The sequence below is a fragment of the Ruegeria sp. AI2 genome (assembly GCF_056541275.1).
The window spans coordinates 1-56,633 of the sequence record NZ_JBQFYB010000017.1; the positions used below are offsets into that span (position 1 = coordinate 1).

The 56,633-nt window shown below is 58.8% G+C and carries 52 protein-coding genes, 1 other RNA gene and 1 riboswitch; of the genes, 35 read left to right on the forward strand and 18 right to left on the reverse strand.

What is annotated here, in order from left to right; translation table 11 throughout:
* Positions 1-207 precede the first annotated feature (207 nt).
* Complete coding sequence (gene pdxR / locus ACR0LL_RS18955) at positions 208-1,668, reverse strand: MocR-like pyridoxine biosynthesis transcription factor PdxR (RefSeq protein ID WP_480588740.1); 1,461 nt, start codon at positions 1,666-1,668, stop codon at positions 208-210.
* A 133-nt stretch (positions 1,669-1,801) separates the two neighbouring features.
* Here pdxR and ACR0LL_RS18960 point away from each other — a divergent pair, with 133 nt between their 5' ends.
* A complete protein-coding gene (locus ACR0LL_RS18960) occupies positions 1,802-2,110 on the forward strand; it encodes an ArsR/SmtB family transcription factor (protein ID WP_209507696.1) in 309 nt (102 codons plus the stop codon).
* On the forward strand, positions 2,103-3,134 hold the full coding sequence (locus ACR0LL_RS18965; protein ID WP_267363608.1) for a permease: 1,032 nt from the start codon (positions 2,103-2,105) through the stop codon (positions 3,132-3,134). The genes ACR0LL_RS18960 and ACR0LL_RS18965 overlap by 8 nt, the downstream gene beginning before the upstream one ends.
* A gap of 55 nt (positions 3,135-3,189) precedes the next feature.
* On the opposite strand, the gene ACR0LL_RS18970 is transcribed toward ACR0LL_RS18965, so the two are convergent.
* Both ACR0LL_RS18970 and ACR0LL_RS18975 read right to left on the reverse strand, forming a co-directional pair.
* The gene (locus ACR0LL_RS18970) at positions 3,190-3,579 is read right to left on the reverse strand and encodes a hypothetical protein (RefSeq protein WP_267363610.1); all 390 of its coding nucleotides are present in this window, start codon (positions 3,577-3,579) and stop codon (positions 3,190-3,192) included.
* Between the two features lie 51 nt (positions 3,580-3,630).
* Positions 3,631-4,392 carry a DUF1013 domain-containing protein gene (locus ACR0LL_RS18975; protein ID WP_267363611.1) on the reverse strand — a complete coding sequence of 254 codons (762 nt, stop codon included), beginning with the start codon at positions 4,390-4,392 and terminating at the stop codon, positions 3,631-3,633.
* A gap of 130 nt (positions 4,393-4,522) precedes the next feature.
* On the opposite strand from ACR0LL_RS18975, the gene ACR0LL_RS18980 reads away from it, so the two are divergent.
* Positions 4,523-5,152 carry a ribonuclease T2 family protein gene (locus ACR0LL_RS18980; protein ID WP_480588741.1) on the forward strand — a complete coding sequence of 210 codons (630 nt, stop codon included), beginning with the start codon at positions 4,523-4,525 and terminating at the stop codon, positions 5,150-5,152.
* Here ACR0LL_RS18980 and ACR0LL_RS18985 read toward each other — a convergent pair.
* Entirely contained in the window at positions 5,149-5,637 is a 489-nt protein-coding gene (locus tag ACR0LL_RS18985) for a hypothetical protein (RefSeq protein ID WP_480588742.1), read from the reverse strand. The two genes, ACR0LL_RS18980 and ACR0LL_RS18985, sit on opposite strands and share 4 nt — an antisense overlap.
* A gap of 89 nt (positions 5,638-5,726) precedes the next feature.
* Between ACR0LL_RS18985 and ACR0LL_RS18990 the strand changes: the two genes are divergently transcribed.
* On the forward strand, positions 5,727-6,656 hold the full coding sequence (locus ACR0LL_RS18990) for a class I SAM-dependent methyltransferase (protein WP_480588743.1): 930 nt from the start codon (positions 5,727-5,729) through the stop codon (positions 6,654-6,656).
* A 60-nt stretch (positions 6,657-6,716) separates the two neighbouring features.
* Here ACR0LL_RS18990 and recR read toward each other — a convergent pair whose 3' ends face one another.
* The 3 genes from recR to ACR0LL_RS19005 all read right to left on the reverse strand — a co-directional run bounded on the left by recR (position 6,717) and on the right by ACR0LL_RS19005 (position 9,678).
* Positions 6,717-7,310: a recombination mediator RecR gene (recR, locus tag ACR0LL_RS18995; RefSeq protein ID WP_480588744.1), complete on the reverse strand. Its 594-nt coding sequence runs from the start codon at positions 7,308-7,310 to the stop codon at positions 6,717-6,719.
* Between the two features lie 61 nt (positions 7,311-7,371).
* A complete protein-coding gene (locus ACR0LL_RS19000; RefSeq protein WP_209507712.1) occupies positions 7,372-7,725 on the reverse strand; it encodes a YbaB/EbfC family nucleoid-associated protein in 354 nt (117 codons plus the stop codon).
* A gap of 189 nt (positions 7,726-7,914) precedes the next feature.
* Entirely contained in the window at positions 7,915-9,678 is a 1,764-nt protein-coding gene (locus ACR0LL_RS19005; RefSeq protein WP_480588745.1) for a DNA polymerase III subunit gamma/tau, read from the reverse strand.
* 172 nt (positions 9,679-9,850) lie between these two features.
* On the opposite strand from ACR0LL_RS19005, the gene ACR0LL_RS19010 reads away from it, so the two are divergent.
* Positions 9,851-10,363: a protein-tyrosine phosphatase family protein gene (locus ACR0LL_RS19010; protein WP_480588746.1), complete on the forward strand. Its 513-nt coding sequence runs from the start codon at positions 9,851-9,853 to the stop codon at positions 10,361-10,363.
* On the opposite strand, the gene ACR0LL_RS19015 is transcribed toward ACR0LL_RS19010, so the two are convergent.
* On the reverse strand, positions 10,355-10,762 hold the full coding sequence (locus tag ACR0LL_RS19015) for a hypothetical protein (RefSeq protein ID WP_480588747.1): 408 nt from the start codon (positions 10,760-10,762) through the stop codon (positions 10,355-10,357). The genes ACR0LL_RS19010 and ACR0LL_RS19015 overlap by 9 nt on opposite strands.
* 90 nt (positions 10,763-10,852) lie before the next feature.
* Positions 10,853-11,071: riboswitch (cobalamin riboswitch) on the reverse strand.
* A gap of 133 nt (positions 11,072-11,204) precedes the next feature.
* Here ACR0LL_RS19015 and ACR0LL_RS19020 point away from each other — a divergent pair.
* Positions 11,205-12,062 (forward strand): alpha/beta hydrolase family protein, encoded by an 858-nt coding sequence (locus tag ACR0LL_RS19020; RefSeq protein WP_480588748.1) that lies wholly within the window; start codon positions 11,205-11,207, stop codon positions 12,060-12,062.
* A gap of 35 nt (positions 12,063-12,097) precedes the next feature.
* Here the strand turns inward: ACR0LL_RS19020 and rsgA are convergent, their stop codons facing one another.
* From rsgA to ACR0LL_RS19035, 3 genes are all read right to left on the reverse strand, one after another.
* Complete coding sequence (gene rsgA, locus ACR0LL_RS19025) at positions 12,098-13,126, reverse strand: ribosome small subunit-dependent GTPase A (protein ID WP_480588749.1); 1,029 nt, start codon at positions 13,124-13,126, stop codon at positions 12,098-12,100.
* Between the two features lie 158 nt (positions 13,127-13,284).
* Positions 13,285-13,383, reverse strand: an RNA gene (gene ffs / locus ACR0LL_RS19030) — signal recognition particle sRNA small type.
* A gap of 39 nt (positions 13,384-13,422) precedes the next feature.
* Complete coding sequence (locus ACR0LL_RS19035) at positions 13,423-15,291, reverse strand: bifunctional 2',3'-cyclic-nucleotide 2'-phosphodiesterase/3'-nucleotidase (protein ID WP_480588750.1); 1,869 nt, start codon at positions 15,289-15,291, stop codon at positions 13,423-13,425.
* Positions 15,292-15,474: 183 nt separating this feature from the next.
* Here ACR0LL_RS19035 and nudC point away from each other — a divergent pair, with 183 nt between their 5' ends.
* From nudC to ACR0LL_RS19050, 3 genes are read left to right on the forward strand one after another with little or no spacing between them, the layout of a single operon-like run.
* Positions 15,475-16,458 carry an NAD(+) diphosphatase gene (gene nudC / locus ACR0LL_RS19040; RefSeq protein ID WP_480588751.1) on the forward strand — a complete coding sequence of 328 codons (984 nt, stop codon included), beginning with the start codon at positions 15,475-15,477 and terminating at the stop codon, positions 16,456-16,458.
* A 38-nt stretch (positions 16,459-16,496) separates the two neighbouring features.
* Positions 16,497-16,964: an SRPBCC family protein gene (locus ACR0LL_RS19045; RefSeq protein WP_267363541.1), complete on the forward strand. Its 468-nt coding sequence runs from the start codon at positions 16,497-16,499 to the stop codon at positions 16,962-16,964.
* The gene (locus tag ACR0LL_RS19050; protein WP_480588752.1) at positions 16,954-17,469 is read left to right on the forward strand and encodes an N-acetyltransferase family protein; all 516 of its coding nucleotides are present in this window, start codon (positions 16,954-16,956) and stop codon (positions 17,467-17,469) included. Before ACR0LL_RS19045 ends, ACR0LL_RS19050 begins: the two co-directional genes overlap by 11 nt.
* 120 nt (positions 17,470-17,589) lie before the next feature.
* On the opposite strand, the gene ACR0LL_RS19055 is transcribed toward ACR0LL_RS19050, so the two are convergent.
* Positions 17,590-18,423 carry a prephenate dehydratase gene (locus ACR0LL_RS19055; protein ID WP_267363539.1) on the reverse strand — a complete coding sequence of 278 codons (834 nt, stop codon included), beginning with the start codon at positions 18,421-18,423 and terminating at the stop codon, positions 17,590-17,592.
* A gap of 120 nt (positions 18,424-18,543) precedes the next feature.
* Between ACR0LL_RS19055 and ACR0LL_RS19060 the strand changes: the two genes are divergently transcribed.
* The 5 genes from ACR0LL_RS19060 to ACR0LL_RS19080 all read left to right on the forward strand — a co-directional run bounded on the left by ACR0LL_RS19060 (position 18,544) and on the right by ACR0LL_RS19080 (position 24,908).
* Positions 18,544-19,056, forward strand: coding sequence for a c-type cytochrome (locus ACR0LL_RS19060; protein ID WP_267363544.1), 513 nt, complete (start codon positions 18,544-18,546; stop codon positions 19,054-19,056).
* A 170-nt stretch (positions 19,057-19,226) separates the two neighbouring features.
* Positions 19,227-21,131, forward strand: a complete 1,905-nt coding sequence (locus tag ACR0LL_RS19065; protein WP_480588753.1) for an extracellular solute-binding protein — start codon at positions 19,227-19,229, stop codon at positions 21,129-21,131.
* A 1-nt stretch (position 21,132) separates the two neighbouring features.
* Complete coding sequence (locus ACR0LL_RS19070; protein WP_209507735.1) at positions 21,133-22,227, forward strand: microcin C ABC transporter permease YejB; 1,095 nt, start codon at positions 21,133-21,135, stop codon at positions 22,225-22,227.
* Complete coding sequence (locus ACR0LL_RS19075) at positions 22,228-23,334, forward strand: ABC transporter permease (RefSeq protein WP_267363535.1); 1,107 nt, start codon at positions 22,228-22,230, stop codon at positions 23,332-23,334.
* Positions 23,331-24,908 (forward strand): ABC transporter ATP-binding protein, encoded by a 1,578-nt coding sequence (locus tag ACR0LL_RS19080; protein ID WP_480588754.1) that lies wholly within the window; start codon positions 23,331-23,333, stop codon positions 24,906-24,908. Before ACR0LL_RS19075 ends, ACR0LL_RS19080 begins: the two co-directional genes overlap by 4 nt.
* A gap of 24 nt (positions 24,909-24,932) precedes the next feature.
* On the opposite strand, the gene ACR0LL_RS19085 is transcribed toward ACR0LL_RS19080, so the two are convergent.
* Both ACR0LL_RS19085 and hemN read right to left on the reverse strand, forming a co-directional pair.
* Positions 24,933-26,861 carry an elongation factor G gene (locus ACR0LL_RS19085; RefSeq protein ID WP_480538849.1) on the reverse strand — a complete coding sequence of 643 codons (1,929 nt, stop codon included), beginning with the start codon at positions 26,859-26,861 and terminating at the stop codon, positions 24,933-24,935.
* Between the two features lie 213 nt (positions 26,862-27,074).
* Positions 27,075-28,430 (reverse strand): oxygen-independent coproporphyrinogen III oxidase, encoded by a 1,356-nt coding sequence (hemN, locus tag ACR0LL_RS19090; protein WP_480588755.1) that lies wholly within the window; start codon positions 28,428-28,430, stop codon positions 27,075-27,077.
* Between the two features lie 61 nt (positions 28,431-28,491).
* Between hemN and fnrL the strand changes: the two genes are divergently transcribed.
* Together fnrL and ACR0LL_RS19100 are read left to right on the forward strand one after the other, a co-directional pair.
* Complete coding sequence (gene fnrL / locus ACR0LL_RS19095) at positions 28,492-29,235, forward strand: transcriptional regulator FnrL (RefSeq protein WP_480588756.1); 744 nt, start codon at positions 28,492-28,494, stop codon at positions 29,233-29,235.
* 73 nt (positions 29,236-29,308) lie between these two features.
* Positions 29,309-29,563 (forward strand): GlsB/YeaQ/YmgE family stress response membrane protein, encoded by a 255-nt coding sequence (locus ACR0LL_RS19100; protein ID WP_209507747.1) that lies wholly within the window; start codon positions 29,309-29,311, stop codon positions 29,561-29,563.
* Positions 29,564-29,603: 40 nt separating this feature from the next.
* Here ACR0LL_RS19100 and ACR0LL_RS19105 read toward each other — a convergent pair whose 3' ends face one another.
* Positions 29,604-30,443, reverse strand: coding sequence for a universal stress protein (locus ACR0LL_RS19105; RefSeq protein WP_480588757.1), 840 nt, complete (start codon positions 30,441-30,443; stop codon positions 29,604-29,606).
* Between the two features lie 201 nt (positions 30,444-30,644).
* Between ACR0LL_RS19105 and ccoN the strand changes: the two genes are divergently transcribed.
* The 4 genes from ccoN to ccoP are packed head-to-tail and all read left to right on the forward strand — an operon-like array spanning position 30,645 to position 34,055.
* A complete protein-coding gene (gene ccoN / locus ACR0LL_RS19110; RefSeq protein ID WP_480508578.1) occupies positions 30,645-32,252 on the forward strand; it encodes a cytochrome-c oxidase, cbb3-type subunit I in 1,608 nt (535 codons plus the stop codon).
* A gap of 16 nt (positions 32,253-32,268) precedes the next feature.
* On the forward strand, positions 32,269-32,997 hold the full coding sequence (gene ccoO / locus ACR0LL_RS19115) for a cytochrome-c oxidase, cbb3-type subunit II (RefSeq protein WP_267363527.1): 729 nt from the start codon (positions 32,269-32,271) through the stop codon (positions 32,995-32,997).
* Positions 32,998-33,009: 12 nt separating this feature from the next.
* Positions 33,010-33,195, forward strand: coding sequence for a cbb3-type cytochrome c oxidase subunit 3 (locus ACR0LL_RS19120; protein ID WP_267363526.1), 186 nt, complete (start codon positions 33,010-33,012; stop codon positions 33,193-33,195).
* The gene (gene ccoP / locus ACR0LL_RS19125; protein ID WP_480484689.1) at positions 33,192-34,055 is read left to right on the forward strand and encodes a cytochrome-c oxidase, cbb3-type subunit III; all 864 of its coding nucleotides are present in this window, start codon (positions 33,192-33,194) and stop codon (positions 34,053-34,055) included. The genes ACR0LL_RS19120 and ccoP overlap by 4 nt, the downstream gene beginning before the upstream one ends.
* A gap of 152 nt (positions 34,056-34,207) precedes the next feature.
* Here the strand turns inward: ccoP and ACR0LL_RS19130 are convergent, their stop codons facing one another.
* On the reverse strand, positions 34,208-34,366 hold the full coding sequence (locus tag ACR0LL_RS19130; protein WP_480488890.1) for a hypothetical protein: 159 nt from the start codon (positions 34,364-34,366) through the stop codon (positions 34,208-34,210).
* Between the two features lie 100 nt (positions 34,367-34,466).
* On the opposite strand from ACR0LL_RS19130, the gene ACR0LL_RS19135 reads away from it, so the two are divergent.
* From ACR0LL_RS19135 to nusG, 7 genes are all read left to right on the forward strand, one after another.
* Positions 34,467-35,342 carry a LysR family transcriptional regulator gene (locus tag ACR0LL_RS19135; protein WP_480588758.1) on the forward strand — a complete coding sequence of 292 codons (876 nt, stop codon included), beginning with the start codon at positions 34,467-34,469 and terminating at the stop codon, positions 35,340-35,342.
* 102 nt (positions 35,343-35,444) lie between these two features.
* Positions 35,445-36,872 (forward strand): cytochrome c oxidase accessory protein CcoG, encoded by a 1,428-nt coding sequence (gene ccoG, locus ACR0LL_RS19140; RefSeq protein ID WP_480588759.1) that lies wholly within the window; start codon positions 35,445-35,447, stop codon positions 36,870-36,872.
* Positions 36,873-36,874: 2 nt separating this feature from the next.
* Positions 36,875-37,333, forward strand: a complete 459-nt coding sequence (locus tag ACR0LL_RS19145; protein ID WP_209507766.1) for a FixH family protein — start codon at positions 36,875-36,877, stop codon at positions 37,331-37,333.
* 3 nt (positions 37,334-37,336) lie between these two features.
* Complete coding sequence (locus tag ACR0LL_RS19150; protein ID WP_480588760.1) at positions 37,337-39,514, forward strand: heavy metal translocating P-type ATPase; 2,178 nt, start codon at positions 37,337-37,339, stop codon at positions 39,512-39,514.
* A gap of 5 nt (positions 39,515-39,519) precedes the next feature.
* Positions 39,520-39,678 (forward strand): cbb3-type cytochrome oxidase assembly protein CcoS, encoded by a 159-nt coding sequence (ccoS, locus tag ACR0LL_RS19155; protein WP_480588761.1) that lies wholly within the window; start codon positions 39,520-39,522, stop codon positions 39,676-39,678.
* 99 nt (positions 39,679-39,777) lie between these two features.
* A complete protein-coding gene (gene secE / locus ACR0LL_RS19160; RefSeq protein ID WP_170427365.1) occupies positions 39,778-39,975 on the forward strand; it encodes a preprotein translocase subunit SecE in 198 nt (65 codons plus the stop codon).
* A 195-nt stretch (positions 39,976-40,170) separates the two neighbouring features.
* Positions 40,171-40,704: a transcription termination/antitermination protein NusG gene (gene nusG / locus ACR0LL_RS19165; RefSeq protein WP_209507773.1), complete on the forward strand. Its 534-nt coding sequence runs from the start codon at positions 40,171-40,173 to the stop codon at positions 40,702-40,704.
* 96 nt (positions 40,705-40,800) lie between these two features.
* Here the strand turns inward: nusG and ACR0LL_RS19170 are convergent, their stop codons facing one another.
* Complete coding sequence (locus ACR0LL_RS19170; RefSeq protein ID WP_480588762.1) at positions 40,801-42,012, reverse strand: peptidoglycan-binding domain-containing protein; 1,212 nt, start codon at positions 42,010-42,012, stop codon at positions 40,801-40,803.
* Between the two features lie 445 nt (positions 42,013-42,457).
* Here ACR0LL_RS19170 and rplK point away from each other — a divergent pair, with 445 nt between their 5' ends.
* Together rplK and rplA are read left to right on the forward strand one after the other, a co-directional pair.
* Positions 42,458-42,907 carry a 50S ribosomal protein L11 gene (rplK, locus tag ACR0LL_RS19175; protein ID WP_010440985.1) on the forward strand — a complete coding sequence of 150 codons (450 nt, stop codon included), beginning with the start codon at positions 42,458-42,460 and terminating at the stop codon, positions 42,905-42,907.
* A 1-nt stretch (position 42,908) separates the two neighbouring features.
* Complete coding sequence (rplA, locus tag ACR0LL_RS19180; RefSeq protein ID WP_209507781.1) at positions 42,909-43,607, forward strand: 50S ribosomal protein L1; 699 nt, start codon at positions 42,909-42,911, stop codon at positions 43,605-43,607.
* Positions 43,608-43,663: 56 nt separating this feature from the next.
* On the opposite strand, the gene ACR0LL_RS19185 is transcribed toward rplA, so the two are convergent.
* Complete coding sequence (locus ACR0LL_RS19185) at positions 43,664-44,434, reverse strand: class II glutamine amidotransferase (protein WP_480588763.1); 771 nt, start codon at positions 44,432-44,434, stop codon at positions 43,664-43,666.
* A gap of 447 nt (positions 44,435-44,881) precedes the next feature.
* Here ACR0LL_RS19185 and rplJ point away from each other — a divergent pair, with 447 nt between their 5' ends.
* From rplJ to ACR0LL_RS19215, 6 genes are all read left to right on the forward strand, one after another.
* A complete protein-coding gene (rplJ, locus tag ACR0LL_RS19190) occupies positions 44,882-45,400 on the forward strand; it encodes a 50S ribosomal protein L10 (RefSeq protein ID WP_209507785.1) in 519 nt (172 codons plus the stop codon).
* Positions 45,401-45,479: 79 nt separating this feature from the next.
* Positions 45,480-45,857: a 50S ribosomal protein L7/L12 gene (rplL, locus tag ACR0LL_RS19195; RefSeq protein WP_209507787.1), complete on the forward strand. Its 378-nt coding sequence runs from the start codon at positions 45,480-45,482 to the stop codon at positions 45,855-45,857.
* 250 nt (positions 45,858-46,107) lie between these two features.
* Positions 46,108-50,244, forward strand: a complete 4,137-nt coding sequence (rpoB, locus tag ACR0LL_RS19200; protein WP_480588764.1) for a DNA-directed RNA polymerase subunit beta — start codon at positions 46,108-46,110, stop codon at positions 50,242-50,244.
* 106 nt (positions 50,245-50,350) lie between these two features.
* Positions 50,351-54,592 (forward strand): DNA-directed RNA polymerase subunit beta', encoded by a 4,242-nt coding sequence (gene rpoC / locus ACR0LL_RS19205; RefSeq protein ID WP_480488900.1) that lies wholly within the window; start codon positions 50,351-50,353, stop codon positions 54,590-54,592.
* 211 nt (positions 54,593-54,803) lie between these two features.
* The gene (locus ACR0LL_RS19210; RefSeq protein WP_480588765.1) at positions 54,804-55,583 is read left to right on the forward strand and encodes a hypothetical protein; all 780 of its coding nucleotides are present in this window, start codon (positions 54,804-54,806) and stop codon (positions 55,581-55,583) included.
* Between the two features lie 138 nt (positions 55,584-55,721).
* On the forward strand, positions 55,722-56,591 hold the full coding sequence (locus tag ACR0LL_RS19215) for a DMT family transporter (protein WP_480588766.1): 870 nt from the start codon (positions 55,722-55,724) through the stop codon (positions 56,589-56,591).
* The last annotated feature ends 42 nt before the right edge of the window (positions 56,592-56,633 follow it).

Sequence of the window (56,633 nt, forward strand, 5' to 3'; positions counted from 1 at the left end):
CAGAGCCAATGATCCCAAACGCATGTTCAATACCATGCATCTGCAAAACCTTAACAAAGGCCTCTTCCGTCGTCATCTTCATAGGGGTGTTCTCCAAGCAAGAGTGAGAAAACCGGGCACCGGGACCCGGGGGTTGATATGGTTTTGGCGTAAGGGTGCGACCTGCGTTAGGGCCAGACGCGTCTGCGGAATATGTCCAGTGCGATCTCAGGCGGACCGGATGGCATCCGCGATCAGTTCGACGCCGGGGCCTATGCGGTTGGTCGAAATTGAAGAGTACCCGAGGCGGTAGAAATTCTGCGGCCTGTCGGGCCCCGAGAAAAACGGAGCACCCGGTTCGATATGAACACCCTTGTTCTGCAGCTTTAGCGCAAGCTGCGTTGTGTTGACGTGCTCGGGGGCCGACATCCACATTGATGAGCCGCCCATTACACCCCGCCCGGCCACTGTGAGCCCGCTTTCTTCGATGGCTTTGTCCATCGCATCGCGCCGCTCTTGCAGGGCTTTCGACATACGTCGGATCTGCGCGTCGTAATGGCCCAATGACAGAAAATACGCTGCCGTGCGCTGAATATGACCCGGAGGGTGGCGCAGGACCAACGAGCGAAGAGCACGAGCTTCGCGGATGAAAGGCTCGGATCCGACCATGTATCCAAGCCGCAATCCCGGAAACAGCGACTTGGAAAAACTGCCGACGTAAATCACGCGCCCATCCCGATCCATGGACTTGAGTGCAGGCGAAGGTGCGCTGCGAAAGGCCATTTCGAATTCATAGTCGTCCTCGACAACCATTGCATCCAGATCGCGTGCCCGATCCAGTAGCTTGTTGCGGCGGTCGATCGGCATCGTCGCGGTTGTCGGGCTTTGATGGCTGGGGGTGGTAAAGATGACATCTGCTTCGTCGGGGATCGCTTCTGGTGGCAAGCCGTCGCGATCGACGCTCAGGGGGGTCACAGCGCAGTCCCAGTGGTTCAAAAGGCTTCGCAGCGCGTAGTAGCAGGGATCTTCGATTACGGCCGTGCGTTTGTGTGTCAGCAAGATGCGTGAGGCCAGCCAAAGCGCGTTTTGCGCGCCCAGGGTGATCAAGATCTCTTCGGGGCGGGCGACGATACCACGGCGCGGCAGGGTGTGGCGCGCGATGAATTCGATTAGCAATGGATCATCCTGATCCACGTAATCCCCTGTCAGCGAATCGAAGTCTTTGTGCCCCAATGCGCGAACCGCGCATAATCTCCAGTTGGCGTGATCAAACAGGGTTCGGTCGGCCTGACCGTAGATGAACGGATAGCGGTATTCGCGCCAATTGCTGGGTTTCGGCAGGACGTCGCTGTCCAGAAAGCGGCGCGCCAATGCCCTGTCCCAGTCGACAGACTCCGTACCGCGCTGCACGGGCGAGTATTTGGGCGGAACCGGTGCGTTTTGCGAGACGTAATATCCTGACCGGCCCTTTGCCATCAGATAATCATTGGCCAGCAACTCGGTATAGGCCAGCGTCACCGTGATGCGGCTGACACCCAGATGTGCGGCCAGCTTTCGCGAGGATGGCAGTTTTTCCCCCACGTGAAAGCGACCGGACAGAATGCCCTCGGCAATCATCTGCTGGATCTGGGCCTGCAACGTGCCCTGACCGTTTAGCTCAAGAAAGAATGTTTCGACCGATATCCCCATGCCTGCTTATAGGTTGGACTTAAGGCAGGGGCAATCTGGACTTACAGTGTCATGGAAAATTTTCCCAATGTGGGTTGACCAGGGTCCTTTGTGAAACTATAAAACTAGAAATCTAGTTTAATGGAGGCAACTCATGTGGGAAACCGCTGCTGCCGGATTTTCCGCCATGGGCTCGGAAGCCCGGTTGAAAGTCCTCAAGACGCTAGTGCGGGCTGGTGAGGCCGGTCTGACCGTTGGCGAAATCCAGAACCGGACGGGGATTGCCCCGTCGACTTTGGCGCACCACCTGCGGTTTCTTGCAGCCGGAGGTGTGGTCGAGCAGGAAAAGATCGGTCGCACCACGATCAACCGGGCCTGTTATGACGAATTGAAGACGCTGGCGCAGTTCATTCTTAGCGAATGTTGCGCTGACGCGGTTGGAAAGGCGGCCAACGATGGCTGAATTGACGCAATCGCCCCGACTGACCGCCAAAGGTGCGCTTGAGATGATCAAGACACCCTGGGCATTGATTGTCGCCATTCTTGTGGCGGTGGCCGTTCTCGACCCCGGCAACCTGCGTGAGGTTGCGAGTTTTGCAGTCAGGGCCTTGGCGCATACAGGACAATACATCCTGTTTGCCGTGCTTCTGTTGTCATATCTCAAGGCAACCGGGGCCGAGGTGATGGTGGCGCGCGCATTTGAAGGGCGCGAGACCCGGATGATCTTTCTGGCCGCCCTGTTCGGCGGACTTGCACCGTTTTGTTCTTGCGAAGTCATTCCCTTTATTGCGGGCTTGCTTGCACTTGGAGCGCCGCTGTCGGCCGTGATGGCGTTCTGGCTCAGTTCGCCATTGATCGACCCGCCGACGCTTTTGATTACGGCTGCCGCGCTGGGATGGCCGTTTGCCATCGGTAAGGCGGTTGCAGCCGTTGCGCTTGGCTTGTTCGGCGGGTTCGCGGTTCGGTTACTGATGCGGCAGGGGGCATTTGCCCAGCCCTTGCGCGAATACAAACCTGCCGGGTGTTGCGGATGTGGTCCGAAAGCGGATGACAAGCCGGTCTGGAAGTTCTGGCAAGAGCCTGAGCGTCGTGTTCGGTTTCGTTCGGAATTCGTACACAACGGGTTGTTCTTGCTGAAGTGGCTGGCACTGGCCTATGTGCTCGAAGCTTTGTTGGTCAACTATGTGCCTGCGGACCTGATCGCTGGCGTCGTTGGCGGAGAAGGCGTGCTGCCGATCATCGTTGCTGCTCTGGTGGGGATGCCGGCCTATCTGAACTCTTACGTCGCGCCGCCGCTGCTGGCGGGTCTGATCGATCAGGGCATGACCGCGGGGGCTGCGATGTCGTTCATGGTTGCCGGTGCCGTCAGTTCCATACCGGCAATGGCCGCAGTCTGGTCATTGGTCAAACCGCGCGTGTTTGCGACTTACCTGAGCCTTGGTGTGGGGGGCGCAATAATCGCAGGCATCATCTTTCAGGTGGTATGAACGAAAAGCCGCCCGGTGTCAGCATCGGGCGGCCTTGTTTTGTCTGAAATTTCGATCAACCGGATTCGCAGAGACGGGGCAGTTTGAACCGATACCGGGCTTCGCCGCTTTTGACGTAGATGCGTTTTTCCACGCAGGCCGTTGTTCCAACGGTTTGTGAAATCTGCGACTCGGTCGACGTAATCGACGTGGCCGATCCATCGGGCAAGCGAACCGAGGCTACGACGCCGTTCTTCAGGTCCCCGTTCACCGGGGTTGCGGACAGAACCGGTACGATCAGGAAAGCCTCGTGCTCGTGTTCGCCTTCGTCCCCCAACAGAAACAAGGTGGTGACGATGGCGATCATGACAACACCACCCGCCAGACCCAGCCCCCATGTCCTGAGAAAGGCGTAGATCGTTACGGCGCGGTGCGGGCCGAAGATCGCAGAAAGAATGCTCAGCATGACAAGTCCGTCAAAAAAGCCCCAGCCGTTCCGACCGGGGCTGATTGTCTGTTACAGACGAGGATTATCCTCGTCTTCATCATCCGCCCCGCCTTTGGGCAGGTTGAAGAAGCTGTCGGCGTCGATGACAGGCTCGTCGTCTTTTTCATCCGACCGATCATCGGACAGCGAGAAGGTTTCCAGACCTTCGATCGCGGTCGGGATTTTCGGCGCAGCGTCCATTTCCAGCGACTGCTCGGTCGAAACCAGCTTGCGACGCTCGTCATCGCTCATCACGCCGCCTTCGGCCGCTTTCTTGGCAGCGGCCTTCTGCACGATCGCATCCAGTTCGGACTGTTTGCACAGGCCCAGCGCTACCGGGTCGATCGGCTGCATGTTCGAGATGTTCCAGTGCGTGCGCTCGCGGATCGACTGGATGGTCGGCTTGGTGGTGCCAACCAGCTTGGCGATCTGGCCGTCGCTGAGTTCGGGGTGGAACTTGACCAGCCACAGGATCGAATTCGGACGGTCCTGACGTTTAGACAGCGGGGTATAACGCGGGCCACGGCGCTTTTCTTCGCCGGATGCCGCCGGGTTGAACTTGAGCTTCAGCTTGTGCAGCGGGTTGTTCTGCGCGGCGTCGATCTCATCCTGGGTCAGCTGGTTGTTTGCGATCGGGTCAAAGCCCTTTACGCCTGCGGCCACATCGCCATCGGCGATGCCCTGCACTTCCAGTTCGTGCATTCCTACGAAATCCGCGATCTGCTTGAAGCTGATCGTGGTGTTGTCCACCAGCCATACGGCGGTTGCCTTGGCCATAAGCGGTTTTGCCATCAGCCCGTCTCCTATACATACATCTTTCCCGTCGCCGGAATTCGGCGGCCCCTTGGTCTTGGGGCAGGTTTCCGTTGTCGGGGAACTTGGCCCGTATATAGTCGCCACGCAGCAAGAAGGGAAGAGGCGAATGCGCTGGGTCGTATTGTGGGTCTTCAGCGCGATGACAGCGCTGGCCGAAGGTGAAAAAACAGGTGAGTTCGACTATTACGTCCTGTCGCTTAGCTGGTCGCCCAATTGGTGCGCCCGTGAAGGGGACGCGCGCGGGTCAGACCAATGCGACGACCGGCACGACCACGGATGGATCCTGCACGGGCTCTGGCCGCAATTTCATCAGGGCTGGCCATCCTTCTGCCGCTCGCCCGAGGCGCCGCCAACACGCCGCATGACGCGGGAAATGGAAGATATTCAGGGTAGTGCGGGCCTTGCATGGCATCAGTGGAAGAAACACGGCACCTGTTCGGGGCTATCTGCGCCCGACTATTTCGCCCTGTCCCGGCGTGCCTATGATGCTGTCGAACGCCCGCAGGTCTTCCGCAAGCTGGACGCATCCGTCAAACTGCCGGCTTCGGTGGTCGAGGATGCGTTTTTGAAAGCCAATCCGGAGCTGGAGCGCGATATGATCACGGTCACCTGCAAACAGGGCTATATCGAAGAGGTCCGCCTATGCCTGTCGCGCGACCTTGATCCGGTGCCATGCGGCCGCGATGTAATTCGCGACTGCACCGCCAAGGACGCGCTGTTCGATCCGATTCGTTAAAGCTTCTTGTTCTGGCAGTCCCGCGCATAGTCCAGCGCCTTGGCGGTGCCTTTCAGATCAATCGCCATCACCACCTCGCCTGCGGGATTGTAAACTGTCATCGTCTTGTTCTGGGCAATCGCGGTGACGAAATTCCGGTCGGTAAAAAACACCGTCGCACCGGGCACTTTGCGTTCATTGAACCCGATAGCGGTGGCATCAAAGCTCTTGCCGTCCAGTTCGAACCGGATGGGATAGCTCTCACCTTGCTTAATGTCGCCCCAGGCTTTGTTGTACACGGCGAAATACCCGCGATTGCCCAACGCGTCGTAACCCAGCCTGACCACCGAGAGATCCTGATACACCGTCTGGATCAGACACCCGTTCCCAAGCGCGGGGTCCATCATGATGTTCCAGCCTTCGACGAAGCCCTTGTCCACAAGGTCCTGCGACAGGGCAGCGGTTGCGGTGAAGGCGGCGAAAGTAGTGGCGAGAAGGCGGATCAAGTTAAGCACTCCAAACTAAAAGATGCAGTTGGCTGTATCTAACTGTAACTCGGTTTCAGGCAAACAGTATTCTCTGAAACTTAGTCCAGATGCTTCAGCAGTTTCAAAGTACGACAGCTTTGCGCGGCAACTATGCTACAATGATTGCGTTCAAGAAGGTTAGAGACGCTATGATTGCCAACAAAGCGCAGGCGGATTACTGGAGTTCAGCTCCGGGACTTCAGTGGATCAAGTTCGAAGAAGAACTGGACGCTGTTTTTGAAGCGGTGGACCAAGAACTTATCCGGCGAGCGGGTGATATCCATGATGCGGATGTACTTGATGTTGGTTGCGGAACCGGCGCCACGAGCCGTGCTTTTGCGAAAAAGCTGACCTCAAATGGAACACTGACGGCGTTGGATATTTCCAAACCGCTGTTGGAGCACGCTCAAGAGAAAGCTGGTAAACTTCCTGTAAAATCAAGGTATCTTTTGATGGACGCGCAACAAGGTGCGATCCCAAGCGCGCCATTCGATCTTGTGATTTCGCGCTTTGGCGTCATGTTCTTCTCCGATCCGTACGCTGCCTTTGCCAATATACGAAAACACATGCGGGCACAGGGGCGTTTGATTGCAGCGGCTTGGGCTCCTATGGCAATAAACCCTTGGTTCGATGTTCCATGCAAAGCGGCAGTTTCACGTTTGGGGCCACCTGATCCAGCTGATTCCAATGCACCGGGACCTCTGGGTTTTCAGGATATCGGTTACGTTGTCGATGTGTTGAAAAAAGCAGGGTTCAGAAATGTGACAGGAGAGTTTTCGGCGATCACACTAAAACATCAAGGACCGCTCAAGAAAGTTGCTGACTTGGCTTCCAACATAGGACCAGCAGCGCGAATTCTAAAAAAATATTGTGGAACGGATGCGGATATCGCGGCAATACAAGAAGCCGTTATGGAAAAATTCAGAGTTTTCGAGAAGCCGGAGGGCGTGGGTATTCCCGCAAAGTTAAACTTTTTTGAAGCGGTTAACTCTGGATAAGCTTACATAAAGACAGCCAGGAGACAGACAGGTACAGCTGGTGTATCACCCTACGTCAGGCTACAATTCCTTCCTCGCCCTGAGCGCGGCCGTGATCGTCCCGTCGTCCAGATAATCCAACTCTCCACCGATGGGCACGCCTTGCGCCAACGAGGTCAGGCGCACCTGGCCTTCCAGCTGATCCGCGATGTAATGGGCGGTGGTCTGGCCGTCGACGGTGGCGTTCAGGGCAAGGATCACTTCGGTGATCCCTTCGGCCAGGACCCGATCCCTGAGGCGGGGAATGCGCAGCTCATCCGGGCCGACCCCGTCCAGTGCAGACAGCGTGCCACCCAGCACGTGATAGCGGCCCTTGAAGACCCCTGACCGCTCCATCGCCCAGAGGTCGGCGACGTCTTCGACCACGCAGAGTTCGCCGGTCGCTCGGGCCTCGCTATTGCATATGTCACAGATATCCGTGGTGCCCACATTGCCGCAATTCAGGCATTCGCGGGCGGTGACGGCCACTTGCTGCATGGCGTCTGACAGGGGCGTCAGCAGCAGAGCGCGTTTGCGGATCAGGTGCAGCACCGCGCGGCGGGCTGAGCGCGGGCCCAACCCCGGCAGTTTGGCCATCAGGTCGATCAGATTGTCGATTTCGCTGTTCGTGCCCATGGCCTGCCCTGCTTTGCGCCGGAGGGAGCCTCCGGCGGGAGTATTTGGGAAAAGATGAAGCTCAGAACGGTAGCTTGATGTCTTTGGGCAGGCCCATGCTTTCGGTCAGCTTGCCCATCTCTTCCTGTGAACGTTCGGCGGCTTTGGCCTGAGCGTCCTTGATTGCGGCCAGGATTAGGTCTTCGACCACCTCCTTGTCGTCGCCGTTGAAGATCGACGGATCAATGTCCAGCCCCTTGAGTTCACCCTTGGCTGTGGCCGTTGCCTTGACCAGCCCTGCACCGGATTCGCCGACAACCATCATGTTGTTCAGCTCTTCCTGCATTTCGGTCATCTTGGTTTGCAGGTCTTGTGCGGATTTCATCATCTTGGCCATGTCGCCCAGTCCGCCAAGCCCGCCGAGTCCTTTCAGCATCAGTCGTCTCCTGTGTTTCTGTTTGGTTCTAAATACGGACCGCAGGCAGGTGGCACAAGAGGTCTCCCGCCTGTCCAGATCAGAGCGTCGCGGACCGATCATTTATGCGCCTGCAATCCCTCCCTCAGTTGCATGGTGGAGGGGCGTGAGTATGCCGGTTTCTTGAAACGTGGACCCACGGGCTGAGGCCTAATCCTCTTCGAACGGGTCCCATTCCTCTTCGACTTCGGGAAGGGCTTCGGTCACAACCTTGGCGGCGCGCTGTTCAGGTGTTTCGATCCGAATGATCTTTGCCTTGGGGAATTGCGTCAGCACGGCCTGAACCAGCGGGTGTTCTTCGGCCTCGGCTTTCAGGGCCAGCTCGGCCCGGTCCCGCACTTCCGCGATGGTCGCGGCATCCCCGTCCGAGACAATGGAGACGGCCCACCGATTGCCGGTCCAGCGTTGCAGGGCAGAGCCCAATCGCGACGCCAGATCCGACGGTGCCTGAGGTGTCGGGGTGAATTCGATCCGGCCAGGCTGGTACGACACAAGGCGCACGCCGCTTTCCACCTCGACAAGCAGTTTTACATCGCGGTTCGTGCGGATCAGTTCCACCACATGCCCGAAGGTTGGATAGCGGGCCAGGGCCGTCTGTGCATCCTGCGCCAGTGCGGCAACCGGTGCGCCACCCGCTCCGCGCGGGGGCGATGTATAGGCAGGCGGCGGGGTCGCGTTGGATTGCGTTGCCACCGGGGCCTGCCGGGACGGTGACATGCCCCCGCCCGGCCCGCCGGGTGGCGAAGGTGGGGCGTCTTGCAGCCGTTTGATCAGCTCTTCGGGGCTGGGTAAATCGGCGACATGCGTCAGTCGGATAACAGCCATTTCGGCAGCCATCATCGCGTTGGGCGCGGCAGAGACTTCCTCCAGCGCCTTCAGCAGCATTTGCCACATCCGGGTCAGAACCCGCATCGGCAAGGCCTCGGCCATGTGCTGGCCCCGTGTGCGTTCGTCGGGGGAAACCGTCGGGTCCTGGGCCGCGTCAGGTGTGATCTTTACGACGGACACCCAATGTGTGATTTCGGCCAGATCGCGCAGCACGGCCAGAGGGTCCGCGCCTTCCGCATATTGCCCGCTCAGTTCAGTGAGCGCCCCTGCTGCGTCACCGCGCAGGATCATGTCCATCAGGTCCAGAACCCGACCACGATCCGCCAGACCCAGCATCGCACGGACCTGATCTGCCGTCGTCTCTCCGGCCCCGTGCGAGATTGCCTGATCCAGCAATGAGGTCGCGTCGCGGGCCGACCCTTCTGCAGCGCGGGTGATCAACGCCAGCGCGTCGTCGGCGATCTGCGCGCTCTCCGCCCCGGCGATCTTGCGCAGCAGGCCGATCATGTCTTCGGGCTCGATCCGGCGCAGGTCAAAGCGCTGACACCGCGACAGAACCGTGACCGGCACTTTGCGAATCTCGGTGGTCGCGAAGATGAATTTCACATGTGCGGGCGGTTCCTCGAGCGTCTTGAGCAGCGCGTTGAATGCGCTGGTCGAGAGCATGTGAACCTCGTCGATGATGTAGATCTTGTAGCGCGCGCTGGCGGCGCGATAGCGGACACTGTCGATGATCTCGCGGATATCGTTGACGCCGGTACGGCTGGCCGCATCCATTTCCATCACATCGACATGGCGTCCCTCCATGATTGCGACGCAATGCTCGCACTGACCGCAAGGCTCGGTTGTCGGCCCTCCGGTTCCATCCGGTCCGATGCAGTTCATGCCCTTGGCGATGATCCGCGCCGTGGTCGTTTTTCCCGTTCCGCGAATGCCGGTCATGATAAAGGCCTGCGCAATCCGGTCGGCCTCGAAGGCGTTTTTTAGGGTGCGCACCATAGCATCTTGACCCACCAGATCGGCAAAGGTTTCCGGGCGGTATTTGCGGGCGAGAACCTGATAGGCGGGGCTGGGCGTGTCTGTCATGTCATCTCGCTCGGATTCGGTGCTTCGGCACAGCGTAGTGGCGGCGGCACTCCGCGTCCACTGCGGGGCGCGATGATTTTTTGTTTCAGAAACGGGCTGGTTTCCAACTAAACTGGTCCAGCGGATTTAATGATTCATTTCTTAAAGAGTACCTTGGGGGAGGACGCACTTCATGTCGCAGCTGGTCATTTTTGCTCTGCAGGTCGGAGGCGGAACGCTTGCCCTTACTTCAATGCCCGGGCGTGGCGGGGATTACGTCGGCGATCTGGATATGATTGCGGCGTGGAAACCGGGCCTTGTGATTTCAATGACGACGGATGTTGAAATGCTTCAGGATGGCGCGCAGCACTTTGGCAGCGACATCCAAAGCCGTGCCAGCCGGTGGGTTCACCTGCCGATCGAAGATTTTGGAGCACCGACGCAGGCGGTTCAGAAGGCCTGGCCAGAGGTCAGCGCCACGGCCCGACATGCGCTGTCGGGCGGTGGCCGGGTTCTTGTGCATTGCCGTGGGGGGTGCGGCAGATCCGGGATGATTGTTCTGCGACTGATGGTTGAATGCGGTGAACGCGCCAGCGACGCACTGGACCGCCTGCGGGCCGTGCGCCCCTGCGCTGTCGAAACCGATGCGCAGCTGGCCTGGGCGTCCTGGATCACCCCGGCACAGGTGGAAGTGGGATCAAGCTGACAGCTGCTGGGGTGCGTAGCCGGTTTTCCGGGGCCGGATCGTTGAAACCTCGATCATGGCGCAAGGCGGATTCGCGACAATGCCCGAGGGCAGCGTGCTGAATGTAGGTCCGAAGATCAAATCGGCATAGGCATCCAGGTCCCGAATTGCCGTATCAGGGTGCGCCCCGCAGAAAACGCGAACGCTGTCGGATCGCGCTCGGATCGCTGCCATGCACCCTTCTGCGCAATGTGACAGCGCGCTGTTGCCTTCAAATTCGAAATCTTCGCTGGTGGCCGAAACCGCCTGCGCCATGGCTTCGGAAATCGAGCGGGCCAGTCGCGCCAAAGCCGGGCAGGTTTTGCCCGTCCGCTGGCACACTGTTGCGCTGTATTCGTGTGACTTTGTCTTCCAGATCATCCTGCGCCCTCCGCGCGTGGTGGGCTGGATATTGGGGCAGGTGGGACAGCATCTCGCTGTCAGGACCTGCCCGGACACCCCGCCCGAGTTTCGGTTTCAGTTCCGATGGCAGGTCTCCTGACTTGCGGGTCATTGCTCTGCCGACCTTCCCAGCCCATGGGCCAGTGGTATTTCGGCATTGCTTACCGCTTACAGTTGCGGGGGCAGTCGCGGACTTGGTTGATATCTGTGTGACCAGACAAACCGCACCGTGTTCCCTTTTCATCCCGACCTCTTGTGGGGGCCGGAAACCATCACACAACCGCTAGCGCCTGATCGCGTTCCGAGTCAAGCCGATCTTTAGGCCGGACGTTTGGTCATGCTGGATGCGGATTATGTTCCGGCCTAGTGTCGTCGGCATCGAAGGCAGGCATACCGATTGTTTCAGCGAAAGCCGGGGATCATGTTGGATACGGAACAGACGGTGTTGATCGAAGATTTCCGCTTTCCGTCCGGATCTGTGACCTTGTCGGCGCGGTTGCATCGGCCAGTGGGTGAGCCGGAAACCGTTGTCGTACTTAACAGTGCCACGGGTGTGCCGCGTGACTATTATCAACACTTCGCGCGATGGCTGGCCGCCGAGCGGGGGATAGCTTGCCTGACCTATGACTATCGGGACTACGGGCTTTCTTTGCTCGGCCACCTGAAAGATGCAACCGCGACAATGGCGGATTGGGCGTTGATCGATATGCCTGCGGCACGGGCCGAAATGCGCAGGCGGTTTCCAATGGCGCAGCAGTGGACCATCGGCCATTCGGTCGGTGCGATGCTGGGGCCGGTGCAGCCGGATATCGACCAGATCGACCGAATGATCGGTGTGTGTTCGGGGCTGGTGACTTTGAAAGATCACCCATGGCCCTATCGGGGGTTGGCTGGGCTGTTCTGGTATGGCCATGCACCGCTGATGGTGCGGGCACTTGGCTATCTGCCTGGCAAAGCAATCGGGTTTGGGTCGGACCTGCCCGCCTCGGTTTACTGGCAATGGCGCAAATGGTGCACAGCCCCCCTGAACTATGTGCCCGAGGTAGGGCAGGAATTGCCTGATGCGCGTTGGAACGGCTCGGGAGTACCAGTGGATCTGTTCACGTTCGAAGATGACCAGATGGTTCCGCCCGAGGCGGTTTGGCGCCTTGCTGATCTGTATGGCCCCGAGGCCAGACGCCACCTTCTGAAGCCTGCTGAATTCGGACTGCCGGAAATAGGCCATATCGGAGCATTTGCCCGTCGCAATGCCGCGGTCTGGCCGCGCCTGATCGCCTGATCAGACGCGACGCAGGTTTTCCTAACACCTTGCAGTTATGGCCGTTTGCGAAGCTTCTTGTCCTGCATGACACCGCGCACCATCTTGCCGAACGCCTTGTCCCGCGCCCGCGATTGGGCAACGGTTTCCGAGTTTCGCTGATCTTCGCGCCGCAGCTTGCGCCAACGGTCCAGCCGGGTCGGGTCAAGTACGCCTTCGCCGATTGCGTTCTGCACGGCACAGCCGGGCTCGGTCTCGTGCTGACAATCCGAAAAGCGACAGCTTTGGCCAAGCTCCGTGATGTCCGAGAACACGTTGTCGATCCCGTCCTGAGCGTCCAGCAAACGCAATGCGCGCATTCCCGGCGTGTCGATCAGCCAGCCACCGTTACCCATCCTGTGCAACGCGCGCACCGTTGTCGTGTGTCTGCCCCGTGCGTCGTCTTCGCGAATTCCAGACGTGGCGAGGTTTTGATCCGTCATGGCGTTGCTGAGCGTCGTTTTACCTACGCCCGACGACCCGACCAGCGCGCCGGTCTGGCCTTTGGGGCACCATGCCAGAACCTTTTCGACATCTGCCGGGTTCAGCGCATTGACCGCCAGCACCGACAGAAAAGGGTCCAGAGATTGCACTTGTCCCGAGAAACTGCCGGGGTCATCCGACTGGTCAGCTTTCGTCAGGACGACGACCGGATAACATCCGGCCTGATGCGCCAGCGCCAGATAACGTTCCAGCCGGGGCAGGTTGAAATCGGCGTTGCACGAGCTGACGATGAACAACACATCGACATTAGCGGCAATCAGTTGTGTTGCGGCACCTGTACCGGCAGCCCTGCGTTGCAGCAGGCTGCGCCGGTCCAGAAGGTGACGCACGCGGTATTCGGCGTCCGCAAGAATCCAATCCCCGACGGCATATGAACCGGTCGAATTATCCGGTGTCCGCAAAGGGATTTCACCATTCGGGCTCAGCCCGATCAGACGGTCCCGATGAACGGAGGCGACGCGAAAGGGCGTGTCGGAAGGAAAAGCCGCGTGTTGCGCGGCAAAGTGAGAGGACCATCCCAGGTCCGAAAGCGTATAAGACATTTATCTGCCTGTTTTCAGAAACAGCAATGCCAACGGATGGCAATCGCGCATCCGCAGGTCGTGTGTTCAGGCAGTCCGGTGATTCCGGTGAATCAGAACCAGTCTGCCCGAAGGGTTTTCACTACAATCATAAAGCCCTCCTGCGGCTGTGGTTCACGAAGTGAGAGGTTGGACATCGACCCAAGCGGGGCTCGTTGTGGCTGCTTCCTTCCGGACCTGACCAGGTTGGCGAGGCGCTCGCCCGCGCCAACCTCTCGAGTCAGGATATAGGGAAGGCATCGGGAAAAGACAACCCATCAGAGCGTCAGGCGAATGCGTTCAAATCCCAAGCCATCCGAGCCCAGCGACACGGGATCGAACCTGTGCAACTCATCCAGATATTTCAGGGCGCCTGGACCTGTGCGAAGAATTGTTGTCACGCCCCGTTGCGGCATCAACGAGAACGGGTAGGGCTGCGTGGCGATCGGATCGGGCGGAAGGTGCTGCGCCAGGTAATCCTGCACAAGGTCCTTGATGCTCAGCGGTGGCAGGCTGATCAGCTCAGACGTTGTCGCATGCGGGAAATGCCCGCCTCCGCTGGCGCGGTAATTGTTCAGCGCCATAACGAACATCTGCTCCGGTCGTACGGGACGGCCTGCATATGTCAGATCGCTGATCCGCTTTTGGTCGGGGCGGATCATTTTCCCCTGCGCATCGTATTGAGGCGGCCGCGTGGGATCGATCTGATAAGACAGTCCAAACACGATGTCGAAATTGTATCCGGCCCGTTCAGGGTTGATCAGCTCGGGTTCGGAACCGGGCTTTAACTGGTTGAATACGCTGGCCGACATCTCCAACCAGTCCAACAGATGCGCACCGCTGATCCGGATTGCACGCAACTCGTTGGGAAACACATGCAGATCCGCGACATGGCGCAAACATATTTCTCCGGCGGGTACCTCGGTATAATGGCGCGGGCCTGAGCGTCCGCCGGATTTGGCAGGCGAAACAACCGACAAAATCGGCAGATCCGCCAGGTCTGTTCCCTGCAAAAACGGGCGCAGTGCGGCGGCTTGCGCCGCAGCTACAAGGGTCAGCCCGCGATCCGGCGCACAGCAACTGAAATAGCTGTGCAATGTATCCGGGATATGTGCCACCGGTGCGGCAACGGATTGACGGGTCATACGATGTGCCACCTCACACAAGCCCGCAATTTCACTGTCTTCCCCGACGGCTGTGCCGTTGCTGATAACCGGTCGCAGTTCGACGCGGTAATCCCGGATTTGCACTTTGCCGTCCGGCCCGGCGGTCACGGCCAAATCGATAACCCCCAGGTAAGAGCCCGCTGATCCCGGCATGACAACGGGTGTTCCGTGTACCAGCTCCGTCAGGTGATCGACCACCGGGGTATTGGCATGGTCCTCTCCTGGAAGTGTCAGGTGAGTGTGCCCGGCCACAATGGCATCGATGCCTTTGATCGCGGCCAAGGGTATCACGGCGTTTTCCATCCCCGCCACCGGTTCGGTGCCCCCAAGGCCGGAATGAGCAAGCGCCACGATGATATCACACCCCTCGTCGCGCAATGTCTGCGTCAGGGACTTTGCCGCAACCAGGATATCCTCGACGACTATATCGTCATCCAGATTATGCGCCTCCCAACAGGCCGTTTGCGGCGGAAGAACCGAGAAGACGCCGATGCGAACGGGAATGTCTTTACCGTTCAAAGATACAGTGCGGTCCAGAACGGTGTGTCGCTGCCAGGGCTGTGGGCCGCGCGTGCGATACAGGTTGCTGCAAACGACCGGACAGGGGGCTTGCGTCAGGATGTTGCCCAATGACGCCAGCCCGAACCCGAAATCATGGTTGCCCAGTCCGATAGCGTCATAATCCAGGGCTTGGAACGCTTTCATCATCGGATGGGCGGTGCCACTATTGGCTGCCCAATCGCCCATTGGGGTTCCCTGCAACGAATCCCCGTTGTCAAACATCAGCACCAGCGCGCGTTCGGCCTCTTGTCGGGCAGCGCGGATCAGGCTGGCAGTGCGCGTTAATCCAACCGTCTGGTCTGGCGTGTCGGTGTAATAATCAAAACCGGTCAAGTTCATATGCAGGTCGGTTGTGGCCAGAATGCGAATTTTCCCACTGTCACCAATGGGCTGTACCTGCGTCGAGGAGGGGATCTTCACTTTGAGTATTCTGCTATTGAATGTGTGTATTGATTAAATCCATCAAAATTCACTCTAGATGATTTTTCCGAGGCCACCATGCGGCTTTTCAGCGGCAGGGTGGTGGATTTTCCGTCCCTGAATAGCCATTGCAACACAGGCCGAGACGTGGCAGCCCTGTGCGCAAGATCAAAAGGAAATCCAATGAAAAACGCAGAGCAGGTAACCTTCGGGGGTTCGGGCCTTGATCGGGCGGCGCAGTATCGCGGAGATGCGGACAAGCTGACCGAGGCGATGCACAACCCGGCCGCCCGCTGTATCTTGCTGTGGCGTGGAAAACTGCTGGTACAGGGTGAGGGGCTGGACCAGCTTGCCATGATCCCAATGACGCATCCGCTGATCAGCAATGGTCCCGGCGGCGTCATTGAATCCCCGGTGTTTTTGGGTCTGAGCGCTGACAGCGCCCCCGTGTTTGCCGTTGATATTTCCGCATGGACAGCCGAGGGGCTGGATCTGACCAGTCTGGGCGCCTTCGTGGACAAGTCCGAACAACAACACCCGGATTTACCGCAAGGCCACGTGTTTGCCGAACTGCGCCGGATCATGACACGGCTGTCGGCGCGCGACGCGGAACTGGCGGCAACGTCAAAGGCAATAATCGGCTGGCATGAAACGCATCGCTACTGTGCCCGATGTGGTGCCGCCAGCGAGGTGTCGCAGGGGGGATGGCAGCGCAGTTGCCTGTCCTGTGGCGGGCAACACTTTCCGCGCACCGATCCGGTTGTGATCATGTTGATCACGCATGGTGACAGCGTGCTGATGGGCCGGTCTCCGGGCTGGCCTGACGGGATGTTCTCCTTGCTGGCGGGATTTGTTGAGCCCGGCGAAACGCTTGAGGCAGCAGTGCGCCGCGAAGTGATGGAAGAGGCGGGCGTGCCGGTAGGTGCGGTTTCGTACCTGTCCAGCCAGCCCTGGCCGTTCCCGGCCTCATTGATGTTTGGATGTGCGGGTGAGGCGCTGTCACGCGACATCGTGATCGACCCGGTCGAGATAGAAGAGGCGATGTGGGTCAGCAAATCCGAAATGATGCAGGCCTTTGCCGGTGATCATCCTAGGCTATTGCCAGCGCGCAAAGGGGCTATCGCTCATTTTCTGCTTCAGAACTGGCTTGCAGATACTCTGGACTGAGGAAACATTGGCTCAGCAATAAAACAGCAAAGGTCATTATGCAGTTTTCAGCGCGAGAAGATATCGAGGCCCCCATCCAATCGGTGTTCGACATGGTGTCGGATTTTGAACGATTCGAGCGTATGGCAATGCGCCGTGGCATCGATGTGCGCCGTTTGGGCGGTGGCGCGGCGGTGACTGCCGGAACCGAATGGAATACGGAGTTCAAACTGCGCGGAAAGCCGCGTCAGATGTCGGTGGTGATGACGGATTTCGACAGGCCTTCGCAAATGCGATTTGACGCTGCCAGCAAGGGTATCACCGGGTTCACGACCGTGGATTTTCTGGCCCTGTCCCCGCGCCGGACGCGCCTAAGCGTTGAAATGTCACTCGCCGCCAAGTCCCTGCCGGCACGGTTGCTGTTGCAATCCATGAAACTGGGACAATCCAGATTTCGCAAGCAGTTCCAGGTGCGTCTCAGCGAATTCGCACGCGAGTTGGAGCAGAGGCACCTGCATGGCGGGTAAGACACAAGATCGCACAGCAGGTGCGAGGGGATCGGACCACCTGAGTTTCAAATCCGCATCCGCCAGCGATGCCGAAGGGATCGCTGGCGTCCTTCACGATCTGGTCTTGGCTGGCAAGCGGCGCAAAGCCCACGATGTCGATTTTGCCTTAAGGCACTATATTCGCCACCCGGATCAATTGCGGTGTACAATCGCCACGGACCCGAATGGTCACGTGCTTGGTTTCCAATCCCTGAAATATGCGGTCGAAAACAACCCCTACGGCGTGTCAGTGGGGTGGGGCGTGATTGGAACCCATATCCGACCATCAGCCGCCCGGCTTGGGATCGGGCGTGCACTTTTCGCGCACACTCTGGACGCGGCCCTTGCGCATGGTCTCCCTGCTATTGATGCAACAATTGGTGCAGGCAATACCGAAGGTCTGGCCTATTACGAAGCCATGGGTTTCCGGACGTACCGCACACAAGATGGGTCTGTGTCAAAGGTTTACCGGATTAACCGCTAGAGAGCGACCATTCCAGGCGTAGCGGCGCGAAGAGTGAACGGGCCACCGGCATTGCCAAACAGCTTCGAAAAAACGGGCAACAACGAAACAAACCCAAAGGAATGCCGTCGCGAACCGTGATTATCCACGCGGATGTGCTGCCGGATAGACGCCCAGAACCTCGACATTTGTCGTGAAATGCTCAAGCTCGTCCATGGCCAGCTGCACGTTGCGGTCTTCGGGATGCCCGACAATATCCGCGTAAAACTGCGTCGCGGTGAAGGAGCCGTCGACCATATAGCTTTCGAGCTTGGTCATGTTGATCCCGTTGGTGGCAAACCCGCCCATCGCTTTGTAAAGCGCGGCAGGGATGTTGCGCACCTGAAACACAAAGCTGGTGATCATCCCGTGATCGCCCCGGCGGGACAAATCCGTTTCGCGCGACATGACAAGAAAGCGGGTCGTGTTGTCGTCATTATCCTCGATATGGCGGGCCAGAACGTTCAGGTTATAGATCTCACCGGCCAGCTCGCTGGCCAGCGCGGCTGAATGCGGATTGCCTTCCTCGGCCACTTCGCGGGCGGCGCGGGCGTTATCGGGGCTGACGCGGCCGCGAATGCCGTGTTCCTTCAGGAAACCCGCACATTGCGGCAGCAGTACCAGATGCGAATGCGCCTCGGTTATGTCTTCCAGTTTTGCACCCGGCACGGCAAGAAGGTTGATATGAACCCGGACAAAGGCCTCATCGATGATATGCAGCCCGCTGTGGGGTAGCAGCCGGTGAATATCGGCCACCCGCCCATAGGTCGTGTTCTCGACCGGAAGCATTGCCAGATCCGCAGCACCCGAGCGGACCGATTCGATCACATCCTCGAAAGTGCGGCAGGGCAGGGCTTCCATATCTGGCCGAGCGTTGCGGCAGGCCTCATGACTGTAGGCGCCGGGTTCCCCCTGAAAAGCAATGCGATTGGTCATTTGGTCGATTCCATGCAACAAGTTCGCGATTTGGTCGTTTCGTCGCGGTGTCTATACCTTGCCTCTCGCAAGGGGAAGCCTTAGACAGCTGCCCAGACAGCTGAAATGGACTCGCGATCAATGTTCGACACGATGACAGTAACCAAGGCCGCCGCAGGCCTGTTCGGCACATTCCTGGTGCTGCTTCTGGCCAAGTGGGGGGCGGATGTCCTCTATTCTTCCGGTGGCCATGGCTCGGCTGAGGCCGCCTACATTATCGAAACCGAAAGCTCGGGTGAAAGCGCGAACGGCGAAGAAGTGGTCTTTGAAGACCTGCTGGCCGCCGCAGACGTCGAGAGCGGCGCAAAAGTGTTCCGCAAATGCACCGCGTGCCACAAGCTGGAAGACGGTGCAAACGGCACCGGCCCTTACCTGTACGGTGTGGTTAATCGCCCCGTCGCCTCCGCCAACGGCTTCACCGGGTACTCGGCCGGTATGCAGGCGCATGGCGGCAACTGGACACCCGAAGCACTGGATGCTTTCCTGACCAAGCCCGGCAACTATATCTCGGGCACATCGATGAGCTTTGCCGGCCTGAAAAAGCCGCAAGATCGCGCCGACGTGATTGCCTATCTGCAGACAATCGGCAACTGATTGCCTGAGGGATCAGACCCATTCAAAGCCGCTGCCGCAACGCAGCGGCTTTTTTGTCTGAAGAAACCTTCACAAAGTGCTCACGCATTCTAAACTTGAATCTGCACGTGCTGGCACTTTAGCTAGCGGTTACGACATTGACGGTGACAATGACCGAGAGGATGAGCCACATGATTTCCCTGATGCCTGCTGCACGTGATCTTGAGGTAAGGCCATGGGTTGGCATTTTGGGGCTCTGTGCCGCGCTGATTGCTCCGCATACAGCCCAGGCGCTGGATGAGGGGGTCACCCGCAGTCACGGGTATTCGTATTTCGGAAATCTGGATTACCCGGAAGACTATGCGCATCTGAATTATGTGAATCCCGATGCCCCCAAAGGTGGGGAACTTTCGTTAGCAGCGTCGGGAACGTTCGATTCCCTCAACCCCTATTCACGCAAAGGGCGCGCCGGTGCGCTGACCACATTGCAATATGATCGCCTGTTTGAAAGTGCCGAAGACAGTGTCGGGCAGTATTACGGCGTAGTTGCGGAAAGTCTGGAATATGACGAAGGGCGCAATTTCGTCATTTTCCATTTGCGCCCCGAAGCAACTTTTTGGGATGGCACGCCGGTCACGGCGGAAGATGTTGTCTACAGCCACCGTTTGTTCATCGAACAGGGCCTGCCGTCTTATGCGCAGGCCGTTGGCCGTATGGTGACAGGAGCCGAGGCGTTGGATGACCATACCGTAAAATTTACCTTCAACCCCGAAGTCACGCGTCGCAGCCTGATCGAAACCGTCGGCTCAACTCCTGTTTTCTCAAAAGCATGGTTCGAGGCGGATGAGACACGGCGGCTGGATGAACCGCGGCTGGAAGTGGCGGTAGGCTCTGGCCCCTACAAGCTCGACAGCTACGACATCAATCGCCGCATCGTTTACAAACGCCGGGACGATTATTGGGGCAAGGACCTGCCTTTCAATGTCGGGCGCAACAACTTTGATACAATCCGGGTTGAGTATTTCGCCGATCAAACGGCAGCGTTCGAGGGTTTCAAGGCGGGTGAATACACATTCCGGATCGAAAGTGATCCCAAGCTTTGGGCGACCGGGTATGATTTCCCAAAGCTGGATGAAGGCACAGTTATTCGGGATGAGATCGCGGATGGCAGCCCGCCGACACCTTCGGGCTTTGTCTTCAACCTTGGAAAGCCGCAATTTGCCGACAAGAATGTCCGCAAGGCCCTGGCCCTGGCCTTCAATTTCGAATGGACGAACGAGTCATTGTTGTTCGGCCTGAACACGCCGCGGAATTCTTTCACGCAAGGAACCCCGATCGAGGCGCAAGGCCTGCCCGAAGGGGCGGAGCTGGCATTCCTGCAGGCGTTGGGCGACGTTGTTCCAGAAGATGTCCTGACGGAACCCGCTGTTGTGGCGCACGAATCAAACCCTGCACGCCTGAATGACCGAAAGAACCTGCGCAAAGCTGCCAGGATATTGGATGAGGCAGGCTGGTCCGTCGGCGAAGGCAATATTCGTCGCAATGCCGAAGGGCAGACTTTGAAGGTGAATATTCCATATCCTTCAAATCTGCCGACCTCGACTGCAACGATGATCGAAACCTTTGTCCAGAACCTGCAATCCATCGGGGTTGATGCCTCGACCGAGAAAGTGGATCCGGCGCAATACACGTTGCGCAGCCGCGAGCGGGATTATGACATGGTCTATTCCACGCGCTACGGATCGTTCTTGTCTACCGGGGGCGGTCTGAGCCAGATGTACGGATCGGAAGAAGCGGCCTTTAGCCTGTTCAATCCGGCAGGTCTGGCCAGCCCCTTGGTCGACGCGATCATCGAGGCGTCCTTTGAGACTGACAATCAGGCCGATCAGGACACGGCGTTGATGGCTTTGGATCGCGCCTTGCGGTACGAGTTTTTCGTAATCCCTGTGGGGTACATCGCAGAATTCTGGACAGCATATTACGATATGTACGAATACCCGGAAAACCTGCCGCCCTATTCGCTGGGTTATCTGGATCTGTGGTGGATCAATCCGGAAAAACAGGCTGCGTTGAAAGCGAAAGGCGCGCTGCGATAACATGGGCGCCTATATACTAAGACGCTTATTGCTGATCATTCCGACCCTTCTGGGTATTATGATCGTCAACTTCACGCTGGTCCAGTTCGTACCTGGCGGGCCGGTCGAACAGATCATCGCGCAAATCGAAGGTCAGGGTGACGTATTCGCCGGGTTCGCCGGTGGGGGCGACGCCGGAGCGGGTTCCGAACCGGCGGGCGGTGTCTTCGACGACAAATATGTCGGCGCACGCGGCCTTCCGCCCGAGTTTATTGCTGAGCTGGAAAAAGAATTCGGCTTCGACAAGCCCCCGCTTGAACGGTTCCTGATCATGATGGGCAACTATCTGACGTTTGATTTCGGCGAGAGTTATTTCCGCTCGATCAGTGTGATCGACCTGGTGCTAGAAAAGATGCCGGTCTCGATCTCGCTGGGGCTGTGGTCGACCCTGATTGCCTATCTGGTCTCGATCCCGCTGGGTATTCGAAAGGCGGTCAAGGATGGATCGCAATTCGATACCTGGACAAGCGGGGCGATTATTGTGGCCTATGCTATTCCGGGCTTTCTGTTTGCGATCCTGCTGCTGGTGCTTTTTGCTGGCGGGTCATACTGGCAAATCTTCCCGCTGCGCGGCCTGACGTCGGACAATTGGGATAGCCTGAGTTTCTTTGGCAAGATCACGGATTATTTCTGGCACATAGCACTGCCGACGATTGCGCTGACGATATCTGCCTTTGCGACGCTGACCCTGCTGACCAAGAACTCGTTTCTGGATGAGATCAAGAAACAGTATGTCATGACCGCCCGTGCCAAAGGGCTGAGCGAGCGCAAGGTTCTCTATGGTCATGTCTTCCGCAACGCGATGCTGATCGTGATTGCAGGGTTCCCGGCCGTGTTCATCGGGGTGTTTTTTGGCGGGTCGATCATCATCGAGACGATCTTCTCGCTGGATGGTCTGGGCCGATTGGGGTTCGAGGCCGCCGTGGCCCGCGATTACCCGGTGATCTTCGGCACGCTGTTCATCTTCGGTCTGATGGGGCTGGTCGTTGGCATCATCAGCGACCTGATGTATGTGCTGGTCGACCCGCGCATCGATTTCGAAAAGCGGGAGGGGTAAATGGCTTTGTCCCCGCTAAACCAGCGCCGCTGGAGCAACTTCCGCCGCAACAGACGGGCCTTCTGGTCGCTGATCATCTTCGCGGTATTGTTCGGCCTGTCGTTGTTTGCCGAGTTCATCGCCAACGACAAACCCATCCTTGTAAAGTATCGGGGAGAGTACTTTACGCCGGTTTTCAACTTCTATGCCGAAACCGAATTTGGCGGTGATTTCCAGACCGAAGCGATCTATCGCGACCCCGAGGTTCAGTGCCTTATCGACAGCGGTGGATTGGAAGACTGTTTCGACGATCCCGAAGGCATCATCGAACAGATCGACGCCGGTACATTCCAGGCCGAGGGTTTTGAACGCGGCTGGTCGCTCTGGCCGTTGATCCCCTATTCCTTCAATACCTCGGTGGACCGGCCCGGCGCGGCGCCCCTGCCGCCCAACGGCCAGAACCTGCTGGGTACCGATGATACCAAGCGCGACGTGCTGGCCCGCGTGATTTACGGCTTTCGCCTTTCGATCCTGTTCACGCTGCTTGTGACGGGCGCGGCAAGCCTTATCGGGATTTTCGCGGGCGCCATACAAGGGTTCTTTGGTGGGTGGCTGGACCTGATCTTTCAGCGGATCATCGAGATCTGGTCCGCAACCCCGTCGCTTTATGTCATCATCATCATGTTTGCGGTGCTGGGGCGAAGTTTCTGGTTGTTGGTCGCGCTGATGATCCTGTTCAGCTGGACCGGGCTGGTTGGCGTGGTGCGCGCCGAGTTCCTGCGGGCGCGGAACCTTGAATATGTGCGCGCCGCGCGGGCGCTGGGCGTGGGCAACATGACGATCATGTTCCGCCATATGCTGCCCAATGCGATGGTGGCCACGCTGACCTTCATGCCGTTCATCGTCACCGGAACCATCGGCGGGCTGGCTTCGCTGGATTATCTGGGCTTTGGCCTGCCATCCTCGGCCCCCTCGCTGGGAGAGCTGACCTTGCAGGCCAAGCAGAACCTGCAGGCCCCGTGGCTGGCCTTCACCGCCTTCTTCACCTTTGCCATCATGCTGTCGCTGCTGGTCTTCATATTCGAAGGCGTGCGCGATGCGTTTGATCCCAGAAAGACCTTCTCATGAGCTTGCTGGATGTGAAAAACCTCAAGGTCTCGTTCCGTCAGGATGGGCAGATCAACGCGGCGGTCAAAGGCGTGTCCTTCACCGTGGACCGCGGTGAAACCGTCGCGCTGGTGGGTGAATCCGGATCAGGAAAATCCGTGACGGCGTTATCGACCGTTTCCCTGCTGGGCGACAGCGCGTTGGTCGAAGGCTCGGTCACCTATGACGGGCAAGAGATGATTGGCGCCTCGGAACAGCGTCTGATGGATGTGCGGGGCAACGACATCAGCTTTATCTTTCAAGAGCCGATGACATCGCTGAACCCTTTGCACACGATCCAGAAACAGATGGCTGAATCGCTGGCCCTGCATCAGGGTGTGGCTGGTGATGTGGCACGGGACAGGATTGTCGAATTGCTGACCAAGGTCGGTATCCGCGATCCTCAAGACCGGCTGGACAGCTATCCGCATCAGTTGTCGGGCGGTCAGCGGCAGCGGGTGATGATCGCCATGGCCCTTGCCAACAAACCGGACATCCTGATCGCGGATGAGCCGACAACGGCACTGGATGTGACCATTCAGGCGCAGATCCTCGAGCTGCTGGCTGAATTGCAGAAATCGGAAAACATGGGGATGCTGTTTATCACCCATGATCTGGGCATTGTGCGCCGCATCGCCGACCGGGTCTGTGTGATGAAAGACGGCGAGATTGTCGAAACCGGCGTGACGGCCGAGATATTCGAAAACCCGCAGCACCCCTATACCCGCAAACTACTGGCGGCAGAACCGTCGGGTCAGCCTGAACCCGTTGCCTCAGATGCGGAAGAGGTCGCACGCACCGACCACCTTAAGGTCTGGTTCCCGATCCAGCGCGGGTTTCTGAAGCGTACGGTTGGATATGTGAAAGCGGTGAACGACGCGACCCTCAGCGTGCGCGCGGGTGAGACGTTGGGGATTGTTGGCGAAAGCGGGTCGGGCAAGACCACACTGGCACTGGCCATGATGCGGCTGATCGCGTCCGAGGGTGGCATCACCTTTCGCGATCAGGACGTGCGCAAATGGTCCACGCGGGAACTGCGCCGGTTGCGCAAGGACATGCAGATCGTGTTTCAGGACCCGTTTGGCAGCCTCAGCCCGCGGATGACCTGTCAGCAGATCATTGCGGAAGGTCTGGCCATTCACAAAGTCGACCCGGACCGCGCACCGCGTGAACTTGTGGCCGAGGTGATGACCGAAGTGGGGCTTGATCCGGCGACGATGGATCGATACCCGCACGAGTTTTCCGGCGGTCAGCGTCAGCGCATCGCCATTGCCCGCGCGATGGTTTTGCGGCCCAAACTGCTGGTTCTGGACGAGCCGACCAGCGCGCTGGATATGACCGTTCAGGTTCAGATCGTCGATCTGTTGCGCAATCTGCAACAGAAATACGGGCTGGCCTATCTGTTCATCAGCCATGATCTGAAAGTGGTCCGGGCCATGTCGCATAACGTGATTGTCATGCGCAACGGCGATGTGGTCGAAATGGGCGCGGCCGAGGATTTGTTCGAAAATGCCCAGACCGACTATACCCGCGAATTGATCGCAGCGGCGGGCTGAGAACAGCCCGCCCGGTGTCGCGCGTCAGGCGCTGGCCTTTTCCCGCGCCGATGACTGGGGCACAGGCCCGCGCAGTTCCTCGTAGTGATCAAAGCTCAGCTTGACCCACCCGGTCCCGCGCGTGGCGCTGGCAAGGGTTCGGTGCAGCTCGTCCTCGGCAACGGCGGGCAATTGGGCATTGAATATCTCCCAGCCCGTTGCATTCGGGTTGCCCTCAAATCCCAGAACCTGCCCCTGAAGGGTGCTGATCGTTGGTACGAGATCGCCCACAAAAGCCGAGGGCAGGTGTATCTCGGCGCTCAGGATCGGTTGCAGGACGACAGGTTTGGCCTGTGGCAATGCCTCGCGCACCGCGTTCTTGCCTGCGGTCCGGAAGGCATAATCCGAACTGTCCACATTGTGGTGTTTGCCATCGCTCAGGGTCACTTTGACATCAACTACGGGAAAGCCTTCGGGGCCTTGTTCCAATGCGTCCTTGGCTCCGTGTTCCACAGACGGGATGTAGTTCTTGGGAACGGCACCGCCCTTGACCACCTCATCGAACTGGAACCCCGATCCGCGCGGCAAAGGCGCGACCGAAATCACCACATCTGCAAATTGCCCCGCGCCGCCGGACTGTTTGCGATGGCGATGGCGATGCTCAACCGTTGTGCGAATGGTTTCGCGATAGGCGGTTTCCACCTGTTCCGCCTCGATCTCGATCCCGAAATCCTCGGCCAGCTTGGCGGTCACGCGGCGCATATGCTGCGGACCTTGCGAGCCGAGGATCGAATGGCCGCTCATCTCATCCTGTTGCAGGTGCAGGCCCGGATCGATTTCGGCCAGACGGCTCAGGGCGTTTGACAGGCGCACATCGTCCCGCTCATGCGCGGGCGAGACGACCTGACGATGCGCAACCGGATGAGACGACGCCCATTCCGGCAGTTCCGTCGCGGAGGAACTGTCATAAATGTATCCGGGGTTGAGGTGATCGGATTTGACCGCCAGTCCGATCTGCCCGGCCTCCAGCGTGGCGATCTGGGTCTTGGCGTCCAGTGTTGTCAGGTTGCCGACGGTTTCACCGCCCAACGCCTCATGCGCTTTTACCCCGTCCCCAAGGCCGCGCAGAACGATGATCTTTCCGATATGCTTTTTGACATCCGCAAATCCAGCGATGGCACGGGCACTTTCGGCGGCCTCGTCCCGTCCGGCCGCGATATCAAACTCTGGGGCCTCATGACGCAGCGCTTTCATCAGGCGCGTCAGCCCGTTGCCGTGGCTTGCGGCGCCCAGGCAGGCGGGGATCAACTGATGATTCTGTAGAACCTGAGCGGCCAGCTCATAAACCTCATCGCTTGGGGGCTGTTTGTCTTCGATCAGCTGTTCCAGCAGGTGATCATCGAAATCGGAAAGTGTTTCAAGCAACTCGGTCCGGGCTTCCTGCTCGCGATCCTCGACAGATTTGGGCAGCTCTATCAGGGCCGATGGCTGGCCCTCCTGATACTTCCACGCCCGCTCCGAGATCAGATCGACCGCGCCGATGATCGTGTCCCCCTCGCGGATCGGGACCTGACGCAGGGCGATATGGTGCGTGCAATAGGTTTGCAGCGCCGCGATGATGTCGCGGATGCGGCCATTGGGGTTGTCCATGCGGTTGATGAACAGAAAACAGGGAATGCCCGCCTCTTCCACCAACCGAAGATAAGGCGCGCACAGCACGGCGGCATTTGGATCGGGCGGTACCACGATAACGGCAGCGTCCGAGATTGCCATGGCAGGCCCGACATACGCGAGGGAATCGCCACCCCCATCCACGTCGACCGCGCACCAGGGCTCGTCCAGGTAAGAAAAACCGTGCAAGTGCACGGTTCCGGAAACATCGAATGTGGTCGGGCGCCCGTCGAGGCGGCTGATGGCCTCGACCAGGGTAGATTTGCCCGACTGGCTGGGCCCGAGGACGGTGAATACGCGCATGAGTGTTGTCCCTCTTTCAGGTTGCAGAATGGCTGCACGAAAAGGGCCGTCCGACGCAGTTGCGTCAGCTAGGACTGTCTGTAATTTGCCCGCCTCAGGCCGCAGGGCGAAACATCACCCCACAGCTTGAGTGTGGGAAAAACCGCAGGCGTGCGTCAAGCCCCCGATGTGTTTTGTGCTTCACGGGCTGAATGTTGCCCGCAAAAAGAGAGGTCAGATCGCCGAACTGTGCCCGGCTTTGCTGAGGTCGTATGCGTCAAAGCTGCGGGCAACCATCCGGGTCAGCGCGCGCGCCTCGGGGGGAATGAACAGCCCTTCCTCGCTGATTTGCAGCAGCCCGTCGAATGAGGCGTTGGCGGCACGATACATCTCGTTCAGCGCTGCGGCCGAGATATCGTGATCGCGCAGGATTTCAGACGAATCGATCCGGAAATCGCACATCAATGCTTCGATCAGACGGGCGCGCAGAATGTCCTGACCTTTGAACAGGTGCCCGCGGGATGTCGAGAACTGCCCGTTGCGAATGGCCTTGGTATGAGCAGACGTAGCCGGGGCATTCTGCGCATAGCCTTGTGGAAAGCGCGAGATCGAGCTGGCCCCGACACCGATCAGAACATCGGCCTGATCGTCGGTATAACCCTGGAAGTTCCGCTTCAGACGACCCGCGCGCAGGGCATGGGTCAGCCCGTCATCCTGCGTGGCAAAATGGTCAATGCCGATCTCGGCGTAGTTGTCCCACAGGAACAGGCGGCGGGCGGTGTCGAACAGTTCCAGCCGTTGTTCGGGCGTTGGCAGTGCGTCCGACGGGATCAGTTGCTGCCGTTTGGCCATCCACGGCACATGGGCATACCCATAAAGCGCCACGCGATCCGGGCTGAGCGACAAAAGCTTCTGCACGCTTTCCGTCATCCGGGCTTTGGTCTGATGCGGCAGCCCGTAAAGGATGTCCGCGTTCAGGCTGGCAATGCCACGTGCGCGGATCATGTCGATAGCGTCGCGCGTGGTATCGTAGCTTTGAATGCGGCCAATGGTTTTCTGGATTTCATCGTCGAAATCCTGCACCCCGATCGAGGCACGGTTCATGCCTGCCTCTGCCAGCGCATCCAGACGTGCCTCGTCAATCTCGTTCGGATCGATTTCAACCGAGAATTCGGCATCCGGCCCCATGGGGACGATCCCCAGAATGTGCTGTGCCAGATCGCGCATCAGCTGGGCATTCAGCAACGTTGGCGTACCGCCGCCCCAGTGCAGGCGCGACAGAACCACACCCGCGGGCAGGCGCGCCGCCAGCAGGTCCAGCTCGGCTTTCAGAACATCCACATAGGCAATCACCGGATTGTCGGTTTGTGTGCCTTGCGTTCTGCAGGCGCAAAACCAGCACAGCCTGCGGCAGAACGGGACGTGGATATAAAGGGATATGGCGCTGCCGGGTTTGATTCCCGAAATCCAGTCGCCAAACATGTCTGCCCCCACGTCATTGTTGAAATGGGGCGCTGTGGGATAGCTTGTGTAACGCGGTACTTTCGCGTCAAAAAGTCCAAGCTTTGCCAATTGTGGTTTCACTATCATGACGATACCCTTAGGGGGCAGGCGACTTAGGTGCTTTGACGGAGATCAAGTGGAAACGCAGATGACAATAAAAGCACAGTTCGATCACTCCAATTGCACAGACTGCCCGATACGACATCGCGCGGTCTGTGCCCGCTGTGACGCGGACGAGCTGGAAGCGCTTGACGGCATTAAATATTACCGCAGTTTCGAAGCGGGTCAGACCATCATCTGGTCGGGCGACCAGATGAACTTCGTCGGCTCGGTCGTATCGGGAATCGCATCGCTGACGCAAACCATGGAAGACGGGCGCACCCAGATGGTCGGTCTGCTTCTGCCCAGCGATTTCGTCGGTCGCCCGGGGCGCGACGTTGCGCCTTACGATGTGCAGGCGACAACGGATGTCGTGATGTGCTGTTTCCGCAAGAAACCATTCGAAGAGCTGATGGACGAAACGCCTCACATCGCGCATCGCCTGCTGCAGATGACATTGGACGAGCTTGACGCCGCCCGCGAATGGATGCTGGTTCTGGGTCGCAAGACAGCGCGCGAAAAGATTGCCAGCCTGATTTCGATCATTGCCCGGCGGGATGCGTCGATTGGTCAAAAGGGCCTGTCGGGACCGATCGTGTTCGATCTGCCCCTGACCCGAGAAGCCATGGCGGATTATCTGGGACTTACGCTTGAGACGGTCAGCCGCCAGGTTTCAGCTCTGAAAAAGGACGGTTTGATATTACTGGAAGGCAAACGTCACGTGACCATCCCCGATCTTGGGCGGCTCATGGAAGAAGCAGGCGACGATTCCGATGGCGGGTTTCTGGTCTGACCAGACTTTCGTTCGGCAGAATTCGCTTACCGCGACCAGCCGGTCGGTTCACGTACTAACATAGGAGTGTGGCATGGGGTTCAGCAGTCTGTTGGCAATGCTGTTCATTGGCGCAATCGCCGGATGGCTGTCGGGAAAGATCATGGAAGGCCGTGGGTTCGGCCTGATCGGCAACATCATCGTCGGCATCGTAGGCGCGTTCCTGTCGGGCATGATCTTTCCGGCGCTTGGTTTTTCCGTTGGAGGGGGCCTGCTGTCGTCGATCCTTTTCGCGACAATTGGGGCTGTGATCCTGTTGTTCCTGATCGGCCTCATCCGCCGGGGGTGAAAAAAGCCGCCTGTCGAGGCGGCTTTTTAACTTGATTGGATCAGTGCGCCAGGAACACCGGAACCGAGGATTGTTCCAGCATGTTCCGGGTCGCCCCTCCCAGAATGGCTTCGCGAAAGCGGGAATGGCCATAAGCGCCCATCACGATCATGTCCGATTCGGTATCCGTCGCGTGGCGATTAAGGATATCCGAGACTCGGGTCATGGTCTTGCTGAGCACGTCGATCTCGCATTTGACACCATGACGGGCCAGCATCTGGGACAGCATCCCACCCGGGTCTGACCGGTCCGGCCCATGCTGTGGCGGGTCGATAACCACAATACGGACGATCTCAGCCTGTTTGAGGAAGGGCAGGGCCCGCCGGATGGCGCACATGGCCTCGACGCTTTCGTTCCAGGCGATCATGATGTTGCCCGGCGCTTTCAATGGCGCGCCGCTGTCGGGAACCACAAGAACCGGGCAATGTCCTTCGAACATGGCCGCTTCGATAATGGGTTCGGCCTCGGCCCCGCGACCTTCACCATACGGATGCGGCAGGATCACAAGGTCGGAAAACCGGGCCCGGTGCGCGACGTGGCGCCCGATATCGGCAATTTGCGCAACGCCGTGTTCGGCGGACCAACGCACGCCGGATTTGCCGAGATAGTCATTGGCAAAGGCCAGCAAATCCTGTGCCTCGGCATTGGCCCGGTTCAGCGTTTCCTGAACGATCAACGCATTGGCACCTGCATAATAATAACCTGTCTGACTGCGATCGACACCCAGACACAGGACTTCGGCATGGGCATCCTGAGACTCGGCCAGGGCCACAATCTGCGCCAGAGCAGCCTGTGCAGTCTGCGTTTCGGTCATGACTGTGAGAAGAGATTTGTACGCCATTTTGACCTCATGTTTCGGGCAATTGGTCTCATGTGACCTGTTAGCCCTTTTCTACTACCATGCGTGTCATAGAAAACGCTGGACTGTCTTGATACAGATCAAAGCAATGAGGGTGGCCGTGCTTCAGAACGGCAGCCAGTCAAATGGGTTTCGCGCGTCATAAGAATCAAAAGCGCGCGGAGCATGGCAAAGGGACGCAATATGTCGAATTACATCAAGCTGATCGTGCTTGGTCTGATCGCGCTGTTTGCAGCGATCGGAACCAATTATGCACGCGATTTGGCGTATCAGGTACATGCGCTGCTGGTGATGCTCATCGCCGGTGGCCTGTTCATCTGGACGCTTCGAAACACTGACGAGCCAGATATTCAGATCGACCGCTCGGGCGAATACATGGATGGCGTGATCCGCTATGGCGTGATCGCAACTGCCTTCTGGGGCGTGATCGGGTTCCTCGCCGGGACCTTTATCGCGTTTCAGCTGGCGTTTCCGGTACTGAACTTCGAATGGGCGCAGGGTTATCTGAACTTTGGTCGTTTGCGTCCGTTGCACACCTCGGCAGTCATTTTTGCCTTTGGCGGTAACGCATTGATCGCAACCTCGTTCTACGTGGTTCAGCGTACCAGCGCGGCGCGGCTTTGGGGCGGAAACCTCGCGTGGTTCGTGTTCTGGGGCTATCAGCTGTTCATCGTGCTGGCCGCAACCGGCTATGTGCTGGGCGGAACGCAGTCCAAGGAATATGCTGAACCAGAATGGTATGTCGATCTGTGGCTGACCATTGTTTGGGTCGCCTATCTGGCTGTCTACCTGGGTACGATCATCAAGCGGAAGGAACCCCACATCTATGTGGCCAACTGGTTCTATCTGGCCTTTATCGTCACCGTCGCCATGCTGCATCTGGTCAACAACATGACCATCCCGGTCAGCATCTGGGGTTCGAAATCGGTCATCGTCTGGTCAGGCGTGCAGGATGCCATGATCCAGTGGTGGTATGGCCACAACGCTGTGGGCTTCTTCCTGACCGCGGGCTTCCTGGGCATGATGTACTATTTCATCCCGAAACAGGCCGAACGTCCGGTGTTTTCCTACAAGCTGTCGATCATCCACTTCTGGGCGCTGATTTTCCTGTATATCTGGGCCGGTCCACACCACCTGCACTATACCGCGCTGCCAGACTGGGCGTCGACGCTGGGCATGGTGTTCTCGGTGATCCTGTGGATGCCGTCCTGGGGTGGTATGATCAACGGTCTGATGACCCTGTCGGGGGCCTGGGACAAGCTGCGTACCGATCCGATCATCCGCATGATGGTCATCTCGGTCGGCTTCTACGGCATGTCCACCTTTGAAGGTCCGATGATGTCGATCCGTGCTGTGAACAGCCTCAGCCACTACACCGACTGGACCATTGGTCACGTGCATTCGGGCGCGCTGGGCTGGAACGGCATGATTACCTTTGGCGCGCTGTACTTCCTGGTGCCTGTCCTGTGGAAGCGCGAGCGTCTGTACTCGCTGCAAATGGTCAGCTGGCACTTCTGGCTCGCCACGATCGGCATCGTGCTTTATGCCGCGTCGATGTGGGTCACCGGTATCATGGAAGGCCTGATGTGGCGTGAAGTGGATGCAAACGGCTTCCTGGTGAACTCGTTCGCTGACACCGTGGCCGCCAAGTTCCCGATGTATGTGGTGCGTGCTCTGGGTGGCGTGATGTTCGTCGCTGGCGCCGTGATCATGTGCTACAACCTGTGGATGACTGTGCGGAAAGCGCCGGCCAAAGAGGCCAGCCTGACCGTCGCGGTCCCGGCTGAATAGAGGGAGGGCCGGAGCAATGGCAATTCTCGACAAACATAAGATCCTCGAGACCAACGCGACCCTCCTGCTGATCTTCAGCTTTCTGGTCGTGACCATCGGTGGCCTGGTGCAGATCACCCCGCTGTTCTATCTTGAGAACACCATCGAGAAGGTGGAGGGCATGCGCCCTTACACCCCTCTCGAAATGGCAGGACGTGAGATTTACATCCGCGAAGGCTGCTATGTCTGTCACAGCCAGATGATCCGCCCGATGCGGGACGAGGTCGAGCGCTATGGCCACTACTCGCTGGCGGCTGAATCGATGTATGACCACCCGTTCCAGTGGGGATCAAAGCGTACCGGACCTGATCTGGCGCGTGTCGGTGGCCGCTATTCAGATCAGTGGCAGATGGACCACCTGCGCAACCCGCAGTCTGTGGTGCCTGAATCGGTGATGCCGAAATACGGCTTCCTCGAACATCGCAAGATCGACGGCAAGTATATCGGTGACATCATGGCGACCAATGCGGTTGTCGGCACCCCATATACCGAGGAGATGCTGGAAAACGCGGTTGCCGATTTCAGCGCGCAGGCCGATCCTGACAGTGACTACGACGGTCTGCTCGAGCGGTACGGTGACAAGGTTAACGTGCGCAACTTCGATGGTCAGCCTGAACTGACCGAAGCCGATGCGCTGATCGCCTATCTGCAAATGCTGGGTACGCTGGTCGATTTCTCGACCTTTACCCCGGATGCAAGCCGTTAACAGGAGGGTGTGATGGAAGAATACACACTTCTTCGACAGTTCGCGGATAGCTGGATGCTGCTTGTGTTGTTTGTCTTCTTCGTTGGCATCGTGATCTGGGTTTTCCGCCCCGGTGCCAGCAAGGAATACAAGGACACCGCCAACATCCCCTTCCGGCACCAAGACAAACCCGCCACACCCAAGGAGGCGCGGCAATGAGCAAGACACCTGATAAACAGCCGGGCGATCCTAATACAACCGGGCACAGCTGGGACGGGATCGAGGAATTCGACAACCCCATGCCGCGTTGGTGGCTATGGACCTTCTACGCCACCATCTTCTGGGGCGTGATCTATACGATCATGTTTCCGGCCTGGCCCCTGGTCCATGGCGCGACAGCCGGTGTGCTGGGATGGTCAACCCGAGAAAACGTACAGCAGGACATGGTTGCTTTCGAAGAGGCAAACGCGCCCTGGAACGCCAAGCTGGTGGAAACTTCGCTGGAAGACATCTCTAAGGATGCAGAGCTTCAGCAATATGCCGTGAACTCGGGCGGTGCGGTGTTCCGGACCTGGTGCGCACAATGCCATGGTTCGGGTGCGCAGGGTGCGCCGGGTTTCCCGAACCTGCTGGATGATGCCTGGCTGTGGGGCGGAACGCTGGACGACATCGTCTACACCGTCAGCTACGGTGTCCGGAACGAAGAAAGCGACGATGCGCGCTATTCCGAGATGCCGGCCTTTGGCGAAATCCTCGAACACGACGAAATCACGCAGGTGGTCCAGTACGTCATGTCGCTGAGCAATGCCCAGACCGACGATGCGGCAGCGCAGGCAGGCAAAGTTGTCTTCGAAGACAATTGCGCGGCCTGTCACGGCGAGGATGGCACAGGCGATATCTTCCAGGGTGCGCCGAACCTGACCGACGCGATCTGGCTTTACGGTGGCAGCGAAGAAACGCTGACGGAAACCGTAACTTACAGCCGCTTTGGCGTCATGCCGAACTGGGATACCCGCCTGACCGAGGCGCAGATTCGCGCCGTATCTGCCTATGTCCACCAGTTGGGCGGCGGTCAGTAAGATATAAAGAACACCTTCGGGCGGTTCGCCGCCCGAAGGCTGGGGCACCGGCTGTTCCATCTGTTCGCGCGTTTCCTGAACAGCCGGTGCTTTTTTCCCACAATAAGGCCACTTAAACCTGTGGTCCAGATTCAGGTTTACTGTTCCTTGCGTCAAAAGTTGCTCGGATCCACCTCGCGCGGGTTTTTAATCCACCAATGACCTTCCGGCAGCCAACGGCGTTTGTGGCGACCCGGCTTTGGCGCATCGCGAATATGCGGCGCATTGATCCGGGTTGCGGTCATGAAAGATCTGGCAAAAACAGTCAGCATGGTTGGTCTCCTCTGCACGGGTATCTCTGCAATAAAGATTGACCTTTGAGGTGCGGAATGCGACTCAAATACCATTCCATAGTGTAAGTCAGGGTTACATATGAATTGGTTGTCGCTTCCCCCGTTGGCCGCGCTGAGGGCGTTTGCGGCATTTTCTGAAAAGCGCAATGTGGTCGAAGCTGGTGCTGCGCTAAACGTAAGCCATGCGGCAATTAGCCAGCAGTTGCGCGTACTTGAGAAACATCTGGGTGCTGCCTTGCTGGATCGAACCGGCAAAGCCATGACCCTGACCGCCGATGGTGAACACCTGGCCCGAGCCCTGCAACTGGGGTTTGGCGCGATCGAGGCGGCAGTGGGGGATTTGGCGCGGTCTGGTCAGGATCGCCCGGTCCACGTGTCGCTGACATCTTCTTTTGCAGCCTCATGGCTGATGCCGCGCCTACCGGCCTTTCGCGAAACCCACCCCGAGGTGAACCTGATCCTCGATCCTACTGCGGAAATTGTCGAATTGCGACCGGGTGGGATCGATATTGCCATTCGGTACGGCCCCGGCGGTTGGACCGGTGTGCAATCGGAAATGCTGTTGCAGTCGCCCGTGGTCATCGTCGCCGCCCCGAAACTGCTGGGGGAAAAGACATCATGGACTCCGACCGAGCTGGCCCAGCTGCCTTGGCTTGAGGAAATCGGCACTACCGAGGCGACGACCTGGCTGGCCGAACACGGTGCCGGTCCTGAACGCGGCGCCGGGCGCACCGAGTTGCCGGGAAACCTGGTACTGGACGGACTGAGGGCCGGGCAGGGGGTCACTGTCACAGTGCGACATTTCGTCGAGCCGGACATCAAGGCGGGTCGCATCGTTGAGCTTTATGCAGAGCCGGATACGCGCGGTTACCATATTGTGACGCCAAATTCGGCACTTAGACCCGCAGTAAAGACATTTGTGACGTGGTTGAGGCGTCAGGCACGGGAAATGTGATAAAAGGTGTCTGTACGATGCGCGTTTTGACCCATGTCAAAGTTGCTATGCACGTGATCTGGAAGAACACACACTCAGAAGAGCCAGTACCGGAGCCAGCCTGTGAGCGATTCCAACCCCACCCCCAGCCTATACGCCGCACGAGAACCGATCTTTCCGAGACGCGTTTCTGGGCCATTTCGAAACCTGAAATGGATCATCCTCATCGTGACACTGGGCATTTACTATGTAACGCCCTGGATCAGATGGGATCGTGGCCCCAGCCTGCCGGATCAGGCCGTGCTGCTGGATCTGGCAAACCGGCGCTTCTATTTCTTCTGGATCGAAATCTGGCCGCACGAGTTCTATTTCGTGGCGGGCCTGCTGATCATGGCGGGGCTGGGTCTGTTTCTGTTTACTTCTGCGCTGGGGCGGGTCTGGTGCGGGTATGCCTGCCCGCAAACGGTCTGGACTGACCTTTTCATTCTGGTCGAGCGCTGGATCGAAGGCGACAGGAACGCCCGTCTGCGCCTGCATCGTCAGGAAAAGCTGGATTTCCGCAAGGCACGGCTCCGGGTGACGAAATGGGTAACCTGGTTCCTGATCGGTCTGGCCACCGGCGGTGCCTGGGTGTTCTATTTTGCGGATGCGCCGACGCTGCTCCGCGATCTTGTGACGGGTAACGCGCATCCCGTCGCTTACACGACGATGCTGGTTCTGACCGGCACGACCTTCTTTTTTGGCGGGTTCGCCCGCGAACAGATTTGTATCTACGCGTGTCCTTGGCCGCGCATTCAGGCCGCGATGATGGATGAAGACACGCTGGTCGTGGGATACCGCGAATGGCGCGGCGAGCCGCGCGGCAAAGGCAAGCGAACAGCCGATTCCGAGTTGGGGGATTGCATCGACTGCATGGCCTGCGTGAATGTCTGCCCCGTTGGGATCGATATCCGGGATGGTCAGCAGCTTGAATGTATCACCTGTGCCCTGTGTATCGACGCGTGTGATGACATGATGGCCAAGATCGGCAAACCGCGCGGGCTGATCGACTATATGGCGCTCAGCGACGAGCCACGCGAACGCTCAGGCCAACCGCCCAAGAATGTCTGGAAACACATCTTCCGGCCCCGCACGATCCTGTACACCTCGTTGTGGTCACTGGTGGGGGTTGCGCTGCTGTTCGCCCTGTTCATTCGCTCTGACATCGATCTGACCGTAGCGCCCGTGCGCAACCCGACCTTTGTCACCCTGTCAGACGGCACCATTCGGAACACCTATGATGTCAGACTGCGCAACAAGCACGGCGAGGACCGCCTGTTCAAGTTGTCTCTGGCGGGCGATCCGTCGATGCGACTGGAAATTGAGGGAACCAAGATCGATACTGTGAATGTCACGGCGGATACGGCACAATTGACCCGTGTATATATCGTGGCATCCCGTGACAGCGGTCCGGCGGCAGCAGAAGCGACACCAGTGCGGATCTGGGTCGAAGACCTCAGCAGCGGCGAACGCGCTTACAAAGACACTACGTTCAACGGACGGGGGAACTGATCATGGCCGAACGTAAATTCACCGGAAAGCACGCTCTGGCGGTGTTTGTCGGTGCCTTTGGCGTGATCATCGCGGTGAACCTCGTGCTGGCTTATAATGCGGTGAAAACGTTTCCGGGACTGGAGGTCAAGAATTCCTACGTTGCCAGCCAGGAGTTCAATGATCGCCTGAAAGAGCAGCAGGCATTGGGCTGGACGGTTCGGGCAGAAACCAAAGGTGGCCTTCTGATCCTGCATATTACGGACGCGACCGGTGCACCGGTTCAGGTCAGCGAATTGCAGGCGGTGGTTGGCCGCGCAACCCATGTGCGGGACGATTTTGCACCGGATTTCACCTTTGACGGCGCGGCCTATGCCACACCTGCCACGCTGGGCAAGGGCAACTGGAATATCCGGTTGGTCGCGCGTGACGGCAGTGGCGCCGAGTTTTCGCAGCGGGTTCCGCTGTACGTGAAAGGGTAGCCGATGACTGCGCAGCTTTCATCCGGTACGGCGGCCTGTCCGGGGTGTCTGGCAGCACCAGCAGAACCCGCGCGCCCGATTCCGGAAGATGTGCAGATTGCCTTGTCCCTGCCGGGCATCCACTGCTCGGCCTGTATCGCGACGGTCGAACGTGAACTGAACGCCCATCCCGGTGTCGAAGACGCGCGGGTCAACCTGACTTTGAAACGGGCGATGATCAAAGCCGCGCCGGAAACCCGCGCGGCCGATCTGATCCCGGTGCTTGAACGGGCAGGTTTCGAAGCGCACGAGCTTGACCCCGGCGCTTTGTCGGCAACACAGGCGGACAAGGCGGGGCGTGACCTGCTGATGCGACTGGCCGTCGCCGGGTTCGCATCCATGAACGTGATGCTGTTGTCGGTGTCGGTCTGGTCCGGCGCAACAGACGCGACGCGCGACATGTTCCACTGGATTTCCGCTGCAATCGCGCTGCCTGCCATTGCCTTCTCGGCTCAACCGTTCTTTGCCAACGCCTGGAGCGCCCTGCGGGTGCGGCGGCTGAACATGGATGTGCCGATCACGCTGGCGATCCTGCTGGCGCTGGTCACCTCCCTGTGGGAGACCGCACTGAGCGGAGAGCACGCTTATTTCGATGCCGCGCTGACCCTGACATTCTTCCTGCTGGCGGGCCGGTATCTGGACTACCGCACCCGCGCTGCAGCCCGATCCGCCGCAGAAGAGCTCACCGCTTTGGAAGTGCCGCGCGCGATCCGCATCGTGGACGGGGTGGAGGCCGAAGTTGCGGTGGCCGATCTGAAGGTCGGTGATCTGATCCTTGTGCGCCCCGGTGGCCGAATGCCGGTGGACGGTCAGATCGTGTCTGGTCAGTCCGAACTGGACCGTTCGCTGTTGACGGGGGAAACCCTGCCGGTGTTTGCCGAAGCCGGCCAGTTGGTCAGCGCGGGCGAGGTCAACCTGACAGGTCCGCTGACCCTGCGCGCCACAGCAGTGGGGCAGGATACGTCGCTGCACCGGATGGCGGATCTGGTGGCCATCGCTGAATCGGGGCGGTCCCGCTATACCTCGCTGGCCGACAAGGCCGCCAAGCTTTATGCGCCCGGTGTCCACATCCTTTCGGCGCTCAGCTTTGTGGGGTGGTACATCTATTCGGGCGATTTGCGCACCGCTCTGAACATTGCCGCAGCGGTTCTGATCATCACCTGTCCCTGCGCCTTGGGTCTGGCTGTTCCAGCAGTGACCACCGCTGCCTCGGGCCGGTTGTTCCGCAAGGGTATGCTGATCAAGCACGCAACCGCGCTCGAACGGTTGTCCGAGACCGACACCGTGGTTTTCGACAAGACGGGCACACTGACCTCGGGGGCGCCGGAACTGGTCAATCTTGGCGATCACGCCCGCGCAAAGGTCGAGGTTGCTCTGGCCCTGGCCGAGGCCTCTGCGCATCCCTTGTCCGTGTCATTGGCAAAGGCCGCGCGACAGGCCGGGATCAAACCTGCAAATGTACGGGAGATAACCGAAGTGCCGGGATACGGCACCCAAGGGGAATACCGCGGTCAACGCGTTCGTTTGGGCCGGGCCGCATGGGTTGGCGCACAGCAGGGCGCGGAAACGTCCGCCTGGCTTGCAATTGGCGACGATGCGCCCTTGGCGTTCCGCTTCTCGGACGCGTTGCGCCCGGGCGCGGACGAGGCGGTGGAAGCGTTGCGCGCGTCGGGCAAGCATGTGCTGTTGATCTCGGGGGATTCGAAAGGTGCCGTGCGCGCATTGGCCGAGAAGCTGGGAATAACGGATTGGGTCGCCGAGGCTTTGCCGCAGGACAAGGCACAGCGCATTCAGGACCTCAGGGACCAGGGCCGCAAAGTTCTGATGGTGGGGGACGGCCTGAACGATACGGCTGCTTTGGCGGCGGCACATGTGTCGATCTCTCCGGCCTCGGCGCTGGATGCGGCGCGGGTTGCCTCGGACATCGTGCTTCTGGGCAATGACCTTCTGCCCATTGCGGATGCCTGCGATACGGCCATCAAGGCCACCCGTCGCATCCGCGAGAACTTCCAGATCGCAACCGTTTACAACGTGATTGCCGTTCCGCTGGCCGTGATCGGACTGGCGACACCGCTGATCGCGGCCTTGGCGATGTCGACCTCGTCGATTACCGTATCGCTGAACGCATTGCGGCTGAGGTAACCCTGATGGAAGTGCTTGCCTATCTGATCCCGATTTCCCTGTTTCTGGGGGGCGTTGGTCTGGCCGCCTTTATCTATACCGTTCGTTCCAATCAGTACGAAGACCCCGATGGCGACGCGCGCCGCATCCTGAATGACGAGTGGGACGACAAACCCAAACCCTGACCAATCGCCCGATAAGCGCTGAGTTCATCCAAGCGCCCTTGAAATTGCCGCAATGCCCGGCTATGTCCGGCCCATCCGCAAGCAGAGAGAACACGCCAAATGGCCACCACCAACCCGATCCAGTTCATTCAGCAAGTCCGTGCCGAAGTTTCCAAGGTCGTCTGGCCGACCCGGCGCGAAGTGCTGTTGACCACGGTCATGGTCTTCATCATGGCGGCGCTGACAGCTGTGTTTTTTGCTTTGGTTGATCTGGGTATCCGGGGCGGCCTTCAGCTGATTCTGGGCGCTTTCGGCTAAGCCGGTTCAGGCGGGGGCAAATACGACTGCCCCTTGCACCTCGCGCGATGTCAGAGTAGGTGACGCATATTCGGAATGGGCGTGTGGCGATTCGGGTCACGCGCCGCTTTTTATTCCGGATGACGTGACAGGATTTAAATGACGGGTGTGTCCGCAAGATGTGATGCCCCGAAGACAAACAAGGACGACAGGTTCATGGCGAAACGGTGGTACTCGGTCAGCGTTCTTTCGAATTTCGAAAAGAAGATCGCAGAGCAGATCCGCACGTCGGTGGCTGAACAGGGCCTTGAGAACGATATCGACGAAGTTCTGGTGCCCACCGAAGAGGTGATCGAAGTGCGCCGGGGCAAGAAGGTCACCACTGAACGCCGCTTTATGCCGGGTTACGTGCTGGTGCATATGGAAATGTCGGATCAGGGCTATCACCTGATCAACTCGATCAACCGCGTCACCGGCTTTCTGGGCCCGCAGGGCCGCCCGATGCCGATGCGCGACGCCGAGGTGAACCAGATCCTCAACCGCGTTCAGGAAGGCGAAGAAGCGCCCAAGCTGATGATCACCTTCGAGATCGGCGAGAAGGTCAAGGTCAACGACGGCCCGTTCGAGGATTTCGACGGCATGGTCGAAGGCGTGGACGACGAGGCGCAGAAGCTGAAAGTATCGGTCTCGATCTTTGGCCGCGAAACCCCGGTCGAGCTGGACTTCACGCAGGTCACCAAGCAAAGCTAAGCGCGCTTCCAGAGAAATTCGAAACGCCGCGATGTGAAAGCATAGCGGCGTTTTCAGTTTCAGCCCTGCACGGGCCTATACAGTTTTCAAATGGGCTTACTGCGACTGAACCATGGCTGCGCGCAAAAGCTGCGGGCGGTCGGTCTGGGACGGCAGGAAGACCGCCTGCGACCCGGCATCCAGCGCCGAAAGGCTTGCATCATACCATTGCATCGCAAGATCGCGGCGCGCCTGAACACCAAAGCCTTCGCGCAGATGGTGACCGACCAGTTCTCCGTATGCGGGTTCACCCATGGCAACCAGCATCAGCGCAGACCCAACTGCGGTATCCATGTTGTCCTGACGATATCCCATCGCAAGGCAGACCTTGCTGGTTGCGGCAAGATCAGCAGGGCTAAGACCCGAATCCAAGGCAAGCTTGCGCACCTGGGTTTCAGCCTCTGATTTCGAGTTGATAGACAGCGCATCAACTTGCGGTGCCAACATGTCGCCAAAGGCGGCGCACTGGTCTGCGACCTGATCGGGTGTAAGACCCTGAATGCCCTGCATCAGCTCTTCGCCCTGTGCCATCGCATAGCTGCGGGCAAGGCAGAATTGTTCGCTAAGTGCAAAGTCAGGATCGGACATGTTAGACAGGGTCGTATAGCCGCCATTGGTCGACGTTTGCAGCATGACCCCGCTGCACCGATTGGCCAGCGACGGGCCTCCGGTTCCGCCGGAAAACAGGCTCGGCAGGCTGGCTGTCGTGGTTTCAGTGGCGCTCGTTGCCGGTTCGGCCTGTTGAGGCGTGATAACCGGGATGGCCGGTGCCTGGGTCTGAGGTGCCGCCGCCAAGGCAGAGCCGGTTTGCACCTGTTGGCGATAGGCCATCAAGAGCGGTTGACCCGAAAGCTGGGTTGCCGCCTGCCCACCGCTTGTCGCCCAGTAATAGGCCTGCATCAGAAAGTCATACTGATAGGGCTGGAAGTCATAGCCATTCACAGGATAGCCCATGGACACCTGGTAGCGTTCGATCGCCGACCGGGTTCCATGCCCGACCTGCCCATCGACACGCCCGGCGTTATAGCCGAAATAGTTGAGCGCGGTCTGCGTTTGCGCCCCTTGCGAGGTCGATGGAATGCCCGACCGGTAGGTCTGGCTCGAAGACCGGGACTTTTTCTTTTGCTGGTCTTTGCCGATCGCGTATCCGACGACCCCGCCAACGACAGCACCGCCGATGAAGTCGCCCGCATCGGCCCGCGCGGTCTGGGGGAGGGACACCGCAAAAGACAGCGCGGCGATTAGCATAGTGAATAAACGAATAATCATGACGAACCTCCGAACAAATTTGTTCTGACCAAGTATAGCACAGCCGCAGCATGGCGCGGTTATTTATGCGGCGCAAGGAACGAAGCCTCGGCAGTCTTTCAATCGGGTGCCGGGTTAGCTCCGGCTTTTTCAAGCAAATTAAACCCTTAATATGGCGCGATACCTTGTGTTTCAGGCCGACTGGTTTTTCCTGGCTTTGACCGGAATGATCAGCACTTTCCCGCCCTGGCGCGTCAACGCCGGTGTTCATCGACTTGAAACTCGATTCGGTGATCCCGAATTGAAAGGCAGGCCACTTGCCAACCGCCATGATCCCCTATAAACGCCGCCCATCGTCTTCGGGCGAGATTCTCTCGTGGGAGGTAGCCGGGATCGCGATCCCGGGCCGGACCACGCAACAAAATCCGGGTGAGACGCGTTTCACCCTAGTTGAAAGGAAAACCAAATGGCCAAGAAGCTTGCTGGTACAATGAAACTGCAGGTTCCTGCAGGTCAGGCGAACCCGTCGCCGCCAGTTGGTCCGGCGCTGGGTCAGCGCGGCATCAACATCATGGAATTCTGCAAGGCGTTCAACGCCAAGACCGCAGATATGGAGCCCGGCGCGCCGTGCCCGACCGTGATCACCTACTATCAGGACAAGTCCTTCACCATGGACATCAAGACGCCGCCCGCGTCTTACTACCTGAAAAAAGCTGCTGGTCTTAAGCCGGTCGGTAAGCGTAACCGCCCCCGCGGCGCGGAAAACCCAGGTCGCGAGACCGTGGCAACCGTGACCTCCAAGCAGGTTCGTGAAATCGCCGAAGCCAAAATGAAAGATCTGAACGCCAACGACGTCGAAGGCGCAATGCAGATCATCCTGGGCTCGGCCCGCTCCATGGGCATCGAGGTGAAGTAAGATGGCAAAACTCGGTAAACGTACCCGCGCTGCGCGCGAAGCCGTCGCTGGCAAGGAAAACCTGTCGGTGGACGAAGCTGTTGCCCTGGTCAAAGCCAATGCAACTTCGAAATTCGACGAGACCATCGAAATCGCGATGAACCTGGGCGTTGACACCCGTCACGCAGACCAGATGGTTCGCGGCGTTGTTGGCCTGCCGAACGGCACAGGCAAAGACATGCGCGTTGCTGTGTTCGCACGTGGCGCGAAGGCTGACGAAGCGAAAGAAGCAGGCGCGGATATCGTTGGTGCAGAAGACCTGATGGAAACCATTCAGGGCGGCACCATCGAATTCGATCGCTGCATTGCAACCCCGGACATGATGCCGATCGTCGGTCGTCTGGGTAAGGTTCTGGGCCCCCGTAACCTGATGCCGAACCCCAAGGTTGGCACTGTGACCATGGACGTGAAAGCAGCCGTGGAAGCAGCCAAAGGCGGTGAAGTTCAGTTCAAGGCGGAAAAAGGCGGCGTTGTACACGCAGGTGTTGGTAAAGCGTCGTTTGACGAAGCCAAGCTGGTCGAAAACATTCGCGCCTTCGTCTCGGCTGTTGCCCGGGCAAAGCCGTCGGGCGCCAAAGGCACCTACATGAAGAAAATCGCGCTGAGCTCGACCATGGGCCCCGGCGTGACCGTTGATGTGGCAGAAGCTTCGGGCGAATAAGCCGGACCTACGCCAAAGCAATGTTGCGGGCGGTCCCTTCGGACCGCCCGTTTTTTTTAGCTGAACTGCAACCCTGTGTGATTGGCTGTATTGCCGGTCAGGGTGAAGAAGCTCCGGTCTTCAATGGGCACCCATTTTCCTGTGCCCTTGTCCAGAGGCTCGGACGCGATGACCTTGCCGCCGTGGTCCAGCCCTTCCCCGAAATACAGGGACGGGCTGCGCTGGTCGCTGGAATACCGAAACGCATACAGGCTCTGTCCATCTGAAAAGGCGACGGCCATGCGATCCGGTTGCGTCCGATGACCGTCAAGCGCATTGATCTGACGCAGAGTTGCGACAACAGCGTCCTGCGGCGCATCATCCAGCCCGTTTGCCAGCAGGAGCAGAAACAGAAGCTCTGAATCCGTCGACCCGCGCCGCGCTGCATAAAGTTCGTCCGGCAGTGAGGATTCAAGCCGTCTTCGCAAACGCCCGAACTCGCCAATCTGGCCATTATGCATGAAGGACCATTTGCCAAACGTGAAAGGGTGGCAGTTTGCGCGCGACACTTCGCCGAACGTCGACGCGCGGACATGGGCCAGAAACAGCGAGGATTTTATCATCCTGCAAAGATCGACAAGGTTACCATCCGACCACGCGGGCAGGACATCCCTGTACAGGCCAGGGCGATCCTGGTCTGCGTACCAGGCCATACCAAAGCCATCGCCATTGACGGCAAGTTTAGCTTCGGCCGCGTGTTGGCTTTGCTCCAGCAAGGAATGCTGGGGCCGGATGACGATGTTTTCAAGCGGGATACTTGGTCCGCAATAGGCGGCAATTCTACACATTTGTTCTGATTCTTCTTGTGTCTGAGGAAAATTGTCGGGTTATAGTCTTGAGCTTGGAACAATGTCACGGCCTATTTTGCCGTCAGCCCTGAAATTCGACCAAATCAATTGCTCGTCACTGCACTTAATCTTGTGGTTCTGGTCATCCCTTGTTGCGTCTGATTAATCCCAATTTACCTCTTGGAAACCCCGGCCATCTGTCCTAAGTAGACCTGCGGAATAAAGCGTGCGATTCGTCGTGCGCTTTATTTTGTTTCGTCCAAGACGGTGGGTGGTGCCATATGGCCCCTTAATTCCCTGCCTGAGACGGGTAAGACCAAAGAATTCTGAGGGTCCCACCCTCGGGCGAGTTTTGGCCAATCCCGTAACAACGGACCTGAACGCCGGGGCGCAAGCCGCGGCAAATATGAGCCGGGGTGAGATCTCACCCCTAACTTGGAGAGAACTGTGGATAGAGCCCAGAAAGAGAAAGTGGTCGAGGAACTCGGCCAAATCTTCGAAAGCTCTGGCGTCGTAGTGGTTGCCCACTACGCCGGTCTGACAGTTGCCGAGATGCAGGACCTTCGCGCACGTGCCCGTGACGCGGGTGGCTCCGTGCGTGTTGCCAAGAACAGGCTCGCCAAAATCGCCCTCGAGGGTAAGCCGTGTGCAAGCATGGCCGACCTGCTGACAGGGATGACCGTTCTGACCTATTCCGAGGACCCCGTGGCAGCAGCCAAGGTGGCCGAGGACTTCGCCAAGGATAACAAGAAATTTGAAATCCTCGGCGGTGCAATGGGCGAGAACGCTCTGGACCGCAAAGGCGTTGAAGCCGTTTCGAAAATGCCGTCTCGCGAGGAGCTTATTGCTTCGATCGTGGGCTGCATTGGCGCACCTGCTTCGAACATCGCCGGCGCGATTGGCGCACCTGCAAGCAATATCGCAAGCATCCTTTCCACCATCGAAGAGAAGGCGGAAGCTGCGTAAGCGGTTGGCACTGAATGATCTGCGTAGGGTACCTACCCTGACGTTGGAACACACATTGTAAACGGAAAGAGCTGATAAAATGGCTGATCTGAAAGCACTCGCAGAAAGCATCGTGGGTCTGACCCTGCTGGAAGCACAAGAACTGAAAACCATCCTCAAAGACGAATACGGCATCGAGCCCGCAGCTGGCGGCGCCGTAATGGTCGCAGCAGCTGGTGGCGACGCCGGTGGCGCAGCTGAGGAAGAGAAAACCGAATTCGACGTCGTTCTGAAGAACGCTGGCGCTTCGAAAATCAACGTGATCAAAGAAGTTCGCGGCATCACCGGTCTGGGCCTGAAAGAAGCCAAGGAACTGGTCGAAGCCGGCGGCAAGATCAAAGAAGGCGTGTCGAAAGACGAAGCCGAAGACGTCAAAGCCAAGCTGGAAGCAGCTGGCGCCGAAGTCGAGCTGGCCTAAGCCTGGTCTCAGGCGCATCGTTGATGCGCCGAAAATTTTGGCTGGATCCGGAGAAATCCGGGTCCAGCCGAACCTGTCTTAGAAAGGGCCTCACGGAATGGGGCGTTTTCTAAGACACGGTTTTCGGATCGGGAGGCCGCCTTCGGGACGGTGGCCACGAATTGATCCGGACGTGTTGTCTCGATTGTGCAAGATGCCGGGGCCCGACGGTGTCTTTGCCCGCTGAGAACATCGAAAGGTGACATCTGACATGGCTCAAACGTTCCTTGGCCAGAAACGTCTTCGTAAATATTACGGCAAAATCCGCGAAGTACTGGAGATGCCGAACCTCATTGAGGTACAGAAATCTTCTTATGATCTTTTCCTGCGCTCCGGCGATGCAGAACAGCCCACAGACGGCGAAGGCATCAAAGGCGTGTTCCAGTCGGTTTTCCCGATCAAGGATTTCAACGAAACCTCTGTTTTGGAGTTCGTGAAATACGATCTGGAGAAACCCAAATACGACGTCGAAGAGTGCATGCAGCGCGACATGACCTACAGCGCACCGCTGAAGGTTACCCTGCGCCTGATCGTGTTTGATGTTGATGAGGACACTGGCGCGAAATCGGTAAAGGACATCAAGGAACAGGATGTCTTCATGGGCGACATGCCCCTGATGACCCCGAACGGCACCTTTGTCGTCAACGGCACCGAGCGCGTGATCGTCTCCCAGATGCACCGCTCGCCCGGTGTGTTCTTTGACCACGACAAGGGTAAAACCCATTCCTCGGGCAAGCTGCTGTTTGCCTGCCGCATCATCCCGTATCGCGGCAGCTGGCTGGACTTCGAGTTCGACGCCAAGGATATCGTGTTCGCCCGTATCGACCGCCGCCGCAAACTGCCTGTGACAACCCTGCTATATGCGCTGGGTCTGGATCAGGAAGCGATCATGGACGCGTATTACAAAACCGTGTCCTACAAGCTGGACAAGAAGAAGGGCTGGGTCACGCCGTTCTTCCCCGAGCGTGTTCGCGGCACCCGTCCGACCTATGACCTGATCGACGCGAAATCAGGTGAGGTAATTGCCGAGGCAGGCAAAAAAGTCACCCCGCGCGCGGTCAAGAAGCTGATCGACGAGGGCACCGTCACAGAACTACTGGTTCCGTTCGATCACATCGTTGGCAAGTTTGTCGCCAAGGACATCATCAACGAAGAAAACGGCGCGATCTATGTCGAAGCCGGTGACGAACTGACGCTGGAATATGACAAGGATGGCGACCTGATCGGCGGTACCGCGAAGGAACTGATCGACGCGGGCATCACCGATATTCCGGTTCTCGACATCGATAACGTCAATGTCGGACCCTACATGCGCAACACCATGGCGCAGGACAAGAACATGAACCGCGAAAGCGCGCTCATGGATATCTACCGCGTCATGCGTCCGGGTGAACCGCCCACCGTCGAAGCGGCGTCGGCCCTGTTCGACACCCTGTTCTTCGACAGCGAGCGGTATGACCTGTCCGCCGTTGGCCGCGTGAAGATGAACATGCGCCTGGCACTGGACGCGCCGGATACCCTGCGTACCCTGCGCCGCGAAGACATCGTGGCCTGCGTCAAGGCTCTGGTCGAACTGCGCGACGGCAAAGGCGACGTGGACGATATCGACCACCTCGGCAACCGTCGTGTGCGTTCGGTCGGTGAACTGATGGAAAACCAGTACCGCGTCGGTCTGCTGCGCATGGAGCGCGCGATCAAAGAGCGTATGTCGTCGGTCGAGATCGACACCGTCATGCCGCAGGACCTGATCAACGCGAAACCGGCTGCTGCTGCTGTGCGTGAATTCTTCGGCTCGTCGCAGCTGTCGCAGTTCATGGACCAGACCAACCCGCTGTCGGAAGTCACCCATAAACGCCGTCTTTCGGCGCTTGGCCCCGGTGGTCTGACGCGTGAGCGTGCGGGCTTTGAAGTGCGCGACGTACACCCGACCCACTATGGCCGGATGTGCCCGATTGAAACGCCGGAAGGCCCGAACATCGGTCTGATCAACTCGCTGGCCACCTTCGCCCGCGTGAACAAGTATGGCTTCATCGAAACACCTTACCGCGTCGTCAAGGACGCCGAGGTGACCGATGAGGTTCACTACATGTCCGCGACCGAGGAAATGCGTCACACCGTGGCGCAGGCGAACGCGACGCTGGATAAGAACGGCAAGTTCATCAACGATCTGGTTTCGACCCGTCAGGCAGGCGACTACACCCTTGCCCCGCGCGAGAATGTGGACCTGATCGACGTGTCGCCGAAACAGCTGGTTTCGGTCGCGGCATCGCTGATTCCGTTCCTTGAAAATGACGACGCCAACCGCGCTCTGATGGGCTCGAACATGCAACGTCAGGCGGTTCCGCTGCTGCGGGCCGAGGCACCGCTGGTCGGTACCGGGATCGAGGAGAAGGTCGCGATCGACTCGGGTGCTGCGATTCAGGCGAAACGCGCCGGTATCATCGACCAGGTCGATGCCCAGCGTATCGTTATCCGCGCCACCGAGGATCTGGAACTGGGCGACGCTGGCGTTGACATCTATCGTCTGCGTAAGTTCCAGCGTTCGAACCAGAACACCTGCATCAACCAGCGTCCGCTGATCAAGGTGGGTGACACCGTCCAGAAGGGCGAGGTCATTGCCGACGGTCCGTCGACCGATATGGGTGAACTGGCCTTGGGTAAGAACGTGGTCGTCGCGTTCATGCCGTGGAACGGTTACAACTACGAAGACTCGATCCTGATCTCGGAACGTATCGCGCGTGATGACGTCTTTACCTCGGTCCATATCGAGGAATTCGAAGTCGCCGCCCGTGACACCAAGCTGGGCCCGGAAGAGATCACCCGCGACATCCCGAACGTCGGTGAAGAAGCGCTGCGCAACCTCGACGAGGCGGGCATCGTTTACATCGGCGCGGATGTGGAGCCGGGCGATATTCTGGTCGGCAAGATCACTCCGAAGGGCGAAAGCCCGATGACCCCGGAAGAAAAGCTGCTGCGCGCCATCTTTGGTGAAAAAGCATCTGACGTGCGCGACACCTCGCTGCGCGTTAAGCCGGGCGATTACGGTACGGTCGTCGAGGTTCGTGTCTTCAACCGTCACGGCGTCGAGAAAGACGAGCGTGCGCTGCAGATCGAGCGTGAGGAAGTCGAACGTCTGGCCCGTGACCGGGACGACGAGCTGGCGATCCTTGACCGCAACATCTATGCGCGTCTGCAAGGTCTGATCCTGGGTAAAACCGCTGTCAAAGGCCCGAAAGGTGTCAAGGCAGGGTCGGTGATCACCGAGGATCTGCTGGACACCCTGACCCGTGGTCAATGGTGGCAGCTGGCGCTGGAAGACGAGCAGGACGCACAGATCGTCGAAGCCCTGAACGAGCAGTACGAGGTGCAAAAGCGCGCTCTGGATGCCCGTTTCGAGGATAAGGTCGAGAAAGTCCGCCGTGGCGACGACCTGCCGCCGGGTGTGATGAAGATGGTCAAAGTCTTCATCGCCGTGAAGCGTAAGCTGCAGCCGGGCGACAAGATGGCCGGTCGTCACGGGAACAAAGGTGTGATCTCCAAGGTTGTTCCAATGGAAGACATGCCGTTCCTGGCCGATGGGACGCCGGTCGACTTCTGTCTGAACCCGCTGGGTGTGCCTTCGCGTATGAACGTCGGTCAGATCCTTGAAACCCACATGGGTTGGGCCGCGCGCGGTCTGGGTCTGAACATCGATGAAGCTCTGGGTGAATACCGCCGTTCCGGCGACCTGACCCCGGTGCGCGAGGCGATGAAGCTGGCCTATGGCGAAGATGTCTACGAAGAAGGCATCACTGGCATGGACGAGGAAACGCTGATTGAGGCAGCGGGCAACGTGACCCGCGGTGTTCCGATCGCAACCCCGGTCTTTGACGGTGCCAAAGAGGCTGACGTCAACGACGCGTTGGTGCGTGCGGGCTTCTCGCAAAGCGGTCAGTCGGTTCTGTTCGACGGTCGTACCGGTGAGCAATTTGCGCGTCCGGTGACCGTGGGCATCAAGTACCTGCTGAAACTGCACCACCTTGTGGATGATAAGATCCACGCGCGTTCGACCGGGCCCTACAGCCTGGTTACCCAGCAGCCGCTGGGTGGTAAGGCGCAGTTCGGTGGTCAGCGCTTTGGTGAGATGGAGGTCTGGGCTCTGGAAGCTTACGGCGCCGCCTACACCCTGCAGGAGATGCTCACCGTGAAATCGGATGACGTCGCCGGCCGGACCAAGGTCTATGAGTCGATCGTCAAGGGCGAGGACAACTTTGAAGCGGGCGTACCGGAATCGTTCAACGTTCTGGTGAAAGAAGTCCGTGGCCTCGGCCTGAATATGGAACTCCTGGATGCGGAGGTCGATGAGTGACGAAGGGATGCCGGGCTGAAGCCCGGCCTACCATCTGATCCGGCGTAGGCCGGGCTTCAGCCCGGCTTTGCGTGACCCCCGCACCCTCTAACTCTGAGGTAAAGAGATGAACCAGGAAATCACCAACAACCCGTTCAACCCGCTGACGCCCCCGAAGGTTTTCGACGAGATCAAGGTCTCGCTGGCGTCGCCCGAGCGGATCCTGTCTTGGTCCTATGGCGAGATCAAGAAACCTGAAACCATCAACTACCGGACGTTCAAGCCTGAACGCGACGGTCTGTTCTGCGCGCGTATCTTTGGCCCGATCAAAGATTACGAATGTCTGTGCGGCAAATATAAGCGGATGAAGTATCGCGGCGTTGTCTGCGAGAAATGCGGCGTGGAAGTCACCCTGCAGAAAGTCCGCCGCGAGCGTATGGGCCACATCGAACTGGCCGCGCCCGTTGCACATATCTGGTTCCTGAAATCGCTGCCGTCCCGCATCGGTCTGATGCTGGACATGACGCTGCGCGATCTGGAACGCGTTCTGTACTTTGAAAACTATGTCGTCATCGAGCCCGGTCTGACTGACCTGACCTACGGCCAGATGCTGACCGAAGAAGAGTACATGGATGCGCAGGATGCCTTTGGCATGGACGCGTTCACCGCCAATATCGGTGCCGAAGCCATCCGTGAGATGCTGGCCCAGATCGATCTGGAAGCCGAAGCCGAACAGCTGCGCGCTGATCTGGCCGAAGCAACCGGCGAGCTGAAGCCCAAGAAGATCATCAAGCGTCTGAAGGTTGTTGAATCCTTCCTCGAGTCGGGCAACCGGCCTGAATGGATGGTCATGACCGTGATCCCGGTCATTCCGCCGGAACTGCGTCCGCTGGTTCCGCTGGATGGTGGCCGTTTCGCGACGTCGGATCTGAACGATCTGTATCGCCGCGTGATCAACCGGAACAACCGTCTGAAACGTCTGATCGAACTGCGCGCGCCTGACATCATCGTCCGCAACGAAAAGCGGATGTTGCAGGAATCCGTGGATGCTCTGTTTGACAACGGCCGTCGTGGCCGCGTGATCACCGGCGCCAACAAGCGTCCGCTGAAATCGCTGTCGGACATGCTGAAAGGCAAGCAGGGTCGCTTCCGTCAGAACCTTCTGGGGAAACGCGTCGACTTCTCGGGCCGTTCGGTCATCGTGACCGGTCCGGAGCTTAAGCTTCACCAGTGTGGTCTGCCCAAGAAGATGGCGCTGGAGCTGTTCAAGCCGTTCATCTACTCGCGCCTTGAAGCCAAGGGTCTGTCTTCGACCGTGAAACAGGCGAAGAAACTGGTCGAGAAAGAACGTCCCGAAGTGTGGGATATCCTCGACGAGGTGATCCGTGAACACCCTGTCATGCTGAACCGTGCGCCGACGCTGCACCGTCTTGGCATTCAGGCGTTCGAACCGGTCCTGATCGAAGGCAAAGCGATCCAGCTGCACCCGCTGGTCTGTTCGGCCTTCAACGCCGACTTCGACGGCGACCAGATGGCCGTTCACGTGCCGCTGAGCCTTGAGGCACAGCTGGAAGCCCGTGTTCTGATGATGTCGACGAACAACGTTCTGTCGCCTGCAAACGGCGCGCCGATCATCGTTCCGTCGCAGGACATGATCCTGGGTCTGTACTATGTGTCGCTGGAACGTGCGGGCATGCCGGGCGAAGGCAAGGTCTTTGGTTCGATCGACGAAGTTCAGCACGCGCTGGATGCGGGTGAGGTGCATTTGCACACCAAAATCACCGCGCGGATCACGCAGATCGACGAAGAAGGCAACGAAGTTCAGAAGCGCTATGAAACCACTCCGGGCCGTCTGCGTCTGGGTGCCCTGCTGCCGATGAACAACAAGGCACCGTTCGATCTGGTCAACCGCCTGCTGCGGAAGAAAGAAGTGCAGCAGGTGATCGACACCGTCTACCGCTACTGCGGTCAGAAAGAGTCGGTTATCTTCTGTGACCAGATCATGTCGATGGGCTTCAAAGAAGCGTTCAGGGCGGGCATCTCGTTCGGCAAGGACGACATGGTCATTCCAGACGACAAGTGGGGCATCGTTGATGACACCCGCGATCAGGTGAAAGACTTCGAACAGCAGTACATGGACGGCCTGATCACTCAGGGTGAAAAGTACAACAAGGTTGTCGATGCCTGGTCGAAGTGTAACGACCGTGTGACCGAGGCGATGATGAGCACCATCTCGAACGTCGCCAAGGCCGAAGACGGGTCTGACATGGAACCGAACTCGGTCTACATGATGGCCCACTCCGGTGCGCGGGGCTCGGTCACTCAGATGAAACAGCTGGGCGGTATGCGCGGCCTGATGGCCAAGCCGAACGGTGACATCATCGAGACGCCGATCATCTCGAACTTCAAGGAAGGTCTGACCGTTCTTGAATACTTCAACTCGACCCACGGTGCCCGTAAGGGTCTGTCGGATACCGCTCTGAAGACGGCGAACTCGGGTTACCTGACCCGTCGTCTGGTGGACGTGGCGCAGGACTGCATCGTTCGTGAGATCGATTGTGGTACCGAGCGCGCAATCACGGCCGAAGCTGCGGTCAACGACGGTGAGGTTGTCGCCTCGCTGGCCGAGCGTATCCTGGGCCGTGTGGCGGCTGACGATATCCTGCGTCCGGGTACGGATGAGGTGCTTGTTGCGGCTGGTCAGCTGATCGACGAACGTATGGCAGACACCATCGACGAAGCGGGCGTTCAGTCGACCCGCATCCGCTCACCTCTGACCTGCGAGTCTGAGGAAGGCGTCTGTGCCACCTGCTACGGTCGTGACCTTGCTCGCGGTACCATGGTGAACACGGGTGAGGCTGTCGGCATCATCGCCGCCCAGTCCATCGGTGAACCCGGTACACAGCTGACGATGCGGACCTTCCACATCGGTGGTGTTGCGCAAGGTGGTCAGCAGTCGTTCCAGGAAGCCAGCCAGGCTGGTGTCGTATCCTTCGAGAACCCGCAGATCCTGGTCAATGCCGCAGGCGAAAGCCTTGTCATGGGCCGGAACATGAAGCTGGTGATCAAAGACGATCACGGCGAAGAGCGCGCCAGCCACAAGCTGGGCTATGGCTCCAAGCTGTTCGTCAAGGAAGGCACCAAGGTGGCCCGCGGCGACAAGCTGTTCGAATGGGATCCCTACACCCTGCCGATCATCGCCGAGAAAGCCGGTACCACCAAATACGTCGATCTGGTTTCGGGCCTTGCTGTCCGTGACGAGACCGACGAAGCAACCGGCATGACCCAGAAGATCGTGATCGACTGGCGCGCCGCCCCCCGTGGCAGCGACCTCAAGCCCGAGATCATTCTGGTCGGTGACGATGGCGAACCGGTCCGCAACGATGCGGGCAACCCGGTTCACTATCCGATGTCGGTGGATGCGATCCTGTCGGTCGAAGATGGCCAGAAGATCGAAGCCGGTGACGTTGTTGCGCGTATTCCGCGTGAAGGTGCCAAGACCAAGGACATCACCGGTGGTCTGCCGCGTGTGGCCGAACTGTTCGAAGCCCGCCGTCCGAAAGATCACGCGATCATCGCAGAAGCTGATGGTTACGTGCGCTTTGGCCGCGACTACAAGAACAAGCGCCGCATCAGCATCGAACCGGCTGACGAGTCGCTGGAACCCATCGAGTACATGGTACCCAAGGGCAAGCACATCCCTGTTGTCGAAGGCGACTTCGTACAGAAGGGCGACTACATCATGGACGGTAACCCGGCCCCGCATGACATCCTGTCCATCATGGGTGTCGAGGCGCTGGCGAACTACATGATCGACGAAGTGCAGGATGTGTATCGTCTGCAAGGCGTGAAGATCAACGACAAGCACATCGAAGTCATCGTGCGCCAGATGCTGCAGAAGTGGGAGATCCTGGATTCAGGCGACACCACCCTGCTGAAAGGCGAACATGTCGATAAGCAGGAGTTCGACGCAGCCAACGAAAAGACCATCGCCCGCGGTGGTCGTCCGGCACAGGGCGAGCCGATCCTTCTGGGGATCACCAAGGCTTCGTTGCAGACGCGTTCGTTCATCTCGGCGGCTTCGTTCCAGGAAACCACCCGCGTACTGACCGAAGCGTCCGTGCAGGGCAAAAAGGACAAGCTGGTCGGCCTGAAAGAGAACGTCATCGTTGGTCGCCTGATCCCCGCCGGTACCGGTGGGGCCACGCAGGCCGTCCGCCACATCGCCCAGTCGCGCGACAATGTGGTGATCGAAGCCCGCCGGGAAGAGGCCGAAGCGGCCGCTGCCCTGGCTGCGCCGATCATGGATGATGATCTGGTCGGGGATGAGCTGGACGTTCTGGTGGAAACACCCGAAAGCCGCGAGTAATCGCCCGATTGACAAGTTAAGGAAGGCCCCGCGATTTCGCGGGGCCTTTCGTTTTTGCAGGGTTGAAACGCGCGCGACGCTTTGGGCGGTTCCGGACCACTGGCATATCGCGCTTGTCGTATGAGACCCGCAATAACAGCAGGGTTTTTCTTATTTAGCCTAAACTGTGCTACCATCCGCCTTGAATTCACACAGGTGACGGGGGTGAATGATGAGAGCTGTCACAAAGCTGTCGCGCGTATTTTCGGTTTTCGGTCTGGGTCTGATGGCCGCCTGCACGGACTATGCCTATGTGGGGATGCCGCCGGGCCAGCCATCGCGTGAGATCGTGATCCCGAACGGCACGACGCGCCTGATCCCGATCTCCGCCTCGATCGTCGGGTTGGCTTATGATGAGCCGCGACGGCGGATCTTCCTGCGCAATCTTCCCGGCACCCAACTACAGGAGTTGGACCGAAATGGCCGTGTCCTGCGTACCTTTGCGGCACAGCGGGTTCCGGCCGGATGCGGTGGCATCACACCTGACGAGTTTCCCATCAAGGAATGCGGGTTGGCCATTCGGGGAAGCGACGGGCATCTGTTCCTCGACCATCCGAACGGGGTGATGATCGCGGAACTGACCCGCGACGGGCAATTCGTGCGCAACATAACCCTTAGCCAGCCACAGGGGCCGATTGGCGGGCTGGCCTTTGACGAAACGACCGGCACGCTCTATGTGCTGTTCATCCGAAATCGCCTGATCGCCGAGGTGGATTTGAACGGCACGGTGCTTAGGACAATCCGGGCGACCAATCCATCGGTCGGCGCAGCGGTGCAGATCGAACGCTTTGGTCTTGGCATCAATTCCAAACGCCGCGAGCTTTATGTTGCGCTTCAGAACGGCAACCAGCTTGGCGTTCTGGACATGTCCGGCGGGTTGATCGCAACGCACACACTCAGCGCCGGGGTGGCTGTGGAAGGGATCGGAGGCGGCCGGGTATCCGGTCTTTGAAACAGGCTCAGCGGGTGGTTTCGACACGCTCTGCACGCGTCGGAACGCAATTCTTGCGCTGATCTGATTTGATGCGTTGACAGGCAGCCGTCCGATTGGGCCAATGGCCCGATCACTCTGCGCAGGGCCAAATCTGACATGAACCCAAACACCAAAGGTGCCTTGCTGATGATGGGCAGCATGGCAGCCTTCACCCTGAACGACACTATGGTCAAGGTCGCGCTTCGGGATCTGCCATTGTTCCAACTGGTGGCCATGCGGGGCGTTCTGGCCGTTTTCCTTGTCTATGGTCTTGCCCGCTATCTGGGGGCGCTGCACCTCAATTTCTCAAACCACGACCGGTTGCTGGTTGCGCTGCGCAGTCTGGCCGAACTGTCGGCTACCTTCTTTTTCCTGACAGCGCTCAAGAACATGCCGCTTGCCAATGTGACGGCCATTCTGCAGGCGCTGCCTCTGACCGTGACGCTGGGCGCGGCACTGGTCTTTTCCGAACAGGTCGGCTGGCGGCGCATATTGGCGATTGCCATTGGTTTTGGCGGCATGGTTCTGATCGTCAGGCCCGGACCTGACGGCTTCAGCCTATATTCCATCTACGCGCTGATTGCAGTGGCTTCGATCACGGTTCGCGATCTGGTGACGCGACGCATGTCGCCCCAGGTTCCGTCAATGGTGGTGACACTGGCGACGTCTCTTTCCATCACGGTGGCTGCAGCCATCGCATCGGTGTTTGAAGGATGGGTTCCGGTTTCCGGCGCTGCGGGTGCTCTGGTTGCGGCGGCGGCCGTGTTCGTCCTGATGGGCTATCTGTTCAGCGTCATGGTCATGCGTCAGGGCGATGTCGGGTTCATCGCGCCGTTTCGCTATTCCAGCCTGATCTGGGCCCTGGGGCTGGGTTGGGCCGTATTCGATGAATGGCCCGACGGTCTGACCATGCTGGGTGCGACACTGATTGTGGCCGCCGGACTGTTTACGCTGTTCCGGGAACGCGCGCGTCGGGAAGCGGCGTGAACCTGCGTGACAAAGCTCTGAACACTGGTTATCCGAAGGCGA

Coding starts and splice junctions, on each gene's coding strand:
- pdxR (WP_480588740.1), bottom strand. CDS start 1,668: ATGGGGATATCGGTCGAAACATTCTTTCTTGAGCTAAACGGTCAGGGC.
- ACR0LL_RS18960 (WP_209507696.1), top strand. CDS start 1,802: ATGTGGGAAACCGCTGCTGCCGGATTTTCCGCCATGGGCTCGGAAGCC.
- ACR0LL_RS18965 (WP_267363608.1), top strand. CDS start 2,103: ATGGCTGAATTGACGCAATCGCCCCGACTGACCGCCAAAGGTGCGCTT.
- ACR0LL_RS18970 (WP_267363610.1), bottom strand. CDS start 3,579: ATGCTGAGCATTCTTTCTGCGATCTTCGGCCCGCACCGCGCCGTAACG.
- ACR0LL_RS18975 (WP_267363611.1), bottom strand. CDS start 4,392: ATGGCAAAACCGCTTATGGCCAAGGCAACCGCCGTATGGCTGGTGGAC.
- ACR0LL_RS18980 (WP_480588741.1), top strand. CDS start 4,523: ATGCGCTGGGTCGTATTGTGGGTCTTCAGCGCGATGACAGCGCTGGCC.
- ACR0LL_RS18990 (WP_480588743.1), top strand. CDS start 5,727: ATGCTTCAGCAGTTTCAAAGTACGACAGCTTTGCGCGGCAACTATGCT.
- recR (WP_480588744.1), bottom strand. CDS start 7,310: ATGGGCACGAACAGCGAAATCGACAATCTGATCGACCTGATGGCCAAA.
- ACR0LL_RS19000 (WP_209507712.1), bottom strand. CDS start 7,725: ATGCTGAAAGGACTCGGCGGGCTTGGCGGACTGGGCGACATGGCCAAG.
- ACR0LL_RS19005 (WP_480588745.1), bottom strand. CDS start 9,678: ATGACAGACACGCCCAGCCCCGCCTATCAGGTTCTCGCCCGCAAATAC.
- ACR0LL_RS19010 (WP_480588746.1), top strand. CDS start 9,851: ATGTCGCAGCTGGTCATTTTTGCTCTGCAGGTCGGAGGCGGAACGCTT.
- ACR0LL_RS19015 (WP_480588747.1), bottom strand. CDS start 10,762: ATGATCTGGAAGACAAAGTCACACGAATACAGCGCAACAGTGTGCCAG.
- ACR0LL_RS19020 (WP_480588748.1), top strand. CDS start 11,205: ATGTTGGATACGGAACAGACGGTGTTGATCGAAGATTTCCGCTTTCCG.
- rsgA (WP_480588749.1), bottom strand. CDS start 13,126: ATGTCTTATACGCTTTCGGACCTGGGATGGTCCTCTCACTTTGCCGCG.
- nudC (WP_480588751.1), top strand. CDS start 15,475: ATGAAAAACGCAGAGCAGGTAACCTTCGGGGGTTCGGGCCTTGATCGG.
- ACR0LL_RS19045 (WP_267363541.1), top strand. CDS start 16,497: ATGCAGTTTTCAGCGCGAGAAGATATCGAGGCCCCCATCCAATCGGTG.
- ACR0LL_RS19050 (WP_480588752.1), top strand. CDS start 16,954: ATGGCGGGTAAGACACAAGATCGCACAGCAGGTGCGAGGGGATCGGAC.
- ACR0LL_RS19055 (WP_267363539.1), bottom strand. CDS start 18,423: ATGACCAATCGCATTGCTTTTCAGGGGGAACCCGGCGCCTACAGTCAT.
- ACR0LL_RS19060 (WP_267363544.1), top strand. CDS start 18,544: ATGTTCGACACGATGACAGTAACCAAGGCCGCCGCAGGCCTGTTCGGC.
- ACR0LL_RS19065 (WP_480588753.1), top strand. CDS start 19,227: ATGATTTCCCTGATGCCTGCTGCACGTGATCTTGAGGTAAGGCCATGG.
- ACR0LL_RS19070 (WP_209507735.1), top strand. CDS start 21,133: ATGGGCGCCTATATACTAAGACGCTTATTGCTGATCATTCCGACCCTT.
- ACR0LL_RS19075 (WP_267363535.1), top strand. CDS start 22,228: ATGGCTTTGTCCCCGCTAAACCAGCGCCGCTGGAGCAACTTCCGCCGC.
- ACR0LL_RS19080 (WP_480588754.1), top strand. CDS start 23,331: ATGAGCTTGCTGGATGTGAAAAACCTCAAGGTCTCGTTCCGTCAGGAT.
- ACR0LL_RS19085 (WP_480538849.1), bottom strand. CDS start 26,861: ATGCGCGTATTCACCGTCCTCGGGCCCAGCCAGTCGGGCAAATCTACC.
- hemN (WP_480588755.1), bottom strand. CDS start 28,430: ATGATAGTGAAACCACAATTGGCAAAGCTTGGACTTTTTGACGCGAAA.
- fnrL (WP_480588756.1), top strand. CDS start 28,492: ATGACAATAAAAGCACAGTTCGATCACTCCAATTGCACAGACTGCCCG.
- ACR0LL_RS19100 (WP_209507747.1), top strand. CDS start 29,309: ATGGGGTTCAGCAGTCTGTTGGCAATGCTGTTCATTGGCGCAATCGCC.
- ACR0LL_RS19105 (WP_480588757.1), bottom strand. CDS start 30,443: ATGGCGTACAAATCTCTTCTCACAGTCATGACCGAAACGCAGACTGCA.
- ccoN (WP_480508578.1), top strand. CDS start 30,645: ATGTCGAATTACATCAAGCTGATCGTGCTTGGTCTGATCGCGCTGTTT.
- ccoO (WP_267363527.1), top strand. CDS start 32,269: ATGGCAATTCTCGACAAACATAAGATCCTCGAGACCAACGCGACCCTC.
- ACR0LL_RS19120 (WP_267363526.1), top strand. CDS start 33,010: ATGGAAGAATACACACTTCTTCGACAGTTCGCGGATAGCTGGATGCTG.
- ccoP (WP_480484689.1), top strand. CDS start 33,192: ATGAGCAAGACACCTGATAAACAGCCGGGCGATCCTAATACAACCGGG.
- ACR0LL_RS19130 (WP_480488890.1), bottom strand. CDS start 34,366: ATGCTGACTGTTTTTGCCAGATCTTTCATGACCGCAACCCGGATCAAT.
- ACR0LL_RS19135 (WP_480588758.1), top strand. CDS start 34,467: ATGAATTGGTTGTCGCTTCCCCCGTTGGCCGCGCTGAGGGCGTTTGCG.
- ACR0LL_RS19145 (WP_209507766.1), top strand. CDS start 36,875: ATGGCCGAACGTAAATTCACCGGAAAGCACGCTCTGGCGGTGTTTGTC.
- ACR0LL_RS19150 (WP_480588760.1), top strand. CDS start 37,337: ATGACTGCGCAGCTTTCATCCGGTACGGCGGCCTGTCCGGGGTGTCTG.
- ccoS (WP_480588761.1), top strand. CDS start 39,520: ATGGAAGTGCTTGCCTATCTGATCCCGATTTCCCTGTTTCTGGGGGGC.
- secE (WP_170427365.1), top strand. CDS start 39,778: ATGGCCACCACCAACCCGATCCAGTTCATTCAGCAAGTCCGTGCCGAA.
- nusG (WP_209507773.1), top strand. CDS start 40,171: ATGGCGAAACGGTGGTACTCGGTCAGCGTTCTTTCGAATTTCGAAAAG.
- ACR0LL_RS19170 (WP_480588762.1), bottom strand. CDS start 42,012: ATGATTATTCGTTTATTCACTATGCTAATCGCCGCGCTGTCTTTTGCG.
- rplK (WP_010440985.1), top strand. CDS start 42,458: ATGGCCAAGAAGCTTGCTGGTACAATGAAACTGCAGGTTCCTGCAGGT.
- rplA (WP_209507781.1), top strand. CDS start 42,909: ATGGCAAAACTCGGTAAACGTACCCGCGCTGCGCGCGAAGCCGTCGCT.
- ACR0LL_RS19185 (WP_480588763.1), bottom strand. CDS start 44,434: ATGTGTAGAATTGCCGCCTATTGCGGACCAAGTATCCCGCTTGAAAAC.
- rplL (WP_209507787.1), top strand. CDS start 45,480: ATGGCTGATCTGAAAGCACTCGCAGAAAGCATCGTGGGTCTGACCCTG.
- rpoB (WP_480588764.1), top strand. CDS start 46,108: ATGGCTCAAACGTTCCTTGGCCAGAAACGTCTTCGTAAATATTACGGC.
- rpoC (WP_480488900.1), top strand. CDS start 50,351: ATGAACCAGGAAATCACCAACAACCCGTTCAACCCGCTGACGCCCCCG.
- ACR0LL_RS19210 (WP_480588765.1), top strand. CDS start 54,804: ATGAGAGCTGTCACAAAGCTGTCGCGCGTATTTTCGGTTTTCGGTCTG.
- ACR0LL_RS19215 (WP_480588766.1), top strand. CDS start 55,722: ATGAACCCAAACACCAAAGGTGCCTTGCTGATGATGGGCAGCATGGCA.